Origin of the sequence: Vibrio sp. RM-69-4 (genome assembly GCF_024743775.1) — a bacterium.
Taxonomy (GTDB): Bacteria; Pseudomonadota; Gammaproteobacteria; order Enterobacterales; family Vibrionaceae; genus Vibrio; species Vibrio anguillarum.
On record NZ_JAMQXI010000044.1, the window covers coordinates 1 to 42911 of the forward strand.

The 42911-nt window shown below is 45.0% G+C and carries 41 protein-coding genes and 1 pseudogene; 16 read left to right on the forward strand and 26 right to left on the reverse strand.

The window, feature by feature from the left end; genetic code table 11:
- A pseudogene (locus NB504_RS06435) lies at window positions 1-283 on the forward strand (group II intron reverse transcriptase/maturase); the annotation flags it as partial.
- A gap of 365 nt (window positions 284-648) precedes the next feature.
- On the opposite strand, the gene NB504_RS06440 reads toward NB504_RS06435, so the two are convergent.
- From NB504_RS06440 to NB504_RS06455, 4 genes are all read right to left on the reverse strand, one after another.
- Window positions 649-1146 (reverse strand): hypothetical protein, encoded by a 498-nt coding sequence (locus NB504_RS06440; RefSeq protein WP_258428516.1) that lies wholly within the window; start codon window positions 1144-1146, stop codon window positions 649-651.
- Window position 1147: 1 nt separating this feature from the next.
- A complete protein-coding gene (locus tag NB504_RS06445) occupies window positions 1148-1891 on the reverse strand; it encodes a hypothetical protein (RefSeq protein ID WP_258428517.1) in 744 nt (247 codons plus the stop codon).
- Window positions 1892-1941: 50 nt separating this feature from the next.
- On the reverse strand, window positions 1942-2934 hold the full coding sequence (locus NB504_RS06450; RefSeq protein WP_258428518.1) for a hypothetical protein: 993 nt from the start codon (window positions 2932-2934) through the stop codon (window positions 1942-1944).
- Between the two features lie 342 nt (window positions 2935-3276).
- Window positions 3277-3606: a hypothetical protein gene (locus NB504_RS06455; protein ID WP_258428519.1), complete on the reverse strand. Its 330-nt coding sequence runs from the start codon at window positions 3604-3606 to the stop codon at window positions 3277-3279.
- 264 nt (window positions 3607-3870) lie between these two features.
- On the opposite strand from NB504_RS06455, the gene NB504_RS06460 reads away from it, so the two are divergent.
- Window positions 3871-4074: a hypothetical protein gene (locus NB504_RS06460; protein WP_258428520.1), complete on the forward strand. Its 204-nt coding sequence runs from the start codon at window positions 3871-3873 to the stop codon at window positions 4072-4074.
- Window positions 4075-4142: 68 nt separating this feature from the next.
- Complete coding sequence (locus NB504_RS06465; protein ID WP_258428521.1) at window positions 4143-4280, forward strand: hypothetical protein; 138 nt, start codon at window positions 4143-4145, stop codon at window positions 4278-4280.
- 391 nt (window positions 4281-4671) lie between these two features.
- Here the strand turns inward: NB504_RS06465 and NB504_RS06470 are convergent, their stop codons facing one another.
- From NB504_RS06470 to NB504_RS06480, 3 genes are all read right to left on the reverse strand, one after another.
- Window positions 4672-5442, reverse strand: coding sequence for an ABC transporter permease (locus tag NB504_RS06470; RefSeq protein ID WP_010319547.1), 771 nt, complete (start codon window positions 5440-5442; stop codon window positions 4672-4674).
- Window positions 5443-5447: 5 nt separating this feature from the next.
- The gene (locus tag NB504_RS06475) at window positions 5448-6368 is read right to left on the reverse strand and encodes an ABC transporter ATP-binding protein (RefSeq protein WP_026027559.1); all 921 of its coding nucleotides are present in this window, start codon (window positions 6366-6368) and stop codon (window positions 5448-5450) included.
- Window positions 6369-6509: 141 nt separating this feature from the next.
- Window positions 6510-8177, reverse strand: a complete 1668-nt coding sequence (locus NB504_RS06480; RefSeq protein ID WP_094124037.1) for a SulP family inorganic anion transporter — start codon at window positions 8175-8177, stop codon at window positions 6510-6512.
- Window positions 8178-8427: 250 nt separating this feature from the next.
- Here NB504_RS06480 and can point away from each other — a divergent pair, with 250 nt between their 5' ends.
- A complete protein-coding gene (can, locus tag NB504_RS06485) occupies window positions 8428-9096 on the forward strand; it encodes a carbonate dehydratase (protein ID WP_013857670.1) in 669 nt (222 codons plus the stop codon).
- Window positions 9097-9180: 84 nt separating this feature from the next.
- Here the strand turns inward: can and hpt are convergent, their stop codons facing one another.
- Window positions 9181-9711: a hypoxanthine phosphoribosyltransferase gene (hpt, locus tag NB504_RS06490; RefSeq protein WP_010319544.1), complete on the reverse strand. Its 531-nt coding sequence runs from the start codon at window positions 9709-9711 to the stop codon at window positions 9181-9183.
- Between the two features lie 371 nt (window positions 9712-10082).
- Between hpt and NB504_RS06495 the strand changes: the two genes are divergently transcribed.
- Window positions 10083-10700, forward strand: a complete 618-nt coding sequence (locus NB504_RS06495; protein WP_017043694.1) for a LuxR/HapR/OpaR family quorum-sensing transcriptional regulator — start codon at window positions 10083-10085, stop codon at window positions 10698-10700.
- 117 nt (window positions 10701-10817) lie between these two features.
- Here NB504_RS06495 and lpdA read toward each other — a convergent pair whose 3' ends face one another.
- From lpdA to xerD, 7 genes are all read right to left on the reverse strand, one after another.
- The gene (gene lpdA / locus NB504_RS06500; protein WP_013857673.1) at window positions 10818-12245 is read right to left on the reverse strand and encodes a dihydrolipoyl dehydrogenase; all 1428 of its coding nucleotides are present in this window, start codon (window positions 12243-12245) and stop codon (window positions 10818-10820) included.
- A gap of 300 nt (window positions 12246-12545) precedes the next feature.
- On the reverse strand, window positions 12546-14429 hold the full coding sequence (gene aceF / locus NB504_RS06505) for a pyruvate dehydrogenase complex dihydrolipoyllysine-residue acetyltransferase (protein ID WP_088731724.1): 1884 nt from the start codon (window positions 14427-14429) through the stop codon (window positions 12546-12548).
- Window positions 14430-14447: 18 nt separating this feature from the next.
- Window positions 14448-17123 (reverse strand): pyruvate dehydrogenase (acetyl-transferring), homodimeric type, encoded by a 2676-nt coding sequence (aceE, locus tag NB504_RS06510; RefSeq protein ID WP_258428522.1) that lies wholly within the window; start codon window positions 17121-17123, stop codon window positions 14448-14450.
- A 53-nt stretch (window positions 17124-17176) separates the two neighbouring features.
- Window positions 17177-17944: a pyruvate dehydrogenase complex transcriptional repressor PdhR gene (gene pdhR / locus NB504_RS06515; protein WP_013857676.1), complete on the reverse strand. Its 768-nt coding sequence runs from the start codon at window positions 17942-17944 to the stop codon at window positions 17177-17179.
- A gap of 417 nt (window positions 17945-18361) precedes the next feature.
- Window positions 18362-20101, reverse strand: a complete 1740-nt coding sequence (gene recJ / locus NB504_RS06520) for a single-stranded-DNA-specific exonuclease RecJ (RefSeq protein ID WP_258428523.1) — start codon at window positions 20099-20101, stop codon at window positions 18362-18364.
- A 41-nt stretch (window positions 20102-20142) separates the two neighbouring features.
- On the reverse strand, window positions 20143-20916 hold the full coding sequence (locus NB504_RS06525) for a thioredoxin fold domain-containing protein (RefSeq protein ID WP_017045785.1): 774 nt from the start codon (window positions 20914-20916) through the stop codon (window positions 20143-20145).
- Between the two features lie 13 nt (window positions 20917-20929).
- On the reverse strand, window positions 20930-21838 hold the full coding sequence (gene xerD / locus NB504_RS06530) for a site-specific tyrosine recombinase XerD (protein WP_013857679.1): 909 nt from the start codon (window positions 21836-21838) through the stop codon (window positions 20930-20932).
- 152 nt (window positions 21839-21990) lie between these two features.
- On the opposite strand from xerD, the gene fldB reads away from it, so the two are divergent.
- The gene (fldB, locus tag NB504_RS06535; RefSeq protein WP_017043699.1) at window positions 21991-22509 is read left to right on the forward strand and encodes a flavodoxin FldB; all 519 of its coding nucleotides are present in this window, start codon (window positions 21991-21993) and stop codon (window positions 22507-22509) included.
- A gap of 21 nt (window positions 22510-22530) precedes the next feature.
- On the opposite strand, the gene ampD is transcribed toward fldB, so the two are convergent.
- Entirely contained in the window at window positions 22531-23082 is a 552-nt protein-coding gene (gene ampD, locus NB504_RS06540; protein ID WP_010319534.1) for a 1,6-anhydro-N-acetylmuramyl-L-alanine amidase AmpD, read from the reverse strand.
- A gap of 124 nt (window positions 23083-23206) precedes the next feature.
- Between ampD and nadC the strand changes: the two genes are divergently transcribed.
- The 8 genes from nadC (at window position 23207) to yacG (ending at window position 30351) form a co-directional block, all read left to right on the forward strand.
- On the forward strand, window positions 23207-24094 hold the full coding sequence (nadC, locus tag NB504_RS06545) for a carboxylating nicotinate-nucleotide diphosphorylase (RefSeq protein ID WP_258428524.1): 888 nt from the start codon (window positions 23207-23209) through the stop codon (window positions 24092-24094).
- A gap of 258 nt (window positions 24095-24352) precedes the next feature.
- A complete protein-coding gene (locus NB504_RS06550; RefSeq protein ID WP_115339512.1) occupies window positions 24353-24814 on the forward strand; it encodes a pilin in 462 nt (153 codons plus the stop codon).
- Window positions 24815-26503, forward strand: coding sequence for a type IV-A pilus assembly ATPase PilB (gene pilB / locus NB504_RS06555; protein ID WP_258428525.1), 1689 nt, complete (start codon window positions 24815-24817; stop codon window positions 26501-26503). It begins immediately after the preceding gene.
- Window positions 26504-26545: 42 nt separating this feature from the next.
- Window positions 26546-27772, forward strand: a complete 1227-nt coding sequence (locus tag NB504_RS06560) for a type II secretion system F family protein (protein ID WP_258428526.1) — start codon at window positions 26546-26548, stop codon at window positions 27770-27772.
- A gap of 38 nt (window positions 27773-27810) precedes the next feature.
- Window positions 27811-28692, forward strand: coding sequence for an A24 family peptidase (locus tag NB504_RS06565; protein ID WP_088720881.1), 882 nt, complete (start codon window positions 27811-27813; stop codon window positions 28690-28692).
- Window positions 28683-29291 (forward strand): dephospho-CoA kinase, encoded by a 609-nt coding sequence (coaE, locus tag NB504_RS06570; protein ID WP_199871783.1) that lies wholly within the window; start codon window positions 28683-28685, stop codon window positions 29289-29291. Before NB504_RS06565 ends, coaE begins: the two co-directional genes overlap by 10 nt.
- Window positions 29292-29323: 32 nt before the next feature.
- Window positions 29324-30064, forward strand: coding sequence for a cell division protein ZapD (zapD, locus tag NB504_RS06575; protein WP_013857689.1), 741 nt, complete (start codon window positions 29324-29326; stop codon window positions 30062-30064).
- A gap of 89 nt (window positions 30065-30153) precedes the next feature.
- Window positions 30154-30351, forward strand: coding sequence for a DNA gyrase inhibitor YacG (yacG, locus tag NB504_RS06580; RefSeq protein WP_010319526.1), 198 nt, complete (start codon window positions 30154-30156; stop codon window positions 30349-30351).
- Window positions 30352-30420: 69 nt separating this feature from the next.
- Here yacG and rplS read toward each other — a convergent pair whose 3' ends face one another.
- The 5 genes from rplS to ffh form a co-directional block, all read right to left on the reverse strand.
- Window positions 30421-30774 carry a 50S ribosomal protein L19 gene (gene rplS / locus NB504_RS06585; protein ID WP_010319525.1) on the reverse strand — a complete coding sequence of 118 codons (354 nt, stop codon included), beginning with the start codon at window positions 30772-30774 and terminating at the stop codon, window positions 30421-30423.
- Between the two features lie 41 nt (window positions 30775-30815).
- A complete protein-coding gene (trmD, locus tag NB504_RS06590) occupies window positions 30816-31562 on the reverse strand; it encodes a tRNA (guanosine(37)-N1)-methyltransferase TrmD (RefSeq protein ID WP_010319524.1) in 747 nt (248 codons plus the stop codon).
- 27 nt (window positions 31563-31589) lie between these two features.
- The gene (gene rimM / locus NB504_RS06595; RefSeq protein WP_013857691.1) at window positions 31590-32144 is read right to left on the reverse strand and encodes a ribosome maturation factor RimM; all 555 of its coding nucleotides are present in this window, start codon (window positions 32142-32144) and stop codon (window positions 31590-31592) included.
- A gap of 29 nt (window positions 32145-32173) precedes the next feature.
- Window positions 32174-32422: a 30S ribosomal protein S16 gene (gene rpsP / locus NB504_RS06600; protein WP_010319522.1), complete on the reverse strand. Its 249-nt coding sequence runs from the start codon at window positions 32420-32422 to the stop codon at window positions 32174-32176.
- 214 nt (window positions 32423-32636) lie between these two features.
- Window positions 32637-34019, reverse strand: coding sequence for a signal recognition particle protein (ffh, locus tag NB504_RS06605; RefSeq protein ID WP_019281904.1), 1383 nt, complete (start codon window positions 34017-34019; stop codon window positions 32637-32639).
- 305 nt (window positions 34020-34324) lie between these two features.
- Here ffh and NB504_RS06610 point away from each other — a divergent pair, with 305 nt between their 5' ends.
- Together NB504_RS06610 and NB504_RS06615 are read left to right on the forward strand one after the other, a co-directional pair.
- The gene (locus NB504_RS06610; RefSeq protein WP_026027563.1) at window positions 34325-35119 is read left to right on the forward strand and encodes an inner membrane protein YpjD; all 795 of its coding nucleotides are present in this window, start codon (window positions 34325-34327) and stop codon (window positions 35117-35119) included.
- Window positions 35120-35202: 83 nt separating this feature from the next.
- Window positions 35203-36477 carry an HlyC/CorC family transporter gene (locus NB504_RS06615; protein ID WP_017046996.1) on the forward strand — a complete coding sequence of 425 codons (1275 nt, stop codon included), beginning with the start codon at window positions 35203-35205 and terminating at the stop codon, window positions 36475-36477.
- A gap of 83 nt (window positions 36478-36560) precedes the next feature.
- Here NB504_RS06615 and luxS read toward each other — a convergent pair whose 3' ends face one another.
- From luxS to NB504_RS06640, 5 genes are all read right to left on the reverse strand, one after another.
- The gene (luxS, locus tag NB504_RS06620; RefSeq protein WP_105977536.1) at window positions 36561-37079 is read right to left on the reverse strand and encodes an S-ribosylhomocysteine lyase; all 519 of its coding nucleotides are present in this window, start codon (window positions 37077-37079) and stop codon (window positions 36561-36563) included.
- A gap of 64 nt (window positions 37080-37143) precedes the next feature.
- Window positions 37144-38709 (reverse strand): glutamate--cysteine ligase, encoded by a 1566-nt coding sequence (gshA, locus tag NB504_RS06625; RefSeq protein WP_094165898.1) that lies wholly within the window; start codon window positions 38707-38709, stop codon window positions 37144-37146.
- 102 nt (window positions 38710-38811) lie between these two features.
- Window positions 38812-41667 (reverse strand): pitrilysin family protein, encoded by a 2856-nt coding sequence (locus NB504_RS06630; RefSeq protein ID WP_094165887.1) that lies wholly within the window; start codon window positions 41665-41667, stop codon window positions 38812-38814.
- A 9-nt stretch (window positions 41668-41676) separates the two neighbouring features.
- The gene (locus NB504_RS06635; protein WP_013857698.1) at window positions 41677-42138 is read right to left on the reverse strand and encodes a YqaA family protein; all 462 of its coding nucleotides are present in this window, start codon (window positions 42136-42138) and stop codon (window positions 41677-41679) included.
- On the reverse strand, window positions 42132-42911 hold a 780-nt coding region (locus NB504_RS06640; RefSeq protein ID WP_258428527.1), incomplete at its 5' end, for an NADP-dependent oxidoreductase. The genes NB504_RS06635 and NB504_RS06640, both read right to left, overlap by 7 nt.

The following is a 42911-nucleotide window of genomic DNA, read 5'->3' on the forward strand; positions in this document are numbered from 1 at the left end:
CTGGGCTAAAAGGCGTCATCCAACAAAGTCTAGAACTTGGGTCGCTCTTAAATACTTCATCAACCGTCAAGGTCAATGGCAATTTCACGGTTGGCAGAAGATCATGAATATGGATTGTCAGTTCAATCTGTTTCAAATAGCCAAAGTGCCGATAGAGAGACATGTGAAAATCAGGAGTGCCGCTACACCTTTTGATCCTCAACACCAAGAATACCTGGCAAAGAGAAAGTCAAAGAGGCAAAGTCGCAACTCTTGGCATGAGCCTGCTCTCACTGCTTTGTAAGTTGCTGGGTGCCAACTGGTGCCTTCGTGAAGGCTTGAGCCTAGTGCGGTGAAAGTTGCACGCTGGGTTCTTAGAGGGGCGACACTTGGTAACAGGTGTCGTCTACTCGACACAGGCTTCTCAGCGACATGAAAAGCCTGTATTAATCTTTCTAGCAATCCGTTTGCTCTGAGAGTCTAAGTGTGCAATGCGTTAGAGTTACTTTTAACGAAAAAAAACACCCTAAGTGACTATTCAGTAATCAAAAGGGTGTTTTTTAGGTGGTCGTATATTAGTTGTGGTTGCGTAACCGATGGTTTGGTTCATAAGTGACATTGAACGGACAACTGAGCATTGACGATCGATTCAGGAGGTGCCAATGCAAGTCAGCTATTCACACCTTCCTTGGCCGTCACAAGCATCAGATGTTTGAACTTATGTGGCTTGATCATGCTCAAAGTGGAAAATACGAAACCAACTATTTGATAAAAGAATACAACGTTAGCAATTGCAAGAAATAATACTAAGGCGGTGGCGCGCAAAAAAGTAATGTCATAACTATTGAGAACATCGTCAATAAATGCAGTGCCAAAGAAATTGATAAATGAAATAAGCGCCAATGTAGCTGAAATTAGATAGTAAACTAGAGAAACAAAGCTTGCTAAGCGTAAGCTAACATATTTTGTTACGTGTTGTATTGCACGGTAAATGATATAAACAGCTAACCACGCTGCTAACAGAATGTAGCTATCCCCCAAGAAAGAAAAAATGTAGTCTAGCCCTAATCGGTTAATAATCAGTTCAAATATTGCAACTATGGAAGAGACAGCTGCCAAGAACAATGTACCAATGGCCGCAATGACTATCAAAATTAACATTGGCATTTTATACTCCTTTGATAATGCTATTTAGAGATGAAAGCCACATATCTCGTAAATCGTCATAATAGCGTTGTGTTTTTCGGGGGTTAAACTCAGCTTTAACTTTTAGTCTGTTTATGGCCTTCTTTGCATCGTTACCGAAAAGCAGATAATCAACCCATAGGTTACTATGTTGTGGTTGAATGGCATAGTTTAAGGCACTATTCAGGTCTGCAAGAGCAATGTAGATAGGCTCACTAGTACTATCTAATGAGTCTTCGATTATACCTGCGAGCTCAAGGTAAGTTTTATTCTGCTTAACTGACTCTGGGATGAAGTATCGATTTTTGTTATTGCCCTGAACCCTTTGTGATTTAGGTTTAACGAAAGTATAGAGTTCAATCAATGCAGTTATTGCTTTATGATCTGCTTCGATCGTCTCAGTGAAGGCCTCTTTTCTTGTACGTGAAGGGAAGTAAGACACTTTTTTATCCCAGTCGATTTTTACCTTCGCATGCTTCCGTACAACGCTTAGAGAGTACGGCATATTCATTTGTGTCTCGGCGGATTTGAGACCGTTTTGTCGATAATAAGGTGACTCAATTACAAGTTGTTGCAAGTAAAAGTCTTCTACCTGTTGGTACATACCTAGTTCAATCACATCTTTTTGAACAGTATCAAAAATATGTGACTCTTCATTTTTCAGTACAAAATTGACATCCATATCCAAAAATGGCTGTGGAACATCAGATTGTTCGTAAAGTTTCATGATTAGCGCCGCTATAAATAGTGTTGCTGCGCTAAATGTAATTATGCGTATCAATAGTATATTCTCCAATCGTTTTCGTCAGTTTTAACTTCTTTATACTGTTGACGATATTTTGCAAACTTACGATTTCCAATGCTGGGGTGCTGCATTGCGGTAACTTCACCTCCAGTTACCCATTTCGTACCATGGTGCCTTGAGGTTTCATAATAATACTCAGGCCTTAAGAGGTGATTAATATAAAAATCTTTAACAAAGTCATGGTAATGCTTCGTCGCAATTGCTTCATGGCTCTGGATTCGTTTACCGATGCGGTGCTGGAGGATTATATCTCTCGGGTTCACGCCATAAACTAACCAATTGTTTTTGAAACTTTTAATGGTCTGATGTGGATCTATGAAATACGGGCGCAAATAATCAGACACATAGGGTGCGTACGAGGTTAGCTTAAGCAATGCTTCCTCATGCTTATGAATGTTATATGTTTCTTTAAGTAGTGCGGACATAGCTGCGTGATCAATTTTGATTTGCCAACTAAGGGTATCAAACTGATTAACGATCAATCCCTTATCCAACCAATGAAAATTTCTTGTCATAAACCAATCGTGACCACGTTGTTCGGGGTATGATACTTTGTTCCATTTAGTTAGGTCGGGTCTAATTGCTAGTGACTTACGATGACGATTAAAGGCCATACGCTTAGTTCGTTCTGTTAGGTCTAGCTTTTTTTGGTTTAGAGTATAATTAGTATGCATGCTCCAGACGTCAACGAACGAGCTTTCGAAAAAATGGGTTAATCGCGAACCGAAGACCCATAGTTTTTTATATTCGGGGTTGTTACGAACTACATCTGGGGCGCTATGGTAAAAACGGCCATGAGTTCCAAATAATATAGTTTGTAAGGTCTTAGGTCTCGTTTTTAGAAAATCAGATAATTTTGCATTGTAAGCATCATTGCCAAGTAAACGGGCAAGAAGAAATAATACTATAAGTGTTACAGAAATTAGCGAAGCTAATATCAATTTCGCTGTCCGTGGCTTATTCACACATGTTCCTCGTATTGGTCAGAATTTGGTATAAGTTTGCTAGTTGTTATTACAAATAATGCATAGCCAGTTGATCAAATACCAATCAGCTGTGATCAATTAAGCCAAATGGTCTAACGCCTTTATAGGTTCCGCCATTATTTAAAGCAATGGCAAATTCAATAGGGTTTGATAGCAAGATTGCAACTTCTGGTGAAGCAAACTCAGCATACTTCCTAATTTCGCTAATTCGATACGAATTATTGTTATATGTGTACTCGTTAAGGTTAGTAGGGTCTCCCTTGGCTGAGTGAGCAGTGAGCGCAAAAACCATTAATGCACTAATCCCTTTTGAGTCTGACTCTATCTGTTTGGCTCTATCTGTTTGGCTAAGCGATCTTTCATTGATTCACCAACCCCAAGACTCTCACCTTCACCCCAGTCAATTACGATTCCGCTGTTACGACGAAAGAGACTATGATAGTGAGCGCTGATTTTCATATCTTTATACTTTTCATCTGAGGGGTGCAGAAGATCAGTCCTAAGCTTCCACGTAAACTCCAGCGCATTCTTTTTTCTTTCTAAGTTGGCTACCTCAGTTTTCATTACGCTTTGAATAGCTATCGGAGATAGGACAAGAATAGATAATGCCGCCAAGGCAAATCTAACGCCTCTACTCATAGAGAAGGTCATAATTTTATTCCATTATTGATTTTTTCATTAAGCTTATGGCACCAAACGCTTTGAACTGGTTAAAGCTCAAGCAGACGTTGAACATATAATGTCCTGCAACTACCTTTAATCAACTTCAAGGCAGTTTTCATATAAATAAAATCAAACAAAACAACATATTACTGTTTTTTTTGAGCTTGCATATTAAGGTGTGTTTTTGCATAATTCAACCATATAAATTATACATTTTTCTATAAAAAAATGACAAACAACACTAACAAAAAAATGCACCCAATTCTGAAACTTATCAATTTAATCGTAACGCTGATTGCTGTAGCTGGCTTGACATATGCCACCGTTGAATTCTTAGCCAGCAGTTGGTGCCAAACTGCTTACGGTATTGGTGTTAGTGAGCAATCTGACTGGAAAGTAAAAGCTTGCGCTAAGTACTATTGGGATATGGACTTAGAAAATCTAGGTCGCTGGTAAATCAACTCTAAAAACCCGATTTCAAGCAACGTTCAAACTGCTTAAAAGAAAAATAAACGGAGATACCCATGTCAGATGATTACATTTCAATAAAAGACAGAATGAAAAGCTTTGCTGTTGGTCTAGGCATCATGATGGTCGTTGCCTTCTTACTTCTGAAGGGTGCTGATTTGATTGCATACCTTTCATGGAAATACAACTGGTAAGAAAAAGAAGAATAACGAGCCTCCATTAATATGGGGGCTTTTTTATGGGGAGGCGATTTAAACATACACGGAACGCTTACGCAGCGATATTGCAGAATTATCTTTAGTCAAGTATTCCTATATACAGCTACGATACAGTCCCCCAGAATAATTATGACTTTTGCTCGTTAATCTGGGAGCCCCCTCCCAAGCAACATTTCGGATAACTAAAAGTAATTTAATGGCAATCTTAAACCAAATCGTTTTGGGGCAAAAACTGTTTTAGCAAACCACATCGATCATCATAAATTGCTTACTCCAAACACTCACAAAACTAATTCCCTCCCCTTCAAGGGGAGGGTTAGGGTGGGGTGCCCCCCTCCTAGCCTCCCCCTAAAAGAGAAAGGAACTATTAAGTCCTTAACCCGATACCACGCGAAACCAGATAATGCGCAACTCCATACAGGGCCACTACAAAAATACCAAGCACACTGAACGAAGTAACAATTCCCACATCCGACACACCAAGAAAACCGTAGCGGAAGGCATTAACCATGTAGACGATTGGGTTGATTTTCGATACCGCTTGCCAAAAGTCAGGCAATAGGCTGATCGAATAAAACACCCCACCTAAGTAGGTTAATGGCGTCAATACAAAGGTAGGAATAATCGAAATGTCATCAAAGGTTTTAGCAAAAATGGCGTTAATCATGCCACCTAAAGCGAACACAACAGAGGTGAGAAAAACCGTCGCCGCAATGATCCCCCAATGATCCACCTTGAGATCAACAAAGAACAGCGACACAAGGGTCACTATCGTACCCACCAGCAAGCCACGCACTACCCCGCCCATCACAAATCCGGCGATAATGACGTAGTTAGGTACAGGTGCAACTAACAACTCTTCGATGTTTTTCTGAAACTTCGCACTAAAGAAAGAAGAGGCGACGTTCGAGTATGAGTTAGTGATCACCGACATCATGATTAAGCCCGGGACAATATATTCCATATAGCTAAAGCCGTTCATCTGGCCAATACGCGAACCAATTAGGTTGCCAAAAATAATGAAGTAGAGCGTCATGGTGATGGCTGGCGGTACTAAGGTTTGCACCCAAATACGCGTAAAACGGTTGATTTCTTTAGTCAGCAAACTGCAAAAAGCCGTCCAATATAAACGATACATCATGATTATCCTCGGCTTTGCTGTTGAACAATGCTGACAAACAGCTCTTCAAGGCGGTTCGCTTTGTTGCGCATCGAAAGCACCGTAATTCCCTGTTCTGTTAACTGTGAAAAGACTGAATTTAGCCCTTTCGTTTTCTCCAACTCAATTTGTAACGAACCGTTGAGCATGGTTTGCGAGATCACACCACTGAGTTGTGGCGCTGGCGGAGAATTCTCTGCGATATCTAAAATAAAAGTTTCGAGCTGTAATTTGGCCAGTAAATCCTTCATCGAGGTATTTTCAATAAGCTCACCTCGGTTAATAATGCCGATATTGCGGCACAGCATCTCCGCTTCTTCTAAATAGTGCGTGGTTAAGATAATGGTGATCCCTTGCGCGTTAATCTCGGTTAAGAACTCCCACATCGAACGGCGCAGTTCAATATCCACACCGGCGGTGGGTTCATCTAAAATCAGTAACTTAGGCTCATGCATTAAGGCTCGAGCAATCATCAAACGGCGTTTCATACCACCAGAAAGATTACGCGCACGCTCTTTACGTTTTTCCCACAAATCGAGTTTTGAGAGGTACTTCTCTGCCCTCTCTTTCGCTAACGCTTTCGTCACGCCGTAATACCCAGCTTGCTGCAACACAATTTGCTCAACCGTTTCAAACTGGTTGAAGTTAAACTCCTGCGGCACTAAACCAATGTGTTGTTTGGCAAGCTCAAGATCTTTATCAATATCAAAACCAAACACTTTAACGGTGCCAGAGGTTTTATTGACCAGCGAAGAGATAATGCCAATGGTGGTTGATTTTCCGGCTCCATTGGGCCCAAGCAGTGCGTAAAAATCGCCTTTTTCAACCTGTAAACTCACCCCTTTTAGGGCCTCAAACCCACCAGCGTAAGTTTTTCGTAATTGTTCTATTTCTAATGCGTACATTCCACGGATCACTCTTTGTGATGTTAACCTATCCAATGTGCTGCTAAGGCTCGCGTTTTTCAACCCAATATTAGAAATTGATAAAATAAAAAAACGCAGATCCAGCGATCTGCGTAATTCATTCTTGCACAACCTTAACGCTTAACGATTTTGGGCTACCTGCTTAACCGCAGCATTGAGCGCTTCATAACGAAACGAAAAAGTCTGCTCGGTTGGCACCAGATCCAAAATATGAAACTTTTCCAGTTGCTGTTTGGTGTGCACATTTGGGCAAAGTAAGTAGACCGCGCAGTGGGCATCTAAGGCATCATTAATCGCATTTTCTAAAGCAAGCCCAACCGTCACATCAATCATAGGTACATCAGTAAGATCTAAAATCATCGCTTCATAGTCACTGATGTGATTGTGCTGGCGAGCGATCGCTTTAGATACACTAAAAATCATCGGCCCTGAGAGATAAAAAAACAGCACCTTACCATTGGCTTGATCCAATAAAGCTCGTTCGCTATCAGTCAATGGCACATCGTTTTCATCAGCATCACTAATGGCTTTCACTTGGCGAGCTTGCTCGCGGCTCAAGCGTTCTATGATCAAAATATTTGAGATAAAAACGCCCAAGCCAACCGCAACAATCAAATCGACAAAGACAGTTAACAGCATCACGCCATACATGATGGCCATCCCCTGCACACTTACCTTATGCGCGCGTTGGATAAAGCTCCAATCAAGAATATTAAAACCAACATACACTGCAATCCCTGCCAATACAGCCATTGGAATCGGTTCGGTTAAGCCTCCCGCCACCAATACCACTAAGGCTAATACTAAGGCACGAACTACACCAGATAGAGGAGAACGCGCGCCGACCTGAATATTGGTCACCGTCCCCATGGTTGCACCTGCACCCGGCAACGCACCAAATAGCCCTGCTATCATATTGGCGAGCCCTTGCCCTCGCAGTTCTTTATCGGAATCATGCTCTTTACGCGTTAGAGAATCGCCAATTACCGCGGTGAGCAAAGTATCAATGCAGCCGAGCGTACCGAGTACTAAAGCGTCAATCACCATGGTGGTGAACATCTCGGCATTGAAGGTTGGAATAACAAAAGAGGGTAAGCCAGCAGGGATCACACCAATACGGCGGATCTCATCGCTATCAAATAACAGTACTGAAATAAGCGTCACCCCAACTAACGCAATCAACTGAACGGGCACTTGTTTGCGATATTGAGCCGGGAGAAAAAATAAAATGCCTAAGGTTAACAAACCAAGAAACAGCTCACTGAACTTCATCTGGCTAATGATCTCGGGCAACGCGGTTAACGTTCCCATCACTCCCCCTGCGGGAGCCGCCTGACCAAGCAGCGGTGACAACTGCAGGATAATCAAAATCACCCCAATTCCTGACATAAAGCCAGAGATCACGCTATAGGGCATTAAGGTGATGTATTTCCCGAGTTTTAAAGTGCCAAGTACAATCTGAAAAGCGCCTGCCATCATGACAACCGTGAAGCTAACTGCAAGCCCCGTTTCAGGGTAACGCGCCACCATGCTGGTTAAAATGGCCGTCATAATGACCGTCATTGGCCCTGTGGGTTCAGAAATTAATGTAGATGAACCACCAAACAAGGCAGCAAACAGCCCCACCAATATTGCTCCCCAAAGCCCTGCTTCTGCACCCGCACCAGACGCCACACCAAAAGCCAAGGCAAGTGGCAGTGAAATAATCGCGGTCGTGACGCCACCAAAGACGTCTCCTTTTAGGTCGATATCGGCAAAACGGCCTCTAAACACAATGCTTTTCCTCATACTCAAAATAGGTTGTCTCACTCTAACAAATCATCATTCTAATAATTAACCATTATTTTACATGTGATTGATTCTCTGTTGACCATCCAAATAGCGATGGAAGCAGTTTAATTTTTTTACTAGGAAAACTCGTCAGATGAGTGAGTGTTTTGTCATTTTATAAGAGAACAGAATTGTAACATTGTGTATAGTCAGGCCTATTCTTGCGCATTACCATTGATGCGATTGAACTATTTTTAAGGGAAGTGAGATGCCAGAACTGAAACAGCTTTTTGAAAATAACTCACGTTGGTCTGAATCGATTAAGGCTGAACGTCCTGAGTACTTTGCAAAACTCGCTCGCGGGCAAGACCCAGATTTTCTATGGATTGGTTGTTCTGATAGCCGAGTTCCGGCCGAGCGTTTGACTGGGCTTTATTCTGGTGAGCTGTTTGTACACCGCAACGTTGCAAACCAAGTGATTCACACTGACCTTAACTGCCTTTCTGTGGTGCAGTACGCGGTTGACGTACTGAAGGTCAAGCACATCATCATCTGTGGGCACTATGACTGCGGTGGCGTCAACGCAGCGATTGATAACCCACCGCTGGGCTTGATCAACAACTGGTTACTGCATGTGCGTGACTTATACCTTAAGCACCGTACCTACTTAGATGCAATGCCAGAACAAGATAAAGCTGACAAATTGTGCGAAATCAACGTTGCCGAGCAAGTGTATAATTTAGGTAACTCAACCGTACTGCAAAACGCATGGGAGCGCGGCCAAGATGTCGAGCTGCATGGCGTAGTCTACGGTATTGAAGACGGACGTTTGGAATACTTAGGCGTTCGCTGCGATTCACGTGAGCGAGTCAACGACACCTATCAAAAAGCGATGGAAAAAATTCTTAATGCGCAACATAACTTGCTGTGTCGATAACAGCGTATTAATTGCCGTGAAAACTGATAGTTAAAAATACAGAATGCCCACTATTTAGTGGGCATTCTATTATCGCTGGCAAAATTACGCTTGCGGCACAACTTTACCAATGTAAGGTAGGTGACGATATTTTTGCGCGTAGTCAATACCTACGCCCACGACAAATTCATCTGGGATTTCAAAACCGATCCACTTGACCTCTACAGGTACTTCACGGCGTGAAGGCTTATCCAGTAAAGTACAAATGTGAATGGATTTAGGTTCACGTAAAGACAAAATTTCTTTTACTTTATTTAGTGTATTACCCGTATCAATAATGTCTTCTACCAGCAACACATCTTTACCTTTAATGTCATCATCCAGATCTTTCAGAATGCGCACATCACGTGAGCTTTGCATCGTGTTGCCATAGCTTGACGCGGTCATAAAATCGACTTGATGAACTAAGTCGATCGCGCGAGCTAAGTCTGCCATGAAGACAAATGAGCCGCGCAACAAGCCCACCAGTACCAGATCTTCACTACCTTGGTAATGCTCTGTGATTTGTTTGCCTAATTCACGAATTCGTTCCTGAACGACTTGCTCAGAAATCATCACTTCAACTGTATGTTTCATACTGTTCTCTTTTCGGGTGATGCGACACGCTACGATCATCGCAGTTTAATGATGGCGTCGCGTAACTAGCTTGGCGCGTATAGTACCACTGCCACACAGGATAGTTAAATAATTAGCAAAACTCTGGATATGATGAAATAAAGCTCCTACGCTGCCGCAGACACGCTCACCACAAATACGCCACATCAATAAAAGATACAATAAAACACGTTGAATCCGATGGGATTTAACACGATCGCACAAAAAACAAACTCGAAACGTTGACCTCAACCATATGCAGCAGTACACTCATAAAGCTTTAAAGCAACTAACAAAATAATCATTAGAGCGAAAAGCTCAATTCAACAGTCATTGGCAAGGATTAACAACTCATGGAAACATCGATAGAAAAACGCCCCAGAACTCGCTTATCACCACAAAAACGCAAACTTCAACTGATGGAAATCGCCCTTGAAGTGTTTGCTACACGGGGAATAGGCCGAGGTGGCCACGCAGATATTGCTGAAATCGCCCAAGTTTCAGTCGCTACTGTCTTTAACTACTTTCCAACCCGAGAAGATTTAGTCGACGACGTACTCACTCATGTTGTACGTCAGTTTTCAAACTTCCTCGCAGATAATATTGATCTTGATTTGCATGCGAAAGATAACTTAACCAACATCACCACTAAGATGATTTCTCTTGTGATTGAAGATTGTCACTGGTTAAAAGTATGGTTTGAATGGAGCGCTTCAACGCGCGAAGAAGTGTGGCCACTTTTTGTCTCCACCAACCGTACTAATCAACTTTTGGTACAAAATATGTTTATCAAAGCCATTGAACGTGGCGAAGTGTGCGATCAACATGAGCCAGAACATCTTGCTACGCTCTTTCTTGGTATCTTCTACTCACTGTTTGTACAAGCAAATCGCATACAAGACGAAGCCAGCATGGGTGTACTCGTGAAAAGCTACCTCAGCATGCTCTGCATCTATAAAAAAGATCACTAGGCTTAACTTCCTAGTCTCTGAATTATGAGCATAAAAAAACCGCTGAATTCAGCGGTTTTTACTATTTAACTAACCAGCAATTTAATGAACCGGCAATTTAACGCATCAGCGTTGAAGTTACTTTTTCTTCTTCGCTTTTGCGTTTGGCAGATCAGTAATCGTGCCTTCAAATACTTCCGCAGCAAGACCTACCGATTCATGTAGCGTTGGGTGAGCATGAATCGTCAAAGCGATATCTTCTGCATCACAACCCATCTCGATAGCCAAACCGATTTCACCAAGCAGTTCGCCGCCGTTAGTACCGACGATAGCGCCACCAATCACGCGGTGAGTCTCTTTATCAAAGATAAGCTTAGTCATACCGTCAGCACAATCAGAAGCGATAGCACGGCCAGAAGCTGCCCATGGGAATGTCGCGACTTCGTAGTTAATGCCTTCTGCTTTGGCTTCTTTTTCAGTTTTACCAACCCAAGCCACTTCTGGCTCAGTGTACGCAATTGAAGGGATAACTTTAGGATCGAAGTAGTGCTTCTTACCAGAAATTACTTCTGCCGCTACGTGGCCTTCATGCACACCTTTGTGCGCCAACATTGGTTGACCAACGATATCACCGATCGCGAAGATATGAGGGACGTTAGTACGCATTTGCTTATCAACATTGATAAAGCCGCGCTCATCCACTTCAATACCTGCTTTTTCAGCATCCATCAGCTTACCGTTTGGTACGCGGCCGATAGCAACAAGAACGGCATCATAACGCTCAGCTTGCGCTGGTGCTTTTTTGCCTTCCATTGAAACGTAGATACCATCTTCTTTTGCTTCAACAGCGGTTACTTTGGTTTCAAGCATCAGATTAAATTTGTCTTTGATACGTTTGGTGTAGACTTTAACCATGTCTTTATCCGCCGCTGGGATAAGTTGGTCAAACATCTCAACCACATCAATCTTAGAACCTAGCGAGTGGTAAACCGTCGCCATTTCTAGACCGATGATACCACCACCCATGATCAACAGTTTCCCAGGAACTTCTTTCAGTTCAAGTGCATCCGTTGAATCCCAAATGCGTGGGTCTTCATGAGGAATGAATGGCAGTTTAATTGGACGAGAACCAGCTGCAACGATGGCGTTATCAAAGTTAACCACGGTTTTACCGTCTTCACCTTCAACTTCAATGGCGTTAGGGCCAGTAAATTTGCCGAAACCGTTCACAACAGTCACTTTGCGCATCTTCGCCATGCCGCCAAGACCGCCCGTTAACTGGTTGATAACTTTTTCTTTCCAAAGGCGGATTTTATCGATGTCCGTTTGTGGTTCACCAAACACAATACCGTGCTGGGCCAATGCTTTCGCTTCTTCGATAACTTTTGCAACGTGCAGCAACGCTTTTGATGGGATACAACCCACGTTCAAACACACACCGCCAAGGGTGCTGTAGCGTTCAACAAGTACTGTTTCAAGACCTAAGTCTGCACAGCGGAATGCAGCGGAGTAACCAGCAGGACCGGCACCAAGTACGACGACTTGGGCTTTGATTTCTTTGCTCATTTTGACCTCTTGTAGTCATTATCCCTAACAGGCTGAGTGGATGTTCTCGTTGTTTTTAGTGTTTAATCCAATGAATTAAACCCATGACTGAGCCAATTACTTAAAACAAATGAATTAAAACGAATTATTTTCAGACCGCAACAGTTTACAGAGATGTTAATGGTGTGAAAAGTAAATCCATTTAGCCTGTGAGCTAGACGACAATTCGATTAAGAAAAAACCCTTCGTAATCCAATTGTTCAATTATTCGTGTTAACAAGGGCGGCTTTAACGGCCGCCCTCTCTTTCACTAAACTTGGCTTACAGAACCAGACGACGAATGTCTGATAGCGCGCCATTTAGGAATGTGATGAAACGCGCACCTTCCGCACCATCAATCACACGGTGATCGTATGACAGTGATAGTGGCAGTTGTAGGCGTGGTTCGAACTCTTTACCGTTCCACACTGGCTTAAACTCAGACTTAGATACCCCAAGGATACCGACTTCTGGCGCGTTAACGATAGGCGTAAACGCTGTACCGCCGATGCCACCTAAGCTAGAGATAGTGAAACAGCCACCTTGCATGTCTGCAGCGGTCAGTTTACCTGCACGGGCTTTCTTCGATACTTCAGCCAGCTCTCTTGATAGCTCATAAATGCCTTTTTTGTTCACATCTTTGAAGACAGGAACAACAAGACCATTTGGCGTATCAACAGCAATGCCCACGTTCACGTACTTCTTCAGAATCAAGCTTTCGCCATCTTCAGAAAGTGAAGAGTTAAACGATGGGAATGCTTCTAGTGCTTTCGCTACCGCTTTCATAATGAACACCAGTGGGGTGATCTTCATGCCAGTGTCGTTCTTCGCTTCAATCGCATTTTGCTCTTTACGGAAGTTCTCAAGCTCGGTGATATCCGCATTATCCCATTGGGTAACGTGTGGGATCATCACCCAGTTACGATGCAAGTTAGCACCAGAGATCTTCTTAATACGTGAAAGCGGTTTTACTTCTGTGTCACCAAACTTGCTGAAGTCCACTTTTGGCCAAGGTAGCAAGCCAAGCGCGGCGCCATCACCTTTACCAGAAGCCACTGCGGCAGAACCCGATTCAAGACGCTTAAGCGCTTCTTTCACGTAGTTTTGCACGTCTTCTTTTAGGATGCGGCTCTTACGGCCAGAACCTTTAACTTTCGCTAGGTTAACACCAAATTCACGCGCAATACGGCGTACAACCGGTGATGCGTGAGAGTACTCATTGTTCTCTTCAAACTCGGCAGGTGCTGCCACCGCTGATTTTACCGCTTCCGCTTTTGGCGCTGATGCTGCTGGAGCCGCTGCTTGCGCAGGGGCAGCTACGGCAACGGGCGCTGCACCGGCAACTTCAAACACCATGATAAGAGAGCCTGTTGACACTTTATCGCCAGCTGCAACTTTGATCTCTTTCACAACACCAGCAAACGGCGCAGGAACTTCCATTGATGCTTTATCGCCTTCAACGGTGATAAGAGACTGCTCTTCACTCACGGTATCGCCAACCGCCACCATGATTTCCGTCACTTCGACTTCATCACCACCGATATCCGGTACGTGGATCTCTTTTGCTGCCGAAGCGGCTGGTGCTGCGGCTACAGGTGCTGCCACTTGAGCAGAGGCTGCCGCCGGAGCGGAACCCGCCACTTCAAAGATCATCACCAGTGAGCCTGTCGATACTTTATCGCCAGCGGCCACTTTGATCTCTTTCAGTACACCAGCAAATGGAGCAGGTACTTCCATTGAGGCTTTGTCACCTTCAACCGTCAGTAGAGATTGCTCTTCTGCGATTGAATCGCCGACTGCGACCATGATTTCAGTGACTTCCACTTCATCACCGCCGATATCTGGCACGTGAACTTCTTTAAGCTCAGCGACAGCCGCGGCAGCAGGAGCCGCAACTGGTGCAGCTTCCACTGCTGGAGCTGCGACCGCTGCGCCTTCTGCTTCAAAAATCATGATAAGTGAACCGGTCGATACTTTATCGCCAGCGACTACTTTGATTTCTTTTACAATACCCGCTTGAGAAGCCGGTACTTCCATAGAAGCCTTATCACCTTCTACAGTAATAAGAGATTGCTCTTCTTCAACCTTGTCGCCAACGCTGACAAGAATCTCAGTAACTTCAACCTCATCCGCACCAATATCCGGTACATTAATTTCGATTGCCATTATTCTTCCCTACCTTAATTAAGCGTATAGCGGGTTTGTTTTTTCAGTATCGATGTTGAATTTCTTAATCGCTTCAACCACAACTGATTTCTCAACATCACCACGTTTCGCTAGTTCGCTTAGCGCGGCAACCACCACGTAACCTGCGTTCACTTCGAAGTGACGACGTAGGTTTTCACGGCTATCAGAACGACCAAAACCATCAGTACCTAGTACTTTGTATGATTCAGCCGGGATAAACGCACGCGCTTGCTCAGCGTAGTTCTTCATGTAGTCAGTTGCTGCGATGGCAGGCTCGCTGCCCATTACCGTTTGAATGTAAGGTACTTGCGGCTGCGCTTCAGGGTGAAGCATGTTGTAACGCTCACATGCTTGGCCATCACGAGTCACTTCATTGAATGATGTTACTGAGTAAACATCTGAAGCCACGCCGTACTCATCACTTAAGATTTGAGCCGCTTTGCGTACTTCGTTCATGATCGTACCTGAGCTCATTAACTGAACTTTACCTTTAGAGCCAGTCGTTCCTTGTGGAGCGTAGCTTTCTAATTTGTAGATACCTTTACGAATACCTTCTTCAGCGCCTTGTGGCATTTCAGGCATTGCGTAGTTCTCGTTCATCAGCGTTAGGTAGTAGAACACGTTCTCTTGATCGCCATACATGCGACGAATACCGTCTTGCATGATGACTGCAACTTCGTAAGCAAATGTTGGATCGTAAGAAAGACAGTTAGGAACCGTTGCCGCCAATATGTGCGAGTGACCATCTTCGTGCTGTAGACCTTCACCGTTCAGCGTAGTACGACCAGCGGTAGCGCCCAATAGGAAACCACGTGCTTGTTGGTCACCTGCCATCCATGCCATGTCGCCAACGCGTTGGAAACCAAACATAGAGTAGTAGATGTAGAACGGAATCATTGGCAGATCGTTTGTCGAGTATGAAGTTGCAGCAGCAACCCATGAAGACATAGCACCCAGCTCGTTGATCCCTTCTTGCAGTACCTGACCTGAAGTCGCTTCTTTATAGTAAGAAACGATGTCGCGGTCTTGAGGAGTGTAGTTCTGACCGTGTGGGTTATAGATACCGATTTGACGGAACAGACCTTCCATACCGAAAGTACGTGCTTCATCTGCAATGATTGGCACAATATTTTTACCAATGCTCTTATCTTTGAGCAAAATGTTCAACGCACGGACAAACGCCATTGTGGTTGAGATTTCACGTTTTTGCTCTTCAAGCAGAGGCTTGAACTCTTCAACCGCTGGAATCACAAGTTCTTGAGTAAACTTAGGCAAGCGTTGAGGTGTGTAACCTTTTAGCGCTTTACGGCGAGCGTGTAAGTATTCGTGCTCTTTCGAGCCTTCTGCCAATGTTAGGTATGGCAACTCTTTCACAGCTTCATCTGTTAGAAGATCTTGTAGACCAAGACGATCACGCAGTTGCAGCACGTGAGTCATGTCCATTTTCTTCACTTGGTGAGCGATGTTCTTACCTTCTGCCGCTTCACCCATGCCGTAACCTTTAACGGTCTTCGCCAGAATCACGGTTGGCTTGCCTTTCGTGTTTTGAGCATTAGTAAAGGCTGCGTACAGTTTAGAAGACTCGTGACCACCACGCTTGAGCGCGAAAATTTGATCGTCAGTCATATCAGCAACAAGCGCCGCTGTTTCTGGGTATTTACCAAAGAAGTGTTTACGCACGTAAGCACCATCTTTCGCTTTAAATGTTTGGTAGTCACCATCGATGGTTTCGTTCATCAACTGAAGCAGCTTACCTGTGGTGTCTTTCGCCAGTAGAGAATCCCAGTTGTTACCCCAAATCACTTTAACAACGTTCCAACCTGCACCTTTAAATAGGCCTTCAAGTTCTTGGATGATCTTACCGTTACCCATTACTGGGCCGTCTAGACGTTGCAAGTTACAGTTGATAAGGAAACATAGGTTATCAAGCTTCTCACGAGCGGCGAATGAAATCGCACCGCGTGATTCTGGCTCATCCATCTCGCCATCACCTAGGAACGCGTATACACGCTGTTCAGAAGTGTCTTTCATACCACGGCCATCAAGATATTTGAGGAAACGCGCTTGATAGATTGCAGAAATTGGACCCAGACCCATAGATACGGTCGGGAATTGCCAGAATTCAGGCATCAATTTCGGGTGTGGGTAGGAAGGAATACCTTTGCCATCCACTTCTTGGCGGAAGTTGTCAAGTTGCTCAGCCGTTAGGCGGCCTTCAACGAACGCACGTGCGTAGATCCCTGGAGAGATGTGACCTTGATAATAAACCAAGTCACCGCCATCTTTTTCATTCGGCGCACGGAAGAAGTGGTTAAAACATGTTTCGTAGAACGAAGCAGAAGACTGGAATGACGCCATGTGGCCGCCAAGATCGAGGTCTTTTTTCGATGCACGTAGAACGATCATAATCGCGTTCCAACGGATGATTGAGCGAATGCGACGCTCAAGCGTTGTGTCACCTGGGTATGCTGGTTCTTGCGCAGCTGGAATGGTGTTGATGTAGTTCGTGGTAATACCGGTTGGCATATCAACACCGTCTAGACGTGCTTTATCTAGAATTTGCTCAAGTAAGAACTGAGCGCGTTCTACACCTTCTTCACGTACAACTGACTCAAGGGCGGCTAGCCATTCCTGAGTTTCCAGTGCATCTACGTCATGCTTCATGTCAGACATGGCGATCTATCCTTCTATTGGTTGGATCTATAAAACAAGCAATTCGCCGTAGGTTACGACTCATTACCCTGCTGAATTCGGCGCAACGAACGCTCACGACGAGACTCTTCTTTGGTCAAATCCAACAATGTTTCTTCGATATAAGCTAAGTGAGAATGGGACATTTCGCGCGCCTTTTCCGGCTGACCAGAAACGATCGCATCCACGATATTAGCTCGGTGTCTACTTACTTTCTCCACCACTTCATGGCGGCGGTGTAATAGTTTTAAATTCTGTAGAACATTTTGCTCAAGCAAAGGAGCGAGGCTGCGAACAATATGCAAAAGCACCACGTTGTGGGCCGCTTCAGTGAGAGCGACTAAAAACGCGACCACCGCAGACGCTTCTGCTTCGACCTCTTTTTTCGCTTGTTGTTCACCAATTCTCGCCAAACAGGCTTGAATGCGAGCAAAATCTTCCTCAGTACCACGCAATGCTGCGAAATAAGCTGAAATACCTTCCATCGCGTGGCGCGATTCCAATAGATCGAGCTGGGTTTCAGAGTGGCTAGACAATAAATTTAGCAGAGGATCAGAAAAACTCTGCCAAATGTTCTCACTGACAAACGTACCTCCACCTTGACGGCGGGTTAATAAACGCTTGGCTTCGAGGCGTTGAATGGCTTCACGAATGGATGGACGAGACACCTCGAACTGTTTTGCCAGTTCTCGTTCTGGAGGCAATTGTTGCCCCGGAGAGAGTGTTCCTTCCACGATCAGCCTTTCTAACTCCTGTTCAATTACATCAGAGAGTTTTGGCTGACGAATCCTTTGATAAGCCATAATTTATTATTCTTCTACTCTTTGCAGTCAATTGGTAATACCAATTTCAAGTTGGTGCAGAAATTAACATAATTAAAACGTAGCTGTCCAGCCAAAAGTTGACCTAAATCATAGAACAGTCCACGCTTAAACACTTTGATAACAATAGTCGATTAAAACAGCAATATTATTGGTCAGACCAATTACAAAATGAATACAGATGGGGAAATGATGGGCTAGAAATGGGGAAACATTCGTTGTCATCTACCCTTTCTAGAGGAAACATTCTTTGGCTCCTCCCCCTTCTAGGGGGAGGCTGGGAGGGGGTGTAATTAGAAAAACACAAAATCAATCAAAAGATATACCCCACCCTAGCCCTCCCCTTATAAGGGGAGGGAAGGTTATGTCACGCATCGAAAGAAGAGAAATATCAAGCCGTTACTTCGATTCGAGGTGATCAATCATCAATTGCAGTGACTGATTGCCGCGAAACTCATTAATATCAAGCTTATATGCAAGACGCACCGTTTTCACCGACGCATCTGGCCAGCGTCTTAAATCGACATTAAAAGCAATACCATCGATCATAATGTTGGTTGGGTGGCCTTTGAACAGCGGTTCAAGCATCAGCTTCAAATGCTTTTCCCCCACCAGTTTTTGGTGCAGTAGTTTAAACTCACCATCAAAAAGAGGTTCAGGAAACGCCTGCCCCCACGGGCCACCGGAACGCAAGGTTTCAGCGGTGTGCATCGAGAACTCTTCAGGTGTTAACTCTCCGTCGGATAAAATCACGCCCTTGAGCGCGCTTTCATCTAACTCGCGACGTACGGCTTGATCAAACAGCTCAGCAAAACGCTCAAACTCTTTTTCGGCAATAGTTAAACCTGCCGCCATCGCGTGACCACCAAATTTGACGATTAAACCGGGGTTTTGTGTATCAATGCGATCCAGCACATCGCGCATGTGTAACCCAGCAACAGAGCGGCATGACCCTTTGATACTGCCATCGCCACCATCGGCAAACGCAATCACAGGGCGATGGTATTTATCTTTAATACGTGAGGCTAAAATACCAATCACACCTTGGTGCCAATCGCGCTGAAACAGCACTAAACCGTGCGGTAATTCGCTATTTTCACTCAGTTGTAAGCGCTCACAAAAAGCCAGCGCTTCTTGCTTCATCCCCTCTTCAATCTCTTTACGAGTTTGGTTAAGGCTATCCAGCTCACTGGCCATTCGACGCGCAGCGTGAATGTCATTGCACATTAGCAGCTCAACGCCAAATGACATATCATCCAAGCGCCCTGCCGCATTGATGCGTGGCCCTAACGCAAAGCCAAAATCCGAGGCAACTAAACGCCTCGCGTCACGTTTAGCAACCTCAATCAAAGCTTGAATACCCGGCCTTGCATGCCCGGCGCGAATGCGTTGCAAACCTTGATGCACTAAAATGCGATTGTTTTCATCGAGCGGCACAACATCAGCGACAGTACCCAGTGCGACTAAGTCAATCAGCTCCATCAACTTGGGTTCACTCATACCTTGTCGAGTAAACCAGCCGTTTTTTCGCATATGCACGCACAGCGCCATCATCAAATAGAAAGCCACCCCTACGCCAGCTAATGCCTTCGAGGGAAACGGGCAGTTAGCCAAATTTGGATTCACCATCGCATCAACCTCTGGCAACTCGTGTCCCGGTAAATGGTGATCGGTCACCAAGACGGTCAGCCCTTGCTGCTTGGCATAACGCACCCCGTCGATAGAGGAGACGCCATTATCGACCGTCATGATCATCTGCGCGCCAAGCTCAATCGCTTGATCGACCACTTCAGGGCTTAAGCCATAACCATCTTCAAAACGGTTAGGCACGAGATAGTCCACATTGTGCGATCCCAACATTCGCAACGCCAAAACAGATAAGGCGCAACTGGTTGCGCCATCAGCATCAAAATCCCCGACGACTATGATGCGCTGCTGCTGCTCGATGGCGTGAAAAAGTAGTTGTACCGCTTGCTCTATACCACCTAATTGTTGGTAGGAATGCAGTGCTTTCGCGGCCTTGTCGAGTTGTTCAAGGTTCGTGATACCACGGTTGATATAGATACGTTTAAGCAGTGTAGGAATCGTGTCAGGGAGTTGCGAAAGATCGGGGGCTGGTCTTTGTTTTATTTCAATCATAAATCAGCGGGCTCAAGAACACTCAAGCCCAACTCCTAAAGTTATTGAATCTGCTGAAGGCGTTGCAACAATTGCTCTGGTGGTAAATAACCGCCAACCATTTCGCCATTCGGTAGGAAAATCGCAGGCGTGCCGTTGATGCCTAACTCACGTCCGAGCTGATAGTGCTTGGTAATCAACTGCTTAGCTTGTTGGATGTTCTGCCCTGCTTCTGGCAACTGATGATTAGTTTTTGCCTCATTCATCGCTGCCATTTTATCATCTGCATTCCAGATAGCGGCCATCTGATCAGCTACTTGCCCCGTAACGCCTTGACGCGGGTAAGCCATGTAGCGCACGGTGATCCCTAGGTCGTTATACCCTTTCATTTGACTATGCAATCGAGTGCAATAACCACAGGTAATATCAGTAAAAACAGTCACCACGTATTTTTCGTTGGCGGCTTTGTATTCGATCATGCTCGATTCAAACTGCGCGATCTTCGCCGCATTAACAGGCGCTTGGCGTTTGGCTAACACATCGACATAACCACCATTCTTATCTAATTCATACAAGGTTCCGGCGATAAAATGGCTCGCGTCAGGCGCAGAAAACAGCACGCCACCGGAAGTTTGTACTTCAATCACTCCCGGAATATCAGAGGCTTGAACACTCAGCACTTCCAATCCGAGTTTAGAAAAACGTTGTTCAAAAACCGTTTTATCAAGCGCAGCCGCTTGCACAGCCGTTGACGTCACTTGCTCTGTGGTTTCGGCGTTACACGCCACAGCAAAAAGTGGCAATGTAAGAAGAGTCAGTTGGCGTAATACGCTCATTAAATTCACCTTTTCAAGCCCTTGGATGGTGCTCGCTATGTAATTGTTTAAGTCGCTCAGTCGCAACATGAGTATAAATTTGCGTGGTAGATAAGTCACTATGACCGAGCAGCATTTGCACTACACGCAAATCGGCACCGTAATTGAGTAGATGCGTGGCAAAAGCATGCCTTAATACGTGTGGAGAGAGTTTTTCCACATCGATTTGTGCGATCACTGCGTAGTGTTTAATTCGGTGCCAAAAGGTTTGACGAGTCATCTGCCTTGCTCGTCGGCTAGGGAAAACCACATCCGACGTTTGTTCGCCCAGCAGAGTAGACCGCCCTTGTTCAAGAAAAGTTTCAATCCAATCAACGGCATTTTCGCCCATCGGTACAAGACGCTCTTTGCCACCTTTACCAATCACTCTTACTACGCCTTGACGTAAACTGATATTTTCCATGGTCAGTGAAACCAATTCGGTCACCCGTAGCCCTGTTGCATACAAGAGTTCCAACATCGCTCTGTCGCGTAATTCTAGAGGATTATTGGTATCGGGAGCATTCAATAGATCTTCCACTTGCTGCTCAGATAAATCTTTAGGCAGACGCTGTGGCAATTTAGGGCTAATTAAGAGTGCGCTCGGATCATCGCCGCGGAGTTTCTCACGGTGCAGATATTGAAATAAACGACGAATCGCCGACAACATACGTGCCCGCGAGGTTTGCTTATAGTCTTGATCAGCGAGCCACGCTTGGTACTGCTGCAAACCAGTGACACTAATAAAATCGAGGCGATAATTATTGTGCTGCATCCATTGCAACAATTTCGTCAGATCATTGCGATACGATGAGAGCGTGTTTTCAGCTAAACCACGCTCCATCCACATCGCATCTAAAAACTGTTCCACAACCCCTTGATCAGGAGAAATATATTCAGACACATCAAACCTCTGTGGTGAAAATCGAGTTGCTCAGGTTATGTGAGCCACTGATTTAATACCATAAAAAAACATCATCGGCAGGATAATCGCTGCAAAGCGCGTCATTTTATGGTTAGAATTCACTATTCTTGATTTAAAACGAACACAAAATTATGAAGATCGGTCTTTTTTACGGCTCAACAACTTGTTATACCGAAATGGCAGCAGAGAAGATCCGTGCGCTCATCGGTGAGGATTTGGTGGATATTCACAATGTGAAAGAAACGCCACTCTCTTTGATGAGCAACTATGATCTTTTAATACTGGGTATCTCAACTTGGGACTTTGGCGAAATCCAAGAAGATTGGAGCGCAATATGGGATCAAATCGGTGGCGTGTCGCTAAACGGCAAGTACGTCGCATTATTCGGCTTAGGCGATCAAGAAGGTTATGGCGAATGGTACCTCGATGCGATGGGGATGCTGCATGATGAGCTAAAACAAATTGGCGCTCAATTGATTGGCTACTGGCCCAACCAAGGCTACCATTTTGAAGCGTCAAAAGCCCTAACGAAAGATGGCCGCCACTTTGTTGGTCTCGCACTCGATGAAGATTCGCAATACGAGCAAAGCGACGAACGCATTCAATGCTGGGTTGAGCAAATTTTAGTGGAATATCACGATTCGATTTAATTCGTTGTTCGCTATTTGTTGTTAGTCATTTGCTGCCAACAAGGCTCGATAGCAACGCCAATCAAACACCAAACCGGGGTCAGTTTTGCGTAGTGGTGCAATGTATTGATGCCCGGTAATGCGTTGATTGGTGATGAGCGGATAACGCCGCTGCAATGCACACGTCAAAGTCGCTAAGGCTTGATATTGCGCAGGTGTATAAGCCGTCTCATCGCTCCCTTCCAATTCAATCCCTATCGAATAATCATTGCATTTTGCACGGCCAGCGAAGCTTGACTGGCCCGCATGCCAAGCTCTGGCATTAAATGGCACAAATTGCACTACTTCTCCCTCTCGCCGAATGAGGCAGTGAGCCGAGACGCGCATCTGGTGGATAGTTTGAAAAAAAGGGTGTTGATTCGGGTCAAGCGTGCCAGTGAAAAACTGCTCAATATATGGGCCGCCGAACCGGCCCGGAGGCAAGCTGATATTATGTACCACCAGCAATGAAATATCTTGCGCATCACTTCGCTGATCATAAAACGGCGATGGCACTCGACGTGCGCTTTGATACCAACCCTTTTTATCGATCATCAGTTGACCCCTTACACTCAAACAAAAATGAACCTTAGCCAGAGGAAATGCGAGATTAGTGGCTGAATTTGAGTAAAACTCAGCGTATCATTCTCACTCTGTTCAACACCATATTAGATTTGCGATGAAAAATACACATAACAGCCAACAACGCCTCGATTATCTGAAACAGCAACTCCCATTGGAAATTACTCGCGCCGTTAGCGATGCACTCAGAGAAGATCTCGGTGGCAGCTTGGATGCAACTGCTGATATCACCGCAAACCTTATTCCAGCGGATGCGCGTAATACCGCGACTCTCATCACCCGTGAACATGGCGTATTTTGTGGCCAAGCATGGGCAGAGGAAGTCTTCAAACAACTTGGTGGTGAAGTGAAAATTGACTGGCATGTCCAAGATGGTGATCAAGTTAAGCCAAACCAAATTTTGTGCACTCTTGAAGGTCCAGCTCGCGCGCTGCTGACTGGTGAACGCAATGCGATGAACTTCATTCAAACCTTGTCAGGTTGCGCCAGCATTACTGCTCAGTATGCCAAACAGCTAGAAGGCACCGAATGCCGACTACTTGATACACGCAAAACTATCCCTGGCCTGCGCAGCGCACTGAAATATGCTGTCGCGTGTGGCGGCGGCTTTAACCATCGTATTGGCGTGTTTGATGCTTATTTAATTAAAGAAAATCATATCATTGCTTGTGGCGGTATTACCCAAGCCATCAGCACCGCTAAACAGCTCAACCCCGGTAAACCTGTCGAAGTCGAAACCGAAAGCTTGCAAGAGTTAGAAGAGGCGATTCAAGCGGGCGCTGACATCATTATGCTGGATAATTTTAGTATTGAGATGATGCGCGAAGCGGTAGCAATTAACGCAGGCCGCGCAGCTTTAGAAAATTCTGGTAACGTCACATTAGCAACCATTGGCGATTACGCGCGAACCGGTGTCGATTACATCTCAGTCGGCGCGCTGACTAAGCACATTAAAGCACTCGATCTCTCAATGCGCTTTCAGTAATTAATTACATCAATTATTGGAATAAAGATCAAAAATTTCAAATAGTTAAGGAAGCCGGACGAGCTTCCTTTTTTATTGCTTGCGTATCAAAAGCAAGACGGCATTTTTAAGTCAGTCGTATTTTAGTGATTGATATATGCAACTAAACAGGTAAAAAATCCAAATCACTCGCGCACTGCTCTTTATCTCATTCACACCAACCCACAAGCTTCTTATGCTCTGCCCATCCTTATGCGTTCAAACGGAGCAAATCAAATAATGAACACAAATAAGACAACGAAACAAAGTGGTTTTACCTTAATTGAATTGATGATTGTTGTAGCAGTAATCGGTGTATTAGCTGCGATTGCAGTGCCTCAATACCAAAATTACGTAAAAAAATCATCTGTAGCGGTCGGTTTGGCAAATATCACGGCATTAAAAACAAATGTTGAAGATTTTATTGCAACTGAAGGCAGCTTCCCTACCACTACTGCTGGAACAGCAACAGGATTTACTAGATTAGGAACCGTTGAAGATATGGGCGATGGGAAAGTATTGGTCACTCCAACGTCTGCCGGCTCATTAACTGGCACAATTAAATATACCTTTGAGGCTGGTGTGGCAAATACTCACAAAGTCAGATTAATTCGAGACGCAAATGGCCTGTGGACATGTGACACGACAGCCCTAAGTGAATTTTCTCCAAAAGGTTGTACCTCAGGTGCGACAATTCCATAAATGCTAACCAACCTCCCTGCGATTCTGCGTCAGGCTCAGATATTGAGCCCGACGCAAGAACACGCAGTTATTGAACATATCAAAGCGTCTGGTGCGAGTGTGCCAGAAGCTTTGCTCGCTTTGGATTTTTTCCATCCTCATGATCTGACTGAGCAGTTAAGTACCCTTTTTGGCCTACCGGACACTGACTTAACCCGCTACGACTACCCACTGCTCTGCCAACAGCTTGGTTTGCGTGATCTCATCACCCGTTACCAAGCACTGCCGATTGCCAATAATGGCCAAACCCTGACCATCGCAGTTTCCGACCCGACCCATTTACAAGTGGAAGATGATTTTCGCTTTGCGACAGGCTTACAAGTCGAACTGGTTTTAGCCGACTACAAAGCGCTGCAAGCAGCCATCCGGCGCTTGTATGGCCGAACAATTCAAGGATCCTCTTCTTCAGGGAAAGAGATCAGCCAAGATGAACTGGCAAACTTAGTTAAGCTGTCTGATGATGAGATTCAATCGATTGAAGACCTCAGCCAAGATGACGCCCCAGTCAGTCGCTTTATTAACCAAATCCTGCTTGATGCGGTGCGAAAAGGCGCATCAGACATCCATTTCGAACCGTACGAAGCGCTTTACCGAGTACGATTGCGCTGTGATGGTATTTTGGTGGAAACACAGCGTCCCTCAAGTAACTTAAGTCGCCGGCTTGCCGCGCGGCTCAAGATTTTATCCAAACTCGATATTGCCGAGCGGCGCTTACCACAAGATGGCCGCATTAAACTGCGGTTGAATCAAGACACCGCGATCGATATGCGCGTTTCCAGCCTCCCCACCTTATGGGGCGAAAAAATCGTACTGCGCCTACTTGATAGCAGCGCCGCTAACTTAGATATCGACAAATTGGGTTATAACGACCAGCAAAAACAGCTCTACTTAGCTGCGCTAAAAAAACCACAAGGGATGATTTTAATGACGGGCCCGACAGGCAGCGGAAAAACCGTCTCGCTCTATACGGGGCTACGCATTTTAAATACTGCTGAAGTGAACATTTCCACCGCTGAAGATCCGGTTGAAATTAACTTATCCGGCATCAACCAAGTTCAAGTGCAGCCAAAAATTGGCTTTGGCTTTGCGCAAGCATTACGCTCCTTCTTACGGCAAGATCCCGACATTGTGATGGTTGGCGAAATCCGCGATTTAGAAACTGCCGAAATCGCCGTGAAAGCGGCACAAACCGGGCATTTAGTTCTTTCTACCTTGCATACTAACTCCGCCGCCGAAACGGTAATTCGCTTGAGTAATATGGGAATTGAAGCGTTTAACTTAGCCTCTTCACTCAGTTTAATTATTGCCCAGCGTTTGGCTCGTCGCCTTTGTCGGCACTGCAAAATTGCCGTCGTGCCCTCAATGCAGTTGCAGCAACATTTTCAGCTGCTAGCGACAGAAACCATTTATGAAGCAAACCCGCATGGTTGCAACGAATGCACAGGGGGCTATTCAGGTCGAGTCGGCATTTATGAAGTGATGGCGTTTAACCCACAGCTGGCTGAAGCGATTATGCAAAAAGCAAGCATTCATCAAATAGAGCAGATCGCGAAAGCCAACGGAATGCAGACACTACAAGAATCAGGCATTGAAAAGCTCAAAAACGGCGTCACCAGCTTCAAAGAGCTGCAACGCGTGCTCTATTTCTAACGCTTTGATCCCTCTTAGCTAGCCATTGAGTGACTCTATTGTATGAACACAAAAATCAAATCAGAACTCAAAAATTATCGTTGGAAAGGCATCAATAGTTCGGGCAAAAAAGTATCTGGCCAAACTCTCGCTTTAACCGAACTGGAAGTGCGTGATAAACTTAAAGAGCAGCACATTCAGATCAAAAAAATCAAAAAAGGGGGCGTCTCTTTTATCACCCGCTTGACTCATCGCGTGAAGGCCAGAGACATCACCATTCTGACACGCCAATTGGCGACCATGCTGACCACAGGCGTGCCGATCGTGCAAGCCTTAAAACTGGTCGGAGATAACCATCGAAAAGCCGAAATGAAATCCATTTTGTCGCAAGTCACCAAAGGGGTTGAAGCCGGAACGCCAATTTCCAAAGCGATGCGTACCGCCAGCACCCATTTCGATACCTTGTATGTTGATCTCATTCACACAGGTGAACAGTCAGGTAACTTGGCTGAAGTGTTTGAGCGGCTAGCGACTTATCGAGAAAAAAGTGAACAACTGCGCGCTAAAGTCATTAAAGCGCTCATCTACCCAACCATGGTAGTGTTGGTCGCGTTAGGTGTTTCTTACTTAATGCTTACTATGGTGATCCCTGAGTTTGAAAGCATGTTCAAAGGATTCGGAGCCGAATTACCTTGGTTTACACAGCAAGTATTGAAACTCTCTCATTGGGTGCAAAGTTACAGTTTGTGGGTGCTCATCATCATAATCCTCACCACAATTGCCGTGAAAATAGTACGCCAAAAATCTTTTTTAATACGCTTAAAAACCAGCCGATTAGGATTAAAGTTTCCCATTCTTGGCGGGGTGATAGGCAAAGCCTCTATTGCTAAATTCAGTCGCACACTCGCCACCAGTTTTAGTGCAGGCATTCCGATTTTAGCCAGCTTAAAAACCACCGCCAAAACCGCTGGCAATGTCCATTTTGAGACGGCGATTAATGAGGTCTATCGTGATACAGCAGCCGGTATGCCAATGTATATTGCGATGCGTAATACCGAAGCCTTTCCTGAAATGGTGCTGCAAATGGTGATGATTGGTGAAGAATCAGGCCGATTGGATGACATGCTCAATAAAGTCGCCACCATTTACGAATTTGAAGTTGATAATACCGTCGATAACTTAGGCAAAATTCTCGAACCATTGATCATTGTCTTTTTGGGTACGGTGGTCGGCGGTTTGGTGGTGGCAATGTACTTGCCCATCTTTAACTTAATGAGTGTATTAGGATAGTATTAGCACTGCTAATCTTTTAATTATCGAGTCTGTGCATGGAAGTTTTTATTTATTACCCTTGGCTCTTTCCACTTTTTGCAGCGTTGTTTGGCTTAATCGTGGGGAGTTTTCTCAATGTGGTCATTTATCGTCTACCCAAAATCATGGAGCGAGAATGGCGACAAGAGTGCGCTGACTGCTTTCCCGAATACCACATTGCGCCACCGGAAGGGCAACTCACGCTCAGTGTCCCCCGTTCTAGCTGCCCACACTGTGATGCGCCAATCCGTATTATTGACAATATTCCGCTACTCAGTTGGCTCTTTTTAAAAGGGAAATGTTCCCGTTGCCAAGGCCCGATCAGTGCACGCTATCCTTTGATTGAACTACTCACCGCCAGTATGAGCTTTGTCGTGGCTAGCCACTTCGGTTTTAGTTATTTTTCACTAGCGCTATTGTTTTTCACTTTTGTGCTCATCGCGGCGACGTTTATCGATTTCGATACCATGCTGTTACCCGACAAGCTGACACTGCCACTACTGTGGGCGGGCCTCAGCTTATCATTGATGCACATTAGCCCAGTCAGTTTGCAAGATGCAGTGATCGGCGCCATTGCTGGCTATCTGAGCTTATGGTCGGTCTATTGGCTGTTTAAACTCGTCACAGGCAAAGAAGGAATGGGTTATGGCGATTTCAAACTGCTGGCTGCTCTCGGCGCTTGGTTGGGCTGGCAATATCTGCCCATCATCATTCTCATGTCATCTGTGGTTGGCATTGTTTTTGGCCTAATTCAATTGCGCTTGCAAAAAAAAGGGATCGACAAAGCCTTTCCTTTTGGCCCCTATCTCGCCATTGCTGGCTGGCTAACCTTGTTGTGGGGTAACGATATTATGAGTTGGTATTTAGGTTCAATTATGGGGTTATCGTCATGGGGTTAGTGGTGGGTTTAACCGGCGGGATTGCCAGCGGAAAAAGCACCGTTGCTCATTTATTTCAGCAGAATTTCTCGATAGATGTCGTGGATGCTGACATCATCGCTCGAGAAGTCGTCGAACCCGGTAGTGAAGGATTAACGGCGATTTGCGCGCACTTTGGCCTCACCATATTAAAGCCCGATGGACAATTGGATCGCACCAAGTTAAGAGAAAAGATCTTTGCTGATGAGCAAGAAAAGGCTTGGCTTAATCAGCTTCTTCACCCAATGATCCGTGCAAAAATGATTGCTGATTTAGCAAAAACCACCTCGCCTTATGCTTTATTGGTTGTGCCATTATTGATAGAAAATAACCTACAAACCTTAGTCGATCGCATCTTAGTGGTTGATGTTGATCTAAAAACCCAAATCGCTCGCACTATGGCAAGAGACAAGGTATCAGAGCAACAAGTCCGTTCGATCTTAGCCGCTCAAGCGAGCCGTGAGCAAAGATTGCAATACGCTGACGATGTGATTAAAAATAGCGCAGAAAACCAAAAACTTTTGCCTCAAATCACAGAATTACACAAAAAGTATCTAGCCATATGCAGCCTAAGTCTGTAAGAATAACCCAGACCGGACCTAAGGCTAGCTAGATGACCACGCATAAGTTTGAACACCCACTGAACGAAAAAACTCGTATCTATTTAAGAGTCGAAGCACTGCTTAACCAGTTGATGCATTCCGCTCAGTTTCGTGACGGTATTCAACACCAACTCTTCTTTCGTTCATTGTTTGATTTACTCGAAATCTTCGAACAGATCCAACTCAAAAGCGAGTTGGCTAAAGATATTGAAAAACAGCGTTTGAACTACCGTAGCTGGCTCAATGTGGATGGTGTTGATCAAGAAATGTTGCTATCGCTCCTTGAAGAGATCGACGAGGTGCATCGTAATTTAATGAGCGCTGAACGCTTTGGTCAATCACTCAAAGAAGATCGTTTCTTAAGCACGATTCGCCAACGTTTTAATTTACCGGGCGGGTCGTGCTGTTTTGACCTGCCAGCCCTGCACTACTGGCTACACATTCCGATAGAAAAGAAGACCCAAGATGCGCACCAATGGATGGAAACGCTGCGACCGTTATCAGATGCGTTGCAACTTTGGCTAAAGTTAACCCGCGAAACGGGCCATTTTAAAGCACGCCTAGCACGATTAGGTTTTTATCAAAGCGATGCCGAAGACGCTAATATCTTGCGCTTGTCGATCCCACTTGAGTATGGGGTATACCCCATGATCTCAGGACATAAAAATCGCTTCGCGATTAAGTTTATCGAATTCCAATCAGGCCAAGCAACAGGGCGCGATATCGAGTTTGATCTCGCCGTCTGCTGTTAATCAATTCCGCTTCAATTCCCGACTGACTCTTACTTTCCATTGCGTTAGGTAATACACTTACGCCTATCCATCGTTACTTGAAGTCCGTTATGTCAAAGAAAATTACCATTGTAAAATGCCCGCAGTGCAAAGCCGATGTCGAATGGGGAGAACAGAGCCCTTATCGCCCTTTTTGTTCCAAACAGTGTCAGATGATCGATTTTGGCGAGTGGGCCGATGAGGAAAAAAGTATTCCCGGTGCACCGGATATGTCAGACAGTGATGGTTGGTCAGAAGATCAATATTAGCGTACATATAAAAACAGGGGTCGATTACTCGACCCCTGTTTATTACTATGAGAACGCTAGTTTATAGCATTACTTCTTAGCAAGTTTCTCTTTGATACGAGCTGACTTACCAGAACGCTCACGTAGGTAGTACAGTTTGGCACGACGTACTGCACCGCGGCGTTTAACTTCAATGCTATCAACCACTGGAGAGTGAGTTTGGAACGTACGCTCAACACCTTCACCGTTAGAGATCTTACGAACAGTGAATGCAGAGTGTAGGCCACGGTTACGGATTGCGATTACAACGCCTTCAAAAGCCTGTAGACGCTCACGATCACCTTCTTTTACCTTAACTTGAACAACAACAGTGTCACCTGGTGCGAATTTAGGTAGGCCTTGTTTCATTTGCTCTTCTTCAAGAGCCTTGATGATGTTACTCATTTTAAAAATTCCTAGAATAAACTGATACTAAATTAAATAGGTTACTGATGTATTTGAGTTTCTTTAATGAACTCAACCAGTAATAGTTCCTGTTCGTCAGTCAGAGCTAGGTTTTCCAGGAGCTCTGGCCTTCTATGCCAAGTTCGGCCCAACGACTGTTTCAGCCGCCAGCGACGAATATCCTCGTGATTACCGGATTTCAGTACCGCAGGTACTTCTTTTCCATCTAACACTTCAGGACGCGTATAGTGCGGGCAATCTAGCAAGCCATTTGCAAAAGAATCCTCTTCTGCTGATGCGAAATCTCCTAATACTCCCGGAACAAACCGAGAGACAGAATCAATCAACGTCATGGCTGGCAGTTCGCCGCCTGTCATCACAAAATCACCAATCGACCATTCTTCGTCAACTTCTGATTGGATGATACGCTCATCTACCCCTTCATAGCGTCCGCAAATAAGAACTAGGTTCTCATTTGTCGCCAGCTCTTCGACTCCTTTTTGGTCGAGTTTTCGACCTTGAGGAGAAAGGTAAATGACTTTCGTCTTTCCCGGTGCGGCTTGTTTTGCTGCATGAATGGCATCGCGCAAAGGCTGAACCATCATGAGCATTCCAGGACCACCACCGTAAGGTCTGTCATCGACGGTACGATGTTTGTCATGAGTGAAATCTCGAGGATTCCAAGCTTCAATAGACAGCAAACCTTTTTTAACCGCTTGACCTGTTACTCCAAAATCAGTAACAGAACGGAACATTTCAGGAAATAGGCTTATAACGCCAACCCACATGTGTTCTCTCGCTCTGAAATTTTAGAGTTAGAATGCCGGATCCCAGTCAACTTCGATCCGTCGAGCTTCGCGATCAACATTCTTGATCACTTGCTCTTCAAGGTACGGTACCAACCGTTCCTTTTGGCCAAAAGCATCTTTCAAATTCGCTTTCACAACCAGAACATCGTTGGAGCCAGTTTCTAATAGGTCAGTGACCTCACCAAGGTTATATCCCTTAGTGGTAATAACTTGCATACCGAACAATTCACGCCAGTAGAATTCATCTGCTGACAATTCTGGTAATGATGCGGGATCAATAGCAATTTCAAAGTTGGTGAGTAGATGTGCGTCTTCTCGAACATCTAAACCTTCAAGTTTTACCACCATACTCTTACCATGGCGCTTCCAACTCTCTACTTTGTACTCGATCCACTGGCCTTTTTGGTTAATAAACCAAGGGCTGTAATCAAAAATACTTTCAGCTTCGTCTGTGTAGGAAAAAACTTTGAGCCAGCCACGAATGCCATAGGTAGCACCAAACTTGCCCATAACAATCTTTTCGTTTTCTTTGCTCATTGTTTCTTTACCTTTCATCGACATAAGCTAATGTTCTTCTATAAAAGTAAGAATTAAGCCGCTTTTTGAGCGTCTTTTACTAGCTTAGCTACGCGATCAGATAGAGATGCGCCTTGACCAACCCAATGGTTAACGCGATCTAGATCAACACGTAGGCCTTCTTCTTGGCCAGTAGCCGTAGGATTAAAGAAACCTACTTTCTCGATGAAACGGCCAGTTACTGCGTTACGGCTATCCGCAACTACGATTTGATAAAATGGACGCTTTTTAGCGCCGTGACGTGCCAAACGAATGGTTACCATGTCGTCCTCTTTGCTTTCTCAATAATAAAATTAACCCCAAAAACCATTTACGAAAAACAGTCTGGGGTCTCGTGCCAAAATAAAGCCTCGGAATTTTACTCTTATTCCGAGGCTTTGCAAGGGGTTTAGCTATTTTTTCACCAGCAGAAGCATTATGCTTTTGCAGTGATGGACATCACGCTTTAGTAAATTTTAAGCATCGCAATGAGTTAGGTTAACGACCAAAGAAACCGCCGCCGCCCATGCCACCCATTCCGCCCATCATGCCTTGCATATTACGCATCATGCCTTTCATGCCCCCTTTCTGCATTTTTTTCATCATTTTCTGCATTTGGGTGAACTGTTTCAGTAAGCGGTTAACATCTTGTACTTGGGTGCCAGAACCTGTCGCGATACGTTTTTTACGTGAACCTTTTATCATGTCTGGGTGCTGACGCTCGTGCATGGTCATCGAACAGATGATCGCTTCCATCTGCTTGAACATCTTATCATCGACCTTATCTTTCACGTTGGCAGGTAGGTTTGCCATGCCAGGCAGTTTATCGAGCATGCCCATCATGCCGCCCATATTCTGCATTTGCCCGAGCTGTTCGCGGAAATCTTCTAAATCAAATCCTTTCTTTTCCTTGAATTTTTTAGCTAGGCGTTCTGCTTGCTCGTGATCAACATTACGTTGTAGATCTTCAATTAATGAGAGAACATCGCCCATTCCCAATATGCGTGATGCAATACGATCAGGATGGAAAGGCTCGAGCGCGTCAGTTTTTTCACCGACCCCTAAGAATTTAATCGGTTTACCGGTGATATGACGAACGGAAAGTGCGGCACCACCTCGAGCATCACCATCAACTTTGGTTAAGATAACCCCCGTTAACGGCAGCGCATCACCAAAGGCTTTTGCGGTGTTCGCGGCATCTTGCCCCGTCATGGCATCCACAACGAACAATGTTTCAATCGGATTAATCGCCGCATGCAGATCTTGGATCTCTGCCATCATCAGTTCATCAATAGCAAGACGGCCTGCTGTGTCGACAATCAGCACATCGAAGAATTTCTTCTTCGCATGGTCAATGGCCGCATTGGCGATATCAATCGGTTTTTGGTCGGCTGAAGAAGGAAAAAATTCAACGTCCAGATCGTTAGCTAGCGTTTCAAGCTGTTTTATCGCCGCTGGGCGATAAACGTCAGCCGAAACCACCAGTACTTTCTTTTTATCGCGTTCTTTAAGCAGCTTAGCAAGCTTACCAACACTGGTGGTTTTACCCGCGCCTTGTAAACCCGCCATTAAAATCACTGCTGGCGGCTGGGCGGCAAGGTTCAGCGCTTCGTTTGATTCGCCCATTACCGCTTCAAGCTGCGCTTGAACAATCTTGATGAACTCTTGTCCCGGTGTCAGCGATTTAGACACCTCAACACCCACTGCGCCCTCTTTAACGCGCGCGACAAAATCACGCACTACAGGCAGTGCAACGTCCGCTTCAAGCAGCGCCATGCGCACTTCGCGTAGGGTTTCTTTAATATTGTCTTCGGTGAGACGGCCTTTGCCGCTGATATTTTTCAGCGTCTTGGATAGTCGATCCGTTAAATTTTCAAACATCGTTGTCTCTTCGCTAGTTCGGCGATTAATTGGGGTCAGTATACCTTAGCCAATCTAATAGTCATACCCATTGACGCTTCGCGATAAGCGACTTAAACCCGTAAACGTAACATTGGGTCCCCAAAACAGGGGGGTCAAAAAGAGTTATCTCTGCGATTTATCGAATAAAAGCCTTCACCCTGTTAATTATTTGCACCATGACCTCAACTAAGGTGGGTATATGTCAAATCAATCGGTATCCAACGTAGCTCATTATCGTGATGCAAGGTATAATTCGCCAATTCAGCCACCATTTTGTAAGAAGTATGGAAAACTTAATCGCAATAGTCGCCACTATTTTGTATTTTTTATCCATAGCGACCATTATTCCAGGCTTAGTTAATCAAACTGGGATTCGTGCGCAGACAGTATTGTTCAGTTCAGCACTGGCGCTGGCTTTTCATGCGTGGTTACTGAGTGATTTAATCTTCAACGCTAATGGGCAAAACCTCAGTATGCTCAATGTGGCATCATTGATAAGCTTTATCATCTCACTGGTGATGAGCATTGCGATGTTAAAAACGCGATTGTGGTTTCTGTTGCCGGTGGTGTATAGCTTCGCCGCGATCAACGTCAGCGCCGCCTCATTTCTTCCCAGCATGTTCATGACTCACTTAGAAAACAATCCGCCACTGTTGTTGCATATTTCTCTAGCACTATTTTCGTATTCAACCCTTTCGATTGGCGCACTCTACGCTTTGCAATTGGCTTGGCTGGACTACAAGCTAAAGAAAAAGAAGATGCTAACCATCAACCCCAATTTGCCACCACTACTGATGGTAGAAAGGCAACTGTTTAAAATCATCTTGATAGGTAACGTATTACTTACTGGTACCTTGATTACTGGTTTTGATTTTGTCGGTGATATGTTTGCTCAAGGCAAAGCGCATAAAGGCATTTTGTCTTTCATTGCTTGGGTTGTCTATTCTGTATTGTTGTGGGGACATTACCGAAAAGGTTGGCGCGGTAGAAAAGTGACTTGGTTTGCTGTCGCTGGTGCAACCTTACTCACACTGGCCTACTTTGGTAGCCGTTTTGTAAAAGAAATCATTTTGAGCTAACTCAACACGTTTGATAGCGTATTGACACATTCATTTAATTAGATCATTAATTAATCACACTATTTATAAGGAAACACCACGTTTTGGACGACATTTCAACGGGTATATTGTTTGCACTACTCGCGGGTCTCATCGTAATTTCGGCTTATTTTTCAGGTTCAGAAACCGGCATGATGTCTTTGAACCGCTACCGCTTAAAGCACTTGGCCAATACTGGCCACAAAGGTGCAAAGCGTGTCGAAAAACTGCTTGATCGTCCAGATCGCCTCATTGGTTTGATCCTCATTGGCAACAACCTAGTCAATATTTTAGCCTCTGCAATTGCCACTATTATTGGTATGCGCCTTTATGGGGATCTAGGAGTGGCCATTGCCACTGGTGCGCTGACGTTGGTCGTTCTGGTTTTTGCTGAAGTGACGCCAAAAACATTAGCAGCGCTTTACCCTGAACGCGTCTCTTACGCCAGCAGCATCTTACTGACCTTCTTAATGAAGATATTGTCACCATTGGTGATGTTCATTAACTTCATCACCAATGGTTTCATCCGCTTACTAGGCCTTAAGGCCAAGCATGGGGCGGAGGATCATCTAAGCTCTGAAGAATTAAGAACCGTCGTCAACGAAGCGGGTGGTCTTATTCCTCGTCGCCACCAAGATATGCTGCTTTCCATTCTCGATCTCGAGCATGTCACGGTGAACGATATCATGATCCCACGTAACGAAATTACTGGCATCAATATTAACGACGATTGGAAATCTATTGTGCGTCAGTTAACTCACTCGCCACACGGACGCGTGGTGCTTTACCGAGATAAAATTGATGAAGCGGTGGGCATATTGCGCCTTCGTGATGCTTCTCGTTTAATGTTGGAAAAAAAAGAGTTCAACAAAGAGATGATTTTACGCGCTGCTGATGAAGTCTATTTCATCCCAGAAGGCACACCGCTCAACGTACAATTACTTAAATTCCAACGCAACAAAGAGCGGATTGGCCTGATCGTTGATGAATATGGTGATATCAATGGCTTGATCACTGTTGAAGATATTCTCGAAGAGATCGTGGGAGAATTCACAACCTCGATGGCACCGAGTTTAGCCGATGAAATTACACCGCAAAGCGATGGCAGTTTCTTGATTGATGGCAGCGCGAATATCCGTGACATTAACAAAGGGCTAAAGTGGAAACTGCCAACGACGGGCCCAAGAACCTTAAACGGTTTACTTTTGGAGCACCTTGAAGATATTCCAAGTAGCCATTTAAGCGTCAAAGTTTCTGGCCATGCGATGGAGATTGTAGATGTAGAAGAAAACCGCATTAAGCAGGTTAAAGTCTTTCCACGCAAAACCAAAAAACATTAATCGCCAGTCACTGCATAAAAGAAAGAAAAAAAGCTTGGTCACTGCCAAGCTTTTTGTTTTTAAAGGGACAGATCTGGCGATCTTTAATCCACTTTCAGCTCTTTGAGCATCGACTCAGGTAAAGCAAGCTCATCATTTTTATTCACCGCAATACCTGCCGTGATAATCGATTGAGCAATCTCTTTAGCTTCTGTTAACGAGTGCATTGAGGCTGTACCACATTGGTATTCGTTTAGTTCAGGGATCTGATCTTGGCTCTCTACTTTTAGCACATCATGCATCGCCGCTAACCACGCTTGCGCCACTTGCGCTTCTGTTGGCGCGCCAATCAAACTCATGTAAAAACCTGTACGGCAGCCCATAGGTGAGATGTCGATGATTTCTACATCATGACCATTTAGGTGCGCACGCATAAAACCAGCGTATAAATGCTCTAAAGTGTGGATCCCTTTTTCTGAAAGAATATCTTTGTTTGGAGCAGTAAAACGGAGATCAAATACGGTGATTGTATCCCCTTTAGGCGTCTGCATATTTTTTGCCACACGTACCGCAGGCGCATGCATACGAGTGTGATCTACAGTAAAACTGTCGAGTAATGGCATTGCTTTCTCCTTATTTGGCAAAGAGCGATGCTCTGCCTATCAATGTTAGATTATGATCGAGAGATCATTTTAGGTACGAAAAATAGCTTTCAAGAAATTCTTCAAAACTTTGAGTATCGTGTTGTTCTATCTGTTGCTGAGCGGCTCGAGAACGCAGCACTTCCTCTTCCATCACAGACTCAGAATAAGTTTGATAGTGATGTGCCAGGTTGGCTTGTCGGTATTCGGCTCCTAATGCACAACCTACCTTACCGAGCCCTCCAAACTGTTTAGTCTGTTCAAGTAGTTGGGCGGAAAAGGTTAATTCTGGATTATCAATCCACGAGCTTAGTTTCTCGCATACGGCTTGGTATGCATTGCCACCACAAGCGCTATCCATTACTTGCGCTATTTTGCGTAAGTCATCGAATACATTATGCGCCCACGCTTGCAGCGTCAGTTTCTCTCCGCGACAGCCAATTTGTAACTCTAAACCCGGTTTACGACCTTCTAAAATCACTTTGTTCCAGTTATCTCGCCAACATGCCAGCTCACAATTGTCCATCGGATCTGAATCTGAAAGAGCGGTCCAAGTGAGGAACAGATCGAGAAAACGCACTTGATCTTCAGTAATACCAATCGGGCTAAACGGGTTTACGTCTAACGAACGCACTTCGATGTATTCGACTCCGCCTCTCTCTAACGCTTGTGACGGCTTTTCGTCATTTTTGGCCACACGCTTAGGACGGATCGGTGCATAGAGTTCGTTTTCTATCTGCAAAACATTGCTGTTGAGCTGACGATGTTCACCATCGACATACACGCCTAGTTCTGCAAACTCTTTTGATGGAGTGCGGATCGCCTGATTCAACCCTTCTAGATATTGATCCAAGCTATTAAAACCAATTTTCAAGCCACTTTGCGCGCTATTGGTATAACCTAAATCACTGAGGCGCAACGAGGTAGCATGAGGCAAATAAAGCGTTTTACCAATATTTTCAAATGGCAGATGGCTTTCACGTCCGCGCACAAACGATGAACATAACGCAGGTGATGCGCCAAAGAAATAGGGAATAAGCCAGCCAAAACGGTAGTAATTACGAATCACACCAAAATAGGCTTCCGATTTTGTCTCAGTACGCTGGGATTCAGTTTGCTCGCCATGCAAGGCATCCCAAAATGATTCTGGAAATGAAAAATTGAAATGTACGCCAGAAATGATCTGCATTAAGCTGCCGTAACGACGCTTTAAGCCTTCTCGATAAAGGGTTTTCATTTTACCCGTATTCGATGAACCATATTGCGCCAGTTCGATATCATCTTCGCTGCCAACATAACAAGGCATAGAAAGCGGCCACATCTTTTCGTCACCCAATTTGGTTTGAGCAAAATGGTGAATATCCGCCAGTTGTGAGAGTAAAGTCGGCACGTCATGAGAGACTGGTGTAATAAATTCAAGCAATGACTCCGCAAAATCAGTGGTGATCCAACGGTTGGTTAATGCGCTGCCGAGTGCTTCTGGATGAGGAGTCAGAGCTAACGAGCCTTCTGGGGTATAGCGTAACGTTTCACGCTCAACGCCTCGGCCAAACTGCTTAAACACTTCTGATTTTTTAGTGACTTGTTCAAGTCGTGCGGCAAAATTAGTCAAAATAATGATTCGCTTATAGGTGAATGATCCGAATGAAAGCGGCTCTAACTCAGCAAGAGAGTAGAATGGAGGCAAACAATCTGCCCCCTATAAATGTGTACTCTAGCGGATGATTTCAAGCTCTTCTACGGGAATATCTAATTTTTCAAGTTGTGGCTTCAACGTTTTCGCATCACCCACTACGATAATTTGATACTCTTGTGGTTCAAACCATTTAGCGGCGAGTTTATTGAGCGTTGATTTTTTTACGTTTTCTACCAGTTCATTTCGTTGCTGTAGGTAATCTTCATCCAAACTATAGGTCAAAATATTACTAAGCAACTGCGCTTTTTGTGATGGTGTTTCATACGTCAGTGCATCTTGTTGGCCGACAGCAAGGCGCATAAATTTTAGCTCTTGGTCGGTTAAGCCACTTTGACTGAATGTTGCCATCTCTTTTTCTATTTCAACGATTGAAGCTACGGTGGCATCAGCACGCACTTGAGCATTGAAAACAATAGCGCCCACTTCTCGATTGCTCGCGAAATAACTCCCAGCGCCATAGGTGTAGCCTTTATCTTCACGCAAATTCTGATTAATGCGGCTGTTAAAGTTGCCCGCTAAATTGAAGTTAGCCAGTTGGCTGAGAAAAAGCTCGCCAGTGGCATCGAAAGGCAACCCTTTTCGCACAAAACGGACGATGCTCTGCGGCGCATCAGGCTTATCAACCAGATATATCTTCCGCTCTGTCAGTGAGTTCACCACTTGGGGACGTAACAAAGGAGAAGCTTCACCGCGCCACTGCCCTAAAAAGGTTAACTGTTTAGCGACCTCTTTTTTGGAAATGTCGCCAACGACAACGATTTGCGTACCATGTGGCGTGTAATGTTTCGCATAAAAGCGTTTTACATCTTCTAATGTTAAATCGTTTAGTGATTGCTCAGTGCCTTCACTTGAACGCGCAAAAATAGAGTTGCCAAACAGTACTTGACGAGTAGCTTGTGAAGCAAGCCATCCCGGTGTTTGATGCTGATAAACCAACCCTTCCAGCATCTGCTGCTTCAGCCGTGTAAAATCACTCTCTTTGAAAGCAGGATGAAATAAAACTTCTTCAACCACATCCAATGTTGCTGCAACATTCTTCTTCAAACTAGAGACCATAATACTGGTCGAATACTCATTGGCAGTAACACTGATAGTCGAACCTAACGTGTCGAGTTGAGCTTGAATCGCTTCCACTGAGCGTCGAGTTGAGCCTTCTTCAAGTAGCGCCGCGGTTAAATTAGCTAACCCTTCTTTGCCACGCGCGGCATGTCGCTCTCCTGCTGGTAAATTGATATTAATTAGCACGGTCGGCGTTTCGCTGGTTTGTGTGGCTAATAACTCAATACCGTTATCAAAATAGAGTTCATACAGTGTCGGCATTTGTGCTTTCACACCTTTTGCTACAGAAGGCATGATTGAGCGATCAAATTGATCTTCAACCTGGCGATAAGCCAATTGATCTTCGGTTATCGTTTGATGCTCGGGCAGCACTCTTTTAGGGGGTACGAAATTGGCTTTTTGAACGGCAAGATCGGCTTTATGTTTAGGCACAACACTTAAGGTAACCTTATGTTGATGAGCAATGAAGCGCTGATAAGCCTGTTGAATTGACTCTGGGGTGACCGCATGAATCTGAGCTAATTGTTGCTCGAGGCGATCAGGCTGCCCATAAAACGTTTCGTTGGACGCAAGCTGCGTCACTTTTCCAGATACGCTTTGCAGCGCAAAGACCGCATTCGCTTCCGCCATACCGGTAATTTGATCAAGTCGACTCTGATCTACCCCTTGCTGTTCAAACTGACTGAGTGTTTGCATTAACTCTCGATACAAAGGAGCAAGCTGAGCCTTTTCATCCGAAGGGGCCATGGCATAAACATAGAAGGTACAAGCCAATTCGGCGCAATCTTGGAATGCACCCGCATTGACGGCTTTTTGAGTTTTGACCAACGCTTGGTAGAGATAACTATTGGTACCGCTGCCTAGCACTTTGGCAAGCGCATCTAGCGAGGCTTGACTTTGAGCACCGCTATATTCTGTCGGCCAGCCCACCACAACCATGGGTTGCTGAATGCGATCTTCCAAGGTAATGAAACGATCTTGCGCCAACTGGGCCGGCTGTTTAGGTGCGTTATCAACGGCTGGGCCTGCCGGTATGGTGCCAAAATATTGATTAACCCATTCAAGTGTTTGCTGAACATCAATATCGCCACCAATGGTCAGCACCGCATTATTCGGCCCATACCAACGTAAGAAAAACGCTTTAAGATCATTGACATCCACTCGGTCAAGATCTTCGACATAACCAATGGTTTGCCATGAATAAGGGTGTCCTTCGGCATACATCGCCTCCGCCATTTTTTCCCACATCAAGCCATAGGGGCGGTTGTCGTAGTTTTGTGCGCGTTCATTTTTTACTGTGTCACGTTGGATCTCAAATTTACGTTGAGAAACCGCGTTGAGCAAAAATCCCATCCGATCAGATTCGAGCCACAACACCTTTTCTAGCTGATTTGAAGGCACGGTTTGGTAATAATTAGTACGGTCACGGTTGGTACTCCCATTCATGGTTCCTCCCGCTTCGGTGATCAAACGAAAATGTTCTTGATCGCCAACGTGCTCCGTTCCTTGAAACATCATGTGTTCAAAGAAATGAGCAAACCCTGATTTTCCAACCTCTTCACGTGCCGAACCCACATGATAAGTGACATCGACATGCACTAAAGGATCTGAGTGATCCGGTGAGAGCACGACAGTAAGGCCATTATCGAGCTGATATTTTGCATAAGGGATCATCACTTTTCCCGGTTGAGCATCCACTTGCTCAATCAGCGTAACCCCTTTCGGTAATGATGAAAAAAAAGCGATAGGTGCGACCGTTGATGAACAGCCATAAATGGCAATAAGAGAAAGGGCACCTAGCCAAATTTTTCTCATAACAGCTCCTTAGAAAAAACCATAGAATACAGCGGCAAGCATGATGTAACGCAGTGCTTTGCCGATCAAAATAATGACAAAAGTAGGTAAAAATTTCATGCGTAGCCAACCTGCGGCCAAACAAAGCACATCACCCACCACAGGTAGCCAACTAAATAAGAGAGCCCAATAACCATATTTATTGAGCCAAGCTAACGCTTTATGACCGTGCTTTTCGCTTTCAGTTCGATTCGGCAACCAGATACCGAGCCAATAGTTAGTCAGACCGCCGAGGGTATTACCAGCGCTTGCAACGGCGATAACCCAAAATACGGGAAATTGATTCAGGCTTAATGTGGCGAATAAACTCGCTTCTGAGCTTCCCGGTAATAAGGTAGCACTGAGAAAACCACTAAAAAAAAGCACCCACAGCGCAGAGCCAGCAAACCAATACGAGAGCGGTTCCAAATAGGTGCTAAAAATGTCTAACATTTCATATCAAGAAGAACTTTGCCTCGAGTATGGCCTGTTTCAATCTGTTGATGAGCCGCAGCCACTTCCGCCATCGGATAAACAGCTTGAATTTCCGTTTTCAATAAGCCAACGCTGACCATATAAAGCATGGTATCAAGCTGTTCAGGATTAGGATCAACTAACATGCCTGTGGCTTCAAAACCAAGTAATTTTGCTTTTTCACAAATAAGCTCAGCACTTAGAGTCGGAACAGTAACGACACGCGCATGATCTTTCAAGCATTTCAAAGCGTCGAGAGCCGCATCACCCCCGACTAAATCAATCAGCACATCCACTTCTTCTAAACGCTGTGAAGCAGGAGCAAAATTGTAATTAATCGCATGAGCACCAAGAGTCGCTAAATAATCCAAATTTTGTTCGCTGCACGTGGTATACACTTCGGCTTTTGCTGCTAAAGCAATTTGTACCGCTAAGTGCCCGACACCACCGGCGCCCGCGAGGATCAATACGCGATCCCCCTCTTTCACTTGCGCTTTATTTAGGGCTTGCGCCGCCGTTTGCCCTGCCAGTGGCAGCACCGCTGCTGCTTCTAAGGTCACAGCATCAGGAACAAGGCTGAGTTCGCTTTCTGCCACACACAGGTATTGGCTGTAACCGCCACCACGCAACGGAAACCCAACAAAGCCCGCCACATTATCTCCAATTTGAAAGCGGCGATTATCTTCCCCCACCTCAACAACTTGTCCAGAAATATCGTAACCTGGCACCCATGGCAGCTTATCTTTGTTTTG

Bases quoted from the DNA above. Each gene is read 5' to 3' on its own strand.
- NB504_RS06440 (WP_258428516.1), bottom strand. From the start codon at position 1,146: ATGCCAATGTTAATTTTGATAGTCATTGCGGCCATTGGTACATTGTTC.
- NB504_RS06445 (WP_258428517.1), bottom strand. From the start codon at position 1,891: ATGAAACTTTACGAACAATCTGATGTTCCACAGCCATTTTTGGATATG.
- NB504_RS06455 (WP_258428519.1), bottom strand. From the start codon at position 3,606: ATGACCTTCTCTATGAGTAGAGGCGTTAGATTTGCCTTGGCGGCATTA.
- NB504_RS06460 (WP_258428520.1), top strand. From the start codon at position 3,871: ATGCACCCAATTCTGAAACTTATCAATTTAATCGTAACGCTGATTGCT.
- NB504_RS06465 (WP_258428521.1), top strand. From the start codon at position 4,143: ATGTCAGATGATTACATTTCAATAAAAGACAGAATGAAAAGCTTTGCT.
- NB504_RS06470 (WP_010319547.1), bottom strand. From the start codon at position 5,442: ATGTATCGTTTATATTGGACGGCTTTTTGCAGTTTGCTGACTAAAGAA.
- NB504_RS06475 (WP_026027559.1), bottom strand. From the start codon at position 6,368: ATGTACGCATTAGAAATAGAACAATTACGAAAAACTTACGCTGGTGGG.
- NB504_RS06480 (WP_094124037.1), bottom strand. From the start codon at position 8,177: ATGAGGAAAAGCATTGTGTTTAGAGGCCGTTTTGCCGATATCGACCTA.
- can (WP_013857670.1), top strand. From the start codon at position 8,428: ATGCCAGAACTGAAACAGCTTTTTGAAAATAACTCACGTTGGTCTGAA.
- hpt (WP_010319544.1), bottom strand. From the start codon at position 9,711: ATGAAACATACAGTTGAAGTGATGATTTCTGAGCAAGTCGTTCAGGAA.
- NB504_RS06495 (WP_017043694.1), top strand. From the start codon at position 10,083: ATGGAAACATCGATAGAAAAACGCCCCAGAACTCGCTTATCACCACAA.
- lpdA (WP_013857673.1), bottom strand. From the start codon at position 12,245: ATGAGCAAAGAAATCAAAGCCCAAGTCGTCGTACTTGGTGCCGGTCCT.
- aceF (WP_088731724.1), bottom strand. From the start codon at position 14,429: ATGGCAATCGAAATTAATGTACCGGATATTGGTGCGGATGAGGTTGAA.
- aceE (WP_258428522.1), bottom strand. From the start codon at position 17,123: ATGTCTGACATGAAGCATGACGTAGATGCACTGGAAACTCAGGAATGG.
- pdhR (WP_013857676.1), bottom strand. From the start codon at position 17,944: ATGGCTTATCAAAGGATTCGTCAGCCAAAACTCTCTGATGTAATTGAA.
- recJ (WP_258428523.1), bottom strand. From the start codon at position 20,101: ATGATTGAAATAAAACAAAGACCAGCCCCCGATCTTTCGCAACTCCCT.
- NB504_RS06525 (WP_017045785.1), bottom strand. From the start codon at position 20,916: ATGAGCGTATTACGCCAACTGACTCTTCTTACATTGCCACTTTTTGCT.
- fldB (WP_017043699.1), top strand. From the start codon at position 21,991: ATGAAGATCGGTCTTTTTTACGGCTCAACAACTTGTTATACCGAAATG.
- ampD (WP_010319534.1), bottom strand. From the start codon at position 23,082: ATGATCGATAAAAAGGGTTGGTATCAAAGCGCACGTCGAGTGCCATCG.
- nadC (WP_258428524.1), top strand. From the start codon at position 23,207: ATGAAAAATACACATAACAGCCAACAACGCCTCGATTATCTGAAACAG.
- NB504_RS06550 (WP_115339512.1), top strand. From the start codon at position 24,353: ATGAACACAAATAAGACAACGAAACAAAGTGGTTTTACCTTAATTGAA.
- pilB (WP_258428525.1), top strand. From the start codon at position 24,815: ATGCTAACCAACCTCCCTGCGATTCTGCGTCAGGCTCAGATATTGAGC.
- NB504_RS06560 (WP_258428526.1), top strand. From the start codon at position 26,546: ATGAACACAAAAATCAAATCAGAACTCAAAAATTATCGTTGGAAAGGC.
- NB504_RS06565 (WP_088720881.1), top strand. From the start codon at position 27,811: ATGGAAGTTTTTATTTATTACCCTTGGCTCTTTCCACTTTTTGCAGCG.
- coaE (WP_199871783.1), top strand. From the start codon at position 28,683: ATGGGGTTAGTGGTGGGTTTAACCGGCGGGATTGCCAGCGGAAAAAGC.
- zapD (WP_013857689.1), top strand. From the start codon at position 29,324: ATGACCACGCATAAGTTTGAACACCCACTGAACGAAAAAACTCGTATC.
- yacG (WP_010319526.1), top strand. From the start codon at position 30,154: ATGTCAAAGAAAATTACCATTGTAAAATGCCCGCAGTGCAAAGCCGAT.
- rplS (WP_010319525.1), bottom strand. From the start codon at position 30,774: ATGAGTAACATCATCAAGGCTCTTGAAGAAGAGCAAATGAAACAAGGC.
- trmD (WP_010319524.1), bottom strand. From the start codon at position 31,562: ATGTGGGTTGGCGTTATAAGCCTATTTCCTGAAATGTTCCGTTCTGTT.
- rimM (WP_013857691.1), bottom strand. From the start codon at position 32,144: ATGTCGATGAAAGGTAAAGAAACAATGAGCAAAGAAAACGAAAAGATT.
- rpsP (WP_010319522.1), bottom strand. From the start codon at position 32,422: ATGGTAACCATTCGTTTGGCACGTCACGGCGCTAAAAAGCGTCCATTT.
- ffh (WP_019281904.1), bottom strand. From the start codon at position 34,019: ATGTTTGAAAATTTAACGGATCGACTATCCAAGACGCTGAAAAATATC.
- NB504_RS06610 (WP_026027563.1), top strand. From the start codon at position 34,325: ATGGAAAACTTAATCGCAATAGTCGCCACTATTTTGTATTTTTTATCC.
- luxS (WP_105977536.1), bottom strand. From the start codon at position 37,079: ATGCCATTACTCGACAGTTTTACTGTAGATCACACTCGTATGCATGCG.
- NB504_RS06630 (WP_094165887.1), bottom strand. From the start codon at position 41,667: ATGAGAAAAATTTGGCTAGGTGCCCTTTCTCTTATTGCCATTTATGGC.
- NB504_RS06635 (WP_013857698.1), bottom strand. From the start codon at position 42,138: ATGTTAGACATTTTTAGCACCTATTTGGAACCGCTCTCGTATTGGTTT.